The organism is Neobacillus niacini, assembly GCF_019749295.1.
Lineage (GTDB): Bacteria > Bacillota > Bacilli > Bacillales > Cytobacillaceae > Neobacillus > Neobacillus niacini_D.
In genome coordinates this window covers 1-43,423 of sequence record NZ_JACWFG010000021.1, presented here as the reverse complement: position 1 = coordinate 43,423, position 43,423 = coordinate 1, and the positions used below count along the sequence as shown (strand labels likewise).

Here is a 43,423-nt window from a genome sequence, read left to right as displayed (position 1 = left end):
ATAACATTAGGATTCTTCTCTAATTCTTTAATCTGGTATTCTGAAAATAGATTCTTACTCATGCAAATCCTCCGTCCACAATAATTCTTATATTATAAACGGGTTTTCTTTCTAGGAACATAGAAAAACCCGATTAAGGGGCACTTTTTATTAAGTGTCCATTAATCGGGTTATAGAGCAAAATCATGAGTTCTATTTTAATTCGTAATGTTCGTTTGATTTTAGATGAAGAACCAAAGCTTGGATGTATCCTTATCAGAAATGGACAAATAGAATCGGTGCATATGGGCAGCGCGTGTTCAGACTTTTCCGCTGATTATGAAATCGATGGAAAGGGCCAAATTCTCATTCCAGGAATGATTGATGTGCACATTCATGGAGCAGAAGGCTTTGATATGATGGATGGAACGATTGGCAGTGTGGAAGCAGTTTCTAAAGCCTGCGCAAAGACAGGATGCACCTCCTTCTTAGCCACATCTGTTTCTTCTTCCTTAGAAGATCTTCTTAAAATGATTACCAATGTAAAAGAGCTGTCTGGCAGCGAACCTGGGGCCGAAATTATTGGTATCCATATAGAAGGTCCATATTTAAATGTAAAACGAAAAGGTATGCAAAATGAGCGGTATTTAAGGCATCCTGATTTGGAAGAAATGAAAACCATCATGCAAAAATCAGGGACATTGCTCCGCATGGTTACGCTGGCGCCTGAATTGCCAGGTGGTCTTGAAATGATTTCTTTCTTAAAGGAAAAAGGAATCATTGCTGCGATTGCCCATTCTGATGCCACTTATGATGATGCAAAACAAGCATTTGCGTGTGGTGCCAGTCATATAACTCATTGTTTTAATGGGATGCGGCCAATTCATCATCGTGAGCCGGGAGTAATCGTAGCAGCTTTTGAAGAAAGTAGTGTTAGTGTTCAAGCAATCGTGGACGATGTCCATCTTCATCCAGCTATTGTACGGCTGTTATACCGGGAAAAGGGGCCTGATAAAATGGTATTAATTACAGATGCCCTGCAAGCTATGGGAATGGGTGATGGTACATACTTGTTCGGGGGGCATGAAGTTCGCGTAATGAATGGAGTCGCAAGCTTAGAAGATGGTACTCTTGCATCAAGTACAGTTACAATGAATGAAGCATTGGCAAAAACAGTTAAATTGGGAATTTCTTTGAAGGATGCCGTGAAGATGGCAACACAGACACCTGCAGATATACTGGGATTAGAGAATAAAGGCCGGATTAAATCTGGTGCAGATGCTGACTTAGTTCTAATGAATGATACTTTCGAGGTATTGTGGACAATGGTAAACGGGCGTATCGTCTTTCAGGCTTAAGCATTGTTTAGATGCCTATTTCGCCGACTATATAAAAAATGGGTATCTTAAATTAGATACCCGTTTTTTTCTTATTCAATTAGATGTGAAAACCTGTTAGTGTCTATCCTAAATAAACTTAACACAAACCGGGTGTGGTACATGAATATCAGATTGTACTAGAGTTAATTTTCCAGTACCTTCATCTCTAGTAAATAAAACCAGGTTGCTGGATTCTTGGTTGGAAGCAACTATATATCTGCCGCTAGGATCAATGGCGAAATCTCTCGGCCAATCTCCTTCAGTAGACGTATGTTCCACAAAACTTAGTGCTCCGGTGTCTTGGTTGACAGCAAAGACAGCAATGCTGTTATGACCACGATTACCTGCATAAACAAAGCGTCCATCTGCTGAAGTATGGATTGCGCTTCCTTGATTATTTTCTGTAAACTCTGCAGGAAGTGTTGAGATGTATTGTTCTTCTTTAAAGCTTCCGCTTTCCTGATCATAGCGTAAAACAACAACTTCCGAACTAAATTCCGTCATGAGATAAGCAATTTTCCCATTAGGATGAAAAGTAAGGTGCCGTGGACCGCTGCCAGATTTTAAAGGAAGAACTTGTGCTTTTGTAAGTTTTCCATCTGGATTTAACTCATAAGTGGTTAGTGAATCTGTACCTAAATCAATAGCCGCTAGATATTTTTCATCTGGAGTCAATCCTGCATAATGGACATGTGGTTTTTCCTGCCTAGGGTCAGGCCCTGAACCTTCATGCTGCATAATAGAAACGCTTGGCTGTACAGAACCATCTTCTGGATTAATTAAATGTGATTCAACTGTTCCCTTATGGTAATTTGCACTGAAGACAAATTGATTCTTACTATCTACACTCACATGGCAAGGTGAAGAACCTTCTGATAATTGGCGGTTAATAGGATTTAAATCACCATTGCCGCTAATAGAGTAGGCAGCAAGCCCGCCGGAATTGCCCTCTTTGACAACAGCATATAAATACTCTTTACTGCTGGACAGGTTCAGATAGGTTGGATTCTCAAGAGTGGCAACAGCTTTAATATCTGATATTTTTCCTTCAGTATTGTTTAAGGTAAAACGATAAATTCCCTTACTATCTCCTTTTGTATATGTACCAATATAACCATGCTGTAAATTAGTTGACGTCATGTAATAAACTCCTCACCATTTTAGTATTTCTTTTATTTTAACCTTAGTAGGGGTCTTCAGTCTAATAACTGGAATTTTTACTTATCCCGCTATATAGTTAATAGCATAAGTTTAGTAGATAAAAATTAAATAAATAAGGAGTTCAATTATGGCGCAGAAAAAGAAAAAGAAGGTTAACAAACCAACAAAATCCTCATCATCAAAATTTGTTTTTTGGATTATTGGATTGATTGCAGTAGCTATTATTGGATTTATTTTTCTAGCTAATAACCAAAAATCCGATGATAATGCAGGTAAAGAAGAGATTGATTATGCCAATCAGCCCTTTCTGGGTGAAGAATCTGCACCTGTTTCAATTGTTGAATTTGGTGATTACAAATGCCCGAATTGTAAAAACTTTGCAGACAACGTTGTCCCGCTTATAGTTAAAGAATTTGTTGATACTGGAAAAGCTAAATTCTACTATTTCCATTATCCGTTTATTAATGTCGATTCAAAACGAACAGCAAAATTTTCAGAAGCCGTTTACTCCGAACTGGGCAATGATAAGTTTTGGGAGTTTCATGAACTTATTTACGATAAACAGCCGGAGGATACTCGATATGAAAAAATCGATGTTTTCACAGAAGAATTCTTAACAGAAACGCTAAAAGAAATTGCTAGTGAGGATGAGGTTAAGAAGGTAGCAGCTTATTTTGATACCAAGGCTCCTGAGGACGCTTGGAAAAGTGATGAGGATCTTGCTGGGGAGCTAGGCGTTTCTGGCACTCCAACCATTTTTGTTAATGGTAAGAGATTTGATGGTAAAACGATGGACGATTTAAATGAATTAGTAGAGGAAGCCTCTAAGGGGGAAGGAAATGAATAAACCTTTGCTGCTATCTTGGGTTGCAGCTTTAATTGCAACCATAGGGAGTTTATATTTCAGTGAAGTTCTTCATTACATTCCTTGTACCCTATGCTGGTATCAGCGAATCTTTATGTATCCCTTAGCGATCATGCTGGGAATTGCTTTTTATCGAGATGATAACGATATTTTGAAATATGCTTTACCATTATCCATTATCGGAATGTTGATATCAGGTTACCATACTGCACTTCAAAAGATTCCTTACTTGCAGCAATTTGAAATGTGTAAGAGTGGTGTTCCTTGCTCTAAAGATTATATTAATTGGCTTGGTTTTATCACCATTCCAATATTGGCGTTTACCGCATTTACAATCATTACGGTTTGCTTAGTATTTATCGCACGCAGAAAAAGAGACTAGTGAATAGTCTCTTTTTTGATTGATTTATGGAATTAGATTGACTTACCAAGAAATGCTGTCAGCATCCACACATGTTTTTCAAGTCCAGAATGGATGGCTAGGAGCATGTCACCTGTTGTTTCATCGTCCTTTTCACCAGCAAGGGCCATACCTTCTTTTAACTCACCAATAATAATGGAGAAATCATTGATGATGGTTTGAACCATTTCCTCAGCTGATTCGTTTCCATTTGCTTCTTGAACAGAAGAAAGTTCAAGGCACTCTTTCATAGTAGCTACAGGGTTGCCTCCTATTGCTAGTAAACGTTCTGCCAACTCATCAACATGCAGTCCAGCCTCGTTATAAAATTCCTCAAATTTAGCATGTAGTGTGAAAAACTGGCCACCCTTCACATACCAGTGATAGTTATGTAACTTGATATACAATACAGACCAGTTTGCAATTTGTTTGTTAAGTATGCTGACTAACTGATTTTCCATTTATGAACCTCCATCATTTTGTCTTCTATTATATTATTACCAAAGATTAGGGTAGAATTCTGAGGGATATTTTGTCAATTTGATGAAGTTTATCTTTGTTACAATGAGATTTCATGAAATAAGGGTGCAATCGAATGTAAAATTATCACCTTATATATCCATTTATGGTTTCGGGTTGGAAATTAATCTAATAAGGATTATTATTCCAAATGATAGATAAAAAGGTCATGCTGTTGAATCAATTCAAAGTATTGTTCAGCATTGCCCTCTATCCATCTAACTTTATTTAAGAGTGGCGTGTCCTCCTTGATTACTTTTTCAAGGATTTCTTTTCGGTCCAATAATTGTAAACTCGTAATCTTTTCACCTTTGAAGTAAATAATATCAAAAACGCTGAAAGATATGTCATGCTGAGACTTATTAGACATAAACCTTTCCATAGTTGATTCGAAGTGAAACTGTTAGCTAATAGAGTCGTCAATTCTTCTAACGTAAAACATTGTAGTAAAAAACAACATAATTCTTTAAGAGAAAATTTATACAACAAAAAAATCCCCTAATGAGTAGGAATCAGCGGATTTCCGTAATAATAGACCATTTAATTATTTTTTAGATTTTTCATGTGGTACTGAAACGGTAACACTTTTAGTTGTCACATTTCCCGCCTTATCCGTAGCTGTATAAGTAATCGTATATACACGGTCATTTTCATTACTTATTCGATCAGCACGAAGTTCAAAGGAATCAGTAAAGTCAGTAATAGGTGTATTCAAATTTGCTTGAATATCATCAGGATTATGGTCTTCGTTGCTTGAAATGGATGTTAACATCACGGAATCAATATCTGATGTGGCATCAGTAGCATTAATTTGAACAGTAACTGTAACCATCCTTTGATCAGCTGGCCATAATGATGATTTGTCTAAACCAATGTTTAGTGCAGGAGCTGTTTTATCTAAATTAATTATTTTTGTATTAAATCCTTCAGTATTACTAACATTGTCTGTGCCGCGATAATCGATTATGTATGTTTCATCTTTATTTAGTTTAAAGGCCCCATTGTAGGGTGTCCATGGACCACCATTTTTACGGTATTCCGTTTTAACCCCACCGAATCCTGAATCTGTTGCACTTAAACTAACTTGTACATCAGATTTATACCAACCATTTTTCCCATTAGGTGAGCCTGGTTTTGTGCTTAATGCTGTAACAGGTGCCTTTTGATCTATAATGTATTTATAACTATCAAATTTTTCAGTAATACATACAACATCATTTTTGGATAAGAAGATTTTTGAAATTACTTCAAAATCAGGATGTCCCTTACCCGATCCAACTGTAGCAATTGACAAAGCCTTTTTACAGTATAAATACATCAGTTGGTCATTCCAGTTATTTCTAGAACCATGATGAGGTATAAAAAAAACTTTCAATTTTGACATAATATAACTATATTGTTCATTGAAATTCTTAAAAATTTTATTATCTTTTAGACTTAAATCACCAGTTAACAGGGTAGCAATTCTCTCTTTACAAGTTAAAACTCGTTCAGGAGCATGCATCATACATAGACTAATATTATTACTAATATATGTATATGCTTGAATATTCTTCTTAGAAAATACATTTTCAACAAAAGGTTTCCGTATTTCCTCACGGCTAATAAAATCCTTGAAATCTTTTATTTTATGCGTGCTAATAAAATCTCTGAAAGATTTATTTATATTTCTTATTTCAGTCGTTGATAATGGATAGTTATAAAAATCAAACAACCAATCAAATACCTTGAATTGATTATTTTTCAATTCTAAGATTTTAAAGGACTTATATAAATCTTCTTCTTTAACGTCTATATGAGTGTTTTTACCAGGATCTTTATTAGGCTTAGGTACCTGTAATTTCAGTTTTGTAGGAGTTTTAGATGCATCTTCTTCCAGTTCCTCTAACTCAGGAAATTCAGGATTTTTTTTCTTAGGATCTTGACCTTCAGGTATACTCGTAGATATTACCTTAGTTTCTGACTGAATGACTCCTTTAAGTCTTAGAATTTCTAGTTCGTATGAGAACAGATTAATATTCATATTTTTGAAATAGGGGAAGAAAATTCTTTTAATATTATAGTGACCTGCTATTTCATCTAATCCATTAATATGATCTCTATCAAAATGAGAAATAACTAACATATCAATATCTTTAGTATCATTAAAAGTTCTATATTCAGTTATACATTTCTTTAAATGCATTTCTTGCGAGTTACTACCACAATCATAAATAAAATTAAATTCATCATTATCTTTAATTAACTTTCCAGCGTAAAATAATCCTTGTCCCACAGGATAAGTGATAAATTCTCCTTTAGTTGACATACAATCATCCTTTATATTTGATTAGCGTTTTCTACTTTTGTCATTTTTTCAATAATGCAACGAATACGTTGCTAACCCTCTTCAATTTCTTTTAATAATGGTTACTAGTGACAGTACTGACCAAGGTCTTTTGTGAAAACGGTATTAGCTTGAGCTTATCCCCCTATAAGATTTCAGAAATGATGTCAACTAACTTTTTATCCCTGTGTAATTCCTTATGTTGTTTGCCCTACAAGACCGTCTTACTCCCTCTGTTAAGGATATTGGCTGCACTTGAGAAATCAACAGAATTTAATTGTGGAACATTCGTCCAATGCTCTTTATTAATTAAATGAGGGCACCATCTTTTCATACAGCATCAATTTTAACCATACCGTTCCAGATAAGGGCCTGAATTTCGATGTCGTGAAAAGAGTATAAATCAGTTCGACTAGTACCTATGGCCTTCTTAAAATCTCGATGAATCTCTTGGTAGATAGGCATTTCATATAATGGAAGGTGAGGGATGTGTTACTGGATGGGACAGCAACGGTAAGCTTGTTTGGACAAATACTTTGAAATCAAAAGGTAGATTCATATCATGGATTGATAACATGCTGGTTTTGTCTTTTGAAACTGGCGAAACACTTTGGCTTGATAGGGATAGTTTTACGTATACGGAGCAAAGATGCCTAAAGAGGCATGGACTATATCCCCAATACGAAACCAACCTAAATTTTTAATAGTAAATCAGGATAATCGTTTTGGAGAACAGCGAGTTTAAAGACATCATTATGTATGATATGTTTGACAGTTATATGACGGATTACTGCAACGTGAGAACTAAAAAGCATTTAATAGTAGAAACCTATAAAAGATTAAGAGAAAACACCAGAAAAAATAACGATCGGTCATCACACCGAACGTTATTTTTTTTCTTACTTATTGAAGGATTTATCACAAATTTCTTTAAGTTCTTTTAACGCTTCTTCTCTTGAATCAGCTTTTAATTGTGACCAGGAATTATTTTCTCCGCCGCTAACAACTGCTTTTCCAAAGTAGACTGCAGAATTTTCACCCCCTTCTTCCATCACAACTGCCCCAATATGTAATTCAATGAGTCTAGAAACTCCTTTGTTTTTAATTAAATATAAATGTGATTCGATTTTGCCATTACCTCTATTAGTAATCATTTTCCATTCCCCCTAAAATCGTATTCCTGTTTATTCTACACTATTCGATAAAAAATAGGATAACTAAAATGATTCTTTTGAATTATATATTTATTAACAAGAGAAAAGAGGCAGCTTCATGAAAAAAGTAGCGAGGCAATGCTGCCAAGCTACTTAAACAAAAATAGCATATAGGTTAAACAACCTATATTACTTCGTTCTTAATAAGTTAAGGAAAATATTTTCTAAAGCACTATTTTGTCTTAACTCTCTCGCCTTCGCCAACATGCTTGGCAGTTGTTTATTAACATAATCACGTTCACATTCGAACAGAGCAACTTCGTCATTCCTGCTTAATTTTATTCTTACATTTCCCGCATAAGATGTTGTTATAAAACGCTCACTACCTAGTGCTTCTCGATAATTTCCTAATGCTGAATCCTTTGGAAGAATTTTTCCCTTTGGAATTACGACCATTAGCGGGTTCATATGTTGTAGCACTTTTTTGCCAGGCCACCCAGATTGCCGTCCATGATGAGAAGCGATAAAGATGGTACATTTAAGTTCATCTGGATATTTCTCGTATAGCCATTCGAACGTTTCCTTTTCGGTATCTCCACCAATAATGACAGAACTTTTTCCGTAACTTATTTTTATTAAGTAGGACCCTTGATTGGATGATTCAGCTGCATAGGAAGCTGCCGGATGTAAAATTTGTATTTGGTCCCAGTCATATTCTTCAGTTCCAAAATACATATTGTTAGACCCACGTTTTGGTTCTACAAAAGTAACACCAGAGACTTTTCCTCCAACAATGCGTTTAATTAAATCCCCATCATCCGTGTTTGGCAGAGTAGCTATGTGTGAAGTAGGCATCCACAAATTTGTGGTACCGACATTTTCATAGAATTCTTTGAAACCACGAACATGGTCGTGATCAGGATGGGTGATTATCGTTCTAAAAGCTGACCCGCCTATCCGTGAGTTCCAATAGTTAATTGGATTCGTTGCAGTATAGACATAACCTCCAGCTGTTTCTTTCACAAATCTATCAGATTCTATTAATATTTCTTCCGCTCTGTCAGATTCAGATAATTTATGAATATCAATCATTGTGGTTCTTTTTTCGTGCTCGACCATTACACATTGCCCATTTTTTACATGTAATGTGTGAATAAGCATCCTGTTACCCCCCTATAAAATATTTGAAATGTTATCGACCAATTTTTTTTCTGAATGTAACTCCTGATGCTGTTTTCCCCATATATTTGTCTTGCTTCCTTTATTAAGGACTTCTGCTGCAGTAGGGAAATCAATAGAGTTTAAATTTGGAACATCATTCCAATGCTGTTCCTTTATTAAATGAGGGCACCATCTTTTCATTGCAGCATCAATTTTAACCATTCCATTCCATATGAGAGTATGGATTTCAAAGTCATGGAAAGCGTTTAAATCGGTTCGAATCGTACCAATAGCTTTCTGAAAATCACGATGAATTTCTGGATAAATAGGCATTTGTTCTGGAGGTGTAGGGGAATCTTTGTCAGGAACTACTTTTTTTGTATAGGTATCCAAAGGCTTAGCCAATTCAACCAATACGCTGTTGGCATTTAATGAATTAAATAGTAACCTTCTTCGTAGTTTCCCATTTTGGTCCATTGATACATCAATTGTTCTCTTCATCATAAAAAATTTATTTGGCTTTGTATTGCCCCAATGATCAACAACTCCAGAAGCATCAGAGACAATGAAATCTGCTTTTTTGGTAATAACAGATTCAGAACCTAGGTTGTCATAAACACCACCATCAGTTAAAAAAATTGACGATGGTGGAGATGAGTTAGGAACGTTGAGAAGTTGTCCATTTACCCATTTCAGAACAAAGCTTCTTCCTTCGGTATTAAATTTAAATGGTTTAAATAAAGGTGGAAAACATGCAGAAGCTACAATCCCATCTGCCACTTTATCAATGTGCGATGGCTGTGAAAAACCTGTTGCAGAATCACCAATTTCCGTTTGCGAGAACTTCCATGACATGGCGGAATTTAAGGATGTGGCATAACAATGCCAAGCAGGAAATTTACACAAATCCGAAAATGCAAGCCCATTGAACAATTGTTGATCGACGTATTTCGAAAACTTATGTGGATTATTGTTTAAAGGGTTTATTTTATATATTTTTTTGCGTGGTGAAGATTGGATGAATTTTATTAGTGGAACGATAACTCTTTGGTCGAAGTCATCAACATCTGAAAATGATTTTACAGTTAATTCCTTCATGATGAGTCCTGCTGTAATCGAACCACCTGAAATAGAATTAATTCTATGAATATGTTTAAAAAGGTCAAGGTAAATTAATCTTCGGACTAATCCAGCGTGAAAAAGCGAGGCTCTGAACCCTCCACCAGATAGGCATAGTGTGTACTTAACCATAAATATCTCCTTGTCTTATAGGATAAAAGCACCGAGTAAATCATACCATTTATTGTTAAAAAAGAATAGTTTTATATATTCAAGATCTGAAGAGAGTTTTGAGAGGCATTTTCTATAAAATGAGCACTGTAACAGTATTGAAACCATTTGTAAATAATGAGTGTGTTTTTTCCATTAAAGTCGATTATTGGAGAATTTGATATAGTGGGAAATTTTAACTAGTTCTTGTTTAATTGTTTTATAGCAATGATTGGAAGGCGTAAAACTAGATTACCAAGTTTTGGACAATGAATAGAAATATTACATTTGATAGCCTAGTAGTAGACAAACAAACGACTACTAGGAGGAATTAAAACATGAAAAAACTAAAAAAACTAATAGTTGCCGCTGGATTAATGTTATCAATTTCAGCATTTACTTTAACAAATCAAGCAGAGGCAGCCACAACTCGCACCATTCAATCTGGTGAGACATATTGGAAGATTGCTAAAGGGTTCGGTGTTCCTATCAACAGCTTAATGAGTGCAAACAATAGTAAGACACTTATTGCAGGTCAAACTATGACTCTACCAAACTCTCTAATTTCAGTAGCAGATAAAGATTTAATGGCCCGCTTAGTTCGTGCAGAGGCAGTTGGTGAACCATATGCTGGGAAGGTTGCTGTTGCAACGGTTGTTTTAAACCGTGTATTTATGAGCGATGATTTCCCTGACACGGTCCGTGGAGTCATTTATCAAATCTCAAATGGATATTATGCATTTACCCCAGTTGCTAACGGTCAGATTAACCAGCCTGCTGACGCTGAATCGAAAAGAGCTGTGAATGAAGCACTTGCTTTATTAGGTAAGGGAAATGGTTCTCTATTTTTCTATAATCCAAATACAGCAACAAGCAAATGGGTTGCATCACGTGAAGTAACAGTTAGAATTGGTAATCATGTATTTGCTAAATAAGGAATTATTAAAGTAACACCAATCTTAGTTGATTGGTGTTTTTTTCATGCTTAGTTTATCCAGATTAATAATTAATATCAGTCATACTTTATTTTTTCTATTACTTCTATTACTCCAACATTGCTTCAACCTCACAACAATACACTAATTAATCTTTAAGTGGAGGGTCTAGTTGGAGGGTCTTTTATTATGCATAAATTATGTATAAAATTATTATTTCTATTTTGACAGTCCATTTAATAATATTGTCAGAATGATAATGGCTTAATTTTCAGCATAATATCAATATTTTTTACTTCATAAGTGTATTTTGACAGTCAACTCTACCTATATTCCCAAACACAGTCCGCAGTGTAATCTATCAGATTTCTAATGGACATTATGCGTTTACACCTGTTGCAAACGGTCAAATCAATCAGCCGGCTGACGCAGAATCTAAAAGAGCCGTTAACGAAGCAATTGCTTTGATGGGTAAAGGAAATGGCTCATTATTTTTCTACAATCCAAAAACATCTACTAGCCAATGGATTTTTTCACGTGAAGTAACAGTAACAATCGGAAATCACCGTTTCGCTAGATAGAATAAAGCAAAGAAGTTAGTCATTAGTGTGACTAGCTTCTTTGTTTTGTATTCACAGTTTATTGATTTCTGCCAATATGTTATCAATTGTGGCATGGTCTTCTGGGGCTGTATCAATATGATTCCAAAGAATATTTCCTTTTTCATCAAATAACCATGTGCCGCCTTGGATATAGATATCATGTGTTTTCATTGCCTTTTGAACAAGCGCTTTTTGCTCGGGATCCTCAGGCATGAATGCTTTTGTTCCGCCTTTTAATAAGCCTTTTCCGGCTTTTGCAAGCAGCTTCCATTTCTTCATTGTTTGATGTCCCATGCTGTTATATAGTTCACGTTTAGGATCACCATACAAGGAGTATGGATAAGGTCCGAAAGCATCAACAAATTGTTCTAAGTAAGACCCGGTAGATGGGGTGATAATAATAATTTGGAATCCTGTTGCTGTAATTTCATCATATCTCTTGCGCAACTGCGTAAGCATTTCTCTGCAAACAGGTCAGCCAGGATGCCGAACAAATACGACTAAGCTTTTCTTATTCTCAATCACTTCATTGAATGTTTGTTCTTCTTTAAATGGTCTTTGTAGTACATAATCCATTTCTTTCACCTCAATTATTATGCCAAATACTTTTTGTAAGCTTACACTTAAATCTTTCATATTGAATTGTACACTATTTAATTTAAAACAATTAATTACCTTGTGAACATTAGATGTTTTTTTAATCATTATTTACTTTAAATATAGGTATTCACTGTGTTACGATAACGGAATAAAGCGGACAGGGAGAAGAGGGTGTTTTAGTTGATTGGAACAGTATTATTTGATGTTGATGGAGTTTTGTTAAGTGAGGAGCATTACTTTGATGCATCCGCCTTAACTGTATGGGAATTGCTCATTAGTAATAATTATTTGGCATTGTCACCTGCAAAATTCAAAACAGATTATAGCCCATCAGAGATTAAGGAAATCCGTGAGACTGTATTTGGAAAAAATGATGAGGCTCTTAAGCTATTGAAATCAAGAGGACTAAATGCGAATTGGGATATGATTTATTTGTCCTTTGGTCATCAATTTATTCATCTTTTATCTCAAATTAAGGAAACGGAGAAGGATAGAATAAAAGGCTGGCTGCAGGAACCAATCACTAGAGAAGTGCTTCTTGAAATAGGCAAGGTACTAGATAATTATGATGTAACCTTGGGGTTTGATCAATTTGTTCCTGATTTTGAAGTGTCAACGGAAACAAAACAAGAACTGTTCAATTATTTAAATTTGTTAGCGAAAGAGAAGCTAGGGGTTCATACAGATCTTTTTAGTGGTATCAGTGCGCTCTGGTCAGTATGTGAGCATGTCAGCCAGGAATGGTACGTGGGCGATGAGAATGTTGAAGAATCCACTGGCAGACCTTCTGTGCAGCTGGGGAAGAAAGGTTTTCTAGCAAATGAAACCACATTAGCAGAACAAGCAGAAATTGATGCACTTTTTACCTTCCTAACTGAATCAAGAGTGAAAATAGGGATAGGGACAGGGCGGCCTGAGCTTGAAACGATACAGCCATTTCAGCATTTGGACTGGCTAAAACACTTTGACATCAACCATATTGTTACTGCAGATGATGTGCTGAAAGCAGAAAAGGTCTTAATTGAAAGAAGGTCACTGTCTAAACCGGACCCATTCACGTACATCATGGGTCTGAAGGGCAGAGAAACTTCCGCAGAGGATTGTTTAAACACACCACTGCCAATTGAAAACGGTCAAGAGGTCCTAGTAGTGGGTGACTCTTTGGCAGACCTGCTGGCTGCAAGAAAACTGGGCTGCCAGTTTGCTGCTGTATTGACAGGATTATCCGGAAAAGATGCGAGAAGTACCTTTGAAAAGCACGAGGCAGACTATATTCTTGATTCGGTGTTGGATGTAAGAGGAATTATCGAGAAAAACTAAGAGAGATTGCCGAGCAATCCCTCTTCTTCTGTCCTTAGCTGTCAACATAAGGTTGATTAAATTAAAACTACGTGCCCATGCAGTGACAGTTACTGCGACGAGATTAGGGCTATTCGTTACCGTTACCCCGCATTTTCGGCTCGAACGGGCACGATTAGCGGCTATTCGTTACCATTAACCCGCATTTTCGACTTGAACGGGCACGATTAGCTCTTTTTCGTTACCGTTCACCTGCATTTTCAGCTTGAACGGGCACGATTAGCTCTTAGAACCAATCTTCAGCATTAACCCCCAAAAAAAAGACCAAATCCATATCAGATTGGTCTTCTTTTTGTTATTTAACTTTTTCTAACTCAAATCTTCCTGGATAAAAGGGGTCAACATTTTCTAACTCTAAAGATTGAGCTTCGTTTAGACCGTTAATTTGTGTGAGGGCACGAATGACCTCTGCAGTAATTTGCTTATCAAGGGTTAACACCATGATGGCTTCCCCGCCGACAGTTGTTCGGCCTACCTGCATCGTACCAATATTAATTTGGTAATCTCCAAGAAGTGATCCAACCTTACCAATCATACCAGGGACGTCCTGATGCTTTACAAGTAAAAGGTGGCTTTCAGGTCTTACGTCAATACGGTAATCGTTAATTTTCACAATTCTAGCACCGTACCCGTTTAAGACGGTAGCACCAATTTTAGCTGTTTCCGAGCCTTTTGTAATGGAAAGCTCCATATAGTTGGCAAAGCCTTTATTATTGGCGTTTTTCTGGACATTGTAGGAAACTCCCTGCCCCTTCAAAAGATGGAGCGCATTAATTAAATTAACGGAGTCACTTAAATGATAAGAAAGGATACCTTTAATCATGGTTCGAGTTAATAACTCTGTATCTTCCTCAATTAAATCACCAAAATAATTGATTTCTATTTTAGATGGAGCATGTTTTAATAATTGAACAACAAGCTGTCCCATCTGTTCCCCAAGGAGTAAGTATGGCTGCATTTTTTGCTGTGCCTCGCCAGACATTTGCGGCATATTTACCGCATTACGGATAGACTGTGTTTCAAGAATTTCAATGATTTCTTCACTAACTTCTTGAGCAACCTTTTCCTGCGCTTCTACTGTAGATGCTCCTAAATGGGGGGTTACAATAATATTTGGGTTATCCAACAATTCTGGATCGGCCACAGGCTCTTTTTCAAAAACATCAAGAGCAGCACCTGCAACATGCCCGGCTTGAATGGCTCTTACCAATGCCTTTTCATCAATAATTCCGCCTCGTGCGACGTTAACAAAACGGACTCCTTTTTTAGTCTTGCTAAGGTAGTCATCATTTACAAGTCCTTTTGTATCGTTTGTGAGTGGTGTATGAATCGTAATGAAATCCGACTCACGTGCAATTAAATCGAGACTCGCTTTTTTCATTCCTAATTTTTCTGCTCGCTCTTCGGTTAAGTATGGATCGTATCCTAATATGTTCATTCCAAAGCTTTTAGCACGTTTTGCGACTTCGGTTCCAATTTTCCCCATTCCAATAACACCAAGCGTTTTTTTGTATAACTCTACACCTTTGAAGGAATTTCGGTCCCATTCGCCGCCAACGGTTTTTTTGTGAGCTTGGGGAATCATTCTTGCCATTGAAAGCATCATCGCTAATGTATGTTCCGTTGCAGCAATCGTGTTGGCACCAGGAGCATTAATAACAATAATTCCTTTACCTGTAGCGGCATTCACATCAATATTATCTACCCCTACACCTGCACGGGCAATTACCTTAAGGCGGTCTGCATATTGAAGAAGCTCCGCGGTAACTTTTGTTTGGCTTCGTACAATTAAAGCCTCGTAATCTCCGATAATATTCTTTAGCTCTTCGGGCTTTAAGGTAGGCTGGCGCTCAACAATAAAATTAGGGTGATCAAACAACTTTTTTAATCCAGTATCACTAATACCATCAGTTACAAGTACCTTAAACATTTAGTCCTCATTCCTTTCTTTTCCTTATAATAAAATAAAAGTCCCTCATAACAGACAGATTTGTCTTGTTATGAGGGACGTGATCTACGTGGTGCCACCCTCTTTTGCTGCTAGAAACCAAGCAGCCTCAAACATGTTAACGGGTTGTTCCCGGGCATTCCTACTAAAGTTCAGTCTGCCAGTTCAGAAGGGCTGGGCTCAGATTAAGATATTGCACCGGTTCACAGCGGCCACCGGCTCTCTTAAGCAATTTCTTACTGCCGTCTTCATCAGTACATTTAAATTTTTTTACCTGAATTTAATGAATATTCTACATTGATTCCTTTAATATTGTAAAGAGATAAAATGAATAATTTTTTGAGTATTCAAATTTAAAAATTTTTTTAAAAAATGCAGACCAATGCTGGTGCTGTGTTAAGCGATTACATTGAATTTTTAAAAAAATTAGTCTATTGTAAATATAATGAGAGAATCATATAATGTCTACTATATAAATACAATTGTACGTATACAGTAGACAGTTTGGGAGGGATAGATATGAAAGCTATCAAAATTGGGTTACTCGGATTAGGAACAGTAGGTTCAGGCGTTGTAAAAATCATTAAAAATCACCAAGATAAATTAATGCACCAGATCGGGTGTCCTGTTGTAGTGAAAAAAGTTCTAGTCCAAGATGTACATAAACCGAGACCAGTAGAAGTAGACCAAGCTTTGTTGACATCAAGCCCATCTGATATCCTTCATGATCCAGAAATTGATGTTGTTATTGAAGTAATGGGTGGAGTGAATGAAACAAAAGAATATTTGCTTAGTGCCCTTCGCCAAGGTAAGCATGTTGTAACTGCTAACAAAGATTTAATGGCGCTGCATGGATCAGAATTGTTATCTGTTGCTTCTGAAAATGGCTGTGACTTATTCTATGAAGCTAGTGTTGCAGGTGGTATTCCTATACTAAGAGGCTTAGTTGATGGCCTTGCTTCTGATCGCATTACCCAAATGATGGGGATTGTAAATGGTACCACGAATTATATTTTAACAAAAATGAGCCAGGATGGTCTAGCATATGAGGATGTCCTCAAAGAAGCTCAAGAACTTGGATTTGCGGAAAGTGACCCTACTTCAGACGTAGAGGGACTGGATGCAGCCAGGAAAATGACTATATTAGCTACCTTAGGGTTTTCAATGCATATTGACCTGGATGATGTAAAGGTAAGTGGTATTACGAAGATTACAGAAGAAGATTTACGCTATGGAAAACAGCTGGGCTATACCATGAAGCTGTTAGGTTATGCCCACCGTGAAGGAGAAAAGGTTGAGGTCAGTGTTCAGCCGACATTCTTGTCCGACAACCATCCATTGGCTTCTGTTCAAAATGAGTATAATGCTGTTTATGTATATGGAGAAGCTGTTGGTGAAACCATGTTTTATGGTCCTGGTGCAGGAAGTCTGCCAACGGCAACCGCAGTAGTATCTGATTTAGTCGGAGTAATGAAAAATTTGCGGCTGGGTGTAAATGGACGCAGTGCCGTCACACCGCAATATCCGAAGCGTTTAAAGGATGATAATGAAAAGTACTCTAAGTATTTTTTACGAATCCATGTACAGGATGAAGTTGGGGTATTTGCTGAGCTTACTTCCATCTTTGCAAAACACGGTGTCAGCTTTGAAAAAATATTACAGCTGCCTGTTAAGAAAAATGAAACATCTGAAATTGTATTAGTTACACATCGAGCATCATTGACTAATTACGATGCTATCCTGCATGAATTAAATGATTTATCAGCAGTTAAAGAAATAAAGAGTGCATACAGAGTGGTGAGAAAATCACTATGAACGTTAAGCTTGAAAAGGTAGTTAAAGAACATATTAAGGGAGTTGTCCATCAATGACTCTTGCAGATGGAAAGTTTGTAATCAAGGTACCAGCAAGTTCCGCAAATCTTGGACCTGGCTTTGATTCAATCGGGGTTGCTCTTGATTTATATTTAAGCCTTGAAGTGATGAAGAGTGAAAAGTGGGAATGCTATTCTACTTCGGAAGAATTAAAGGATTTTCCAACAGATGAACAGCATTATATCTGCCAAATTGCACTTCAAACCGCAGCTAAATATGGTAAGGATCTTCATCCGTGTAAAATAAAGGTTGAAAGTGACATCCCTCTGGCCCGAGGCCTTGGTTCTAGTGCGTCAGCTATTATTGCAGGTATCGAACTTGCTGATACCGTTGGAGAATTAGGATTATCCAAGAAGGAAAAGCTATTGCTGGCCACTGAAATAGAAGGACATCCAGATAATGTTGGAGCCTCTTTATATGGAGGCCTTGTGATTGGCAGCTACCAGCAAGGTGAGGTCGATGTGGCAGCCATTAATGATATTTCATTTGAAGTGGTAGCACTCATCCCTCAGGAGAGCTTACTAACAAAGGATTCTCGCGGTGTTCTGCCGACAGAATTTTCTTATCATGATAGTATTCGTGCTTCTTCCATTGCAAATGTGCTGGTAGCTGCGCTCCTTAGTAAGAATTGGGAATTAGCCGGTGAAATGATGGAAAAGGATATCTTTCATCAGCCTTATCGGAAACCGCTGATTCCGTTTTATGATGAAGCGGCAATTTTCGCAAAATCCAATGGGGCATTCGGTGCGGCCTTAAGCGGAGCAGGTCCGACTGTTTTATGTTTTTGTGAAGAAGGTAAGGGTAAATTACTAGAGAAATCGATAAGTACAGCTTTTCCAAACATGAGTGCTAAACTGCTCTCCATTGACTTTACAGGAAGCACCGTATTCGAATTAAATAATTGTATTATGAATTAGGGCCGAGATTTGATCGGCCCTTTTTTTAGTATGGGGACTATCCTTTTAGTCCTTGCAGCCACTCCTGATAACATTCATGACAAAGTATCTCATCACTCTCAGTATTAGAACGTAAAAATGTTACATGGTGGTGTTGTTGATCCTCAATCTCATCTACACAATAGAAACATTTTTCCCGCATATTCCCTTTCTCCTTTTCCTAGAGGTCTCTTTAGTTTTTCAATAAAATAATTTTTGTTACCTAGAAATTATCACCATCAAAAATGAAGTTTACATTTTGAGATAAACTATAATGGATATAGACAAATAGCGGGAGGGATTGGAATATGGACTTTATAAACAAAGTAGTGATTGTAACAGGGGGAGCGAAGGGAATTGGCCGTGGTATTGTTTCTGCTTATGCTGAAAAGGGGGCTAAAGTGTTAATTGCAGATGTGGACGAGTTGGAAGGAAAACAGACAGAATTAGTCCTGAAACAATCAGGCAAAGATGTTCTTTATGTAAAAACCGACGTAAGAAATGAAAGTGATATTATTAATCTAATGGTAAAAGCAAAAGATACCTACGGACGGGTTGATATATTAATTAATAATGCTGGAAAAGGTTTGTTTAAATCACTATATGATGTAACGGTAGAGGAATGGGATGATATCATCCAAACCAATTTGCGAAGTGTTTTTCTTTGTTCACGGGAAGCAGCAAAGTATATGCGTGAAAATAAAGAGGGGGGAGCGATAGTAAACATGGCTTCAACCCGAGCGATTATGTCTGAGCCGAATTCGGAGGGATATGCAGCAACAAAAGGTGGAATCGTCGCCATTACCCATGCTTTAGCATCTTCACTCAGTAAGGACAGAATTACAGTTAATGCAATTTCACCAGGTTGGATTCACACAGGAGATTATTCTCAATTAACAGCTCTTGATCATCAACAGCATTTATCGCAGCGTGTCGGTAAACCGGATGACATCGCAAGAGCATGCCTATACTTAACGGCGAAGGAAAATGACTTTGTGACAGGGATTAATTTGGTTGTAGATGGAGGCATGACGCGGAAAATGATTTATGAAGAAGAATAAGACCCATAAGGTGGACAAAATGGAAACAATTCCACAAGCACTCCTTAATATGGTAAAATAGTGTAAAAATTAAGAAAATAGAAAGGAGGATAATAAATGAAGCTGCCAATCATTCAAACAAAGCTGCGTATTCCGGTTATCAAGGATGAATTCATTAGAAGGGCAAAGCTTACTCAAAAAATGAAGAAAATTCCTGATTACCCGTTAACCATCATACATTCAGGAGCAGGTTTTGGAAAAAGTACTGCGCTTGCTTTATTTATGAGGGATGAAAATATCCCAGGCTGCTGGTATTCCATCTCATCAATGGATGACGACATCCTTCCGTTCCTTTCTTATATCATCCATTCAATAAGGGGATACAATCCCGGCTTCGGACAAGAAATTGAGACGTATACCGAAACAATGGACCGTTACATAAGGGAAGAAGATCTAAATTACCTATGTTCATTATTTATAAATGAAATTCTTGAAATTAAGTCCGAAATCACATTAATTTTGGATGATTATCATCAAATTGAACATTCCTATACGATTAATAGCTGGATTGAAAAATTACTAGAGCATATACCCTCCAATTTACACTTGGTCATTTCGAGCCGGAGCCGTCCGGGTTGGAAGTATTTAACGAAAATGAGGGTTACCGGCCGCTTATTAGAGATTACTAGAGAAGATTTAGTATTAACGCTTGATGAAATGGAATTGCTATTAACAGATCTTTATGGGCTGGAAGTAGAGCCCGTACAGTTGCAAAAAATCTATCAACTTACAGAAGGATGGATTATTGCACTGTGCATGATAGCACAGCAGATTCCACTTACTGGTGATATCCCAGCACTATTCGAACATTCCTCATACTCACTTCAAGACTTATTCGACTATTTAGTGATGGAAGTCTTTTCAAAACAGCCTCCCATGATTCAACAATTTCTGGAACAAACTTCAATCTTAGAGGTAATAGAGGAAGAACTATGTGATGAGGTAATAGGTATTCAAGGTGCTTCTGGCTTGTTAGAGCAATTAAAAGAAAGAAACCTGTTCATTCAGAAGATTGGATTAAAGCATTATCGCTACCATGCTCTTTTTAAGGAGTTTTTAGAAAACGCTTTCTTGGAAAATAACCCAGCAGGATACTCATTACTTCATGAAAAATGTGCAAGGTTCTATGAAAAAAGGGCGATGTGGGAAGAGGCACTTTATCACTATAAAAAAATCAGTCATTACAAAGCAATCGCATCAATCCTACATGATAATGGCGTTAAAATGCTTGAAAATGGAAAGCTCAAAAGCTTGTCAGATCAACTAATGCTGATACCTGTCCCTGAGTTAAATACGTATTATCTTCTTTGGTTTTTAAAAGCAGAAGTCCATCGCTATCGCTCTCAATATCAAGATGCCGAGGAATGTTATAACAAAACCTATTTAGAAGCCGAAAAGAGAGATGATTTTCTCGGTATGAGTAAGGCATTAGAGGGAAAGGCGAAGATTTATCTAGATACCATTCAGCCTCATCAGGCCGAAAGGTTACTATATCAAGCAATTGAAGCAAGAGACAAAAGTATTAGCACAGAGGAAGAAAAAGCAAAGCTATATTTTTTACTTTCTGAAAATCTTCTGAATTCAGGAAAGTCATCAAATGCTGAAAAGTGGCTTCAAAAGGCAAAAGAGTATAGTCAAGCATCATTATTAGATGGGAATATTGAAGCCAGATTGTATTTAAGAACAGGCCGATTTGTAGAAGCAAAAAAGTTTCTTCTTGCCCAAAAAGAAGAGTTATCCAGTAAAGATGGTACAGCACTTCCTAACTCCCATAGAGAAAGTGATTTACTATTATCTTTGATAGAAGCCTTTACAGGGGAAGGTTTGAAGGCAAAGGAATTAGCACAAGCAGGCATACAACAAGGTATTAGTTTAAAAGCACCATTTGTTGAGGCATGCGGCTGGATTCGGATGGGGCATGCCGTACAAATTCTTGATAAATATAATTTGGAACTAGCGGAGCAATGCTACAATACTGCGTTAGATATAATGAGCAAGCTGAATGTAGAGAGAGGAAAAGCCGAACCGTTAATGGGGCTTTGCATTCTTTTTGGAACAAGGGGAGAATTTGAGCGGGCAATGGAGGCAGGAAAAAGAGCTTTACAGGAAACCGAAAAGGTACAAGATATTTGGCTTTCCGCAATGATAAGCTTATGTATGGGAATCACATGTATTTATAATGATAGGCTAAATAAAGGGCTTTTTTACTTAGAAAAAACAAGGGAGTTATTTATACAGTGTGAGGATTCCTTCGGACAAATGTTATCCAGTTTCTGGCTGTCCTATATTTTCTACTTAGAAAAAGATCAAGAAAGGTTTAGAGAAACAATGGATAAGTTTTTATATATCGTTCAACAAAAAGAGTTTGAGTTCATTTTTCATAAAATATCCGTTTTTGGTCCTAGGGATTTACAAATGGCCGTTCCATTGTTAATAGAGTCTGCAAAAGAGGATATACAAAAATCATATGCCGTCAAGGTTCTTCAGGATATGGGAATTACCTCCTTAGACTCACACCCAGGTTATTCGATTAGAGTCCAAACACTAGGACAATTTAAGGTTTGGCTTGGGGAAAGAGAAGTTGGGGAAAAGGAGTGGCAGCGAGAAAAAGGGAAGGAATTGTTTCAGTTATTACTTACTGTTAATGAATTAATTTCCAAAGAAGAGATTCTCCAAATACTCTGGCCTCGCCAGGATAAAAAACAGGCTGACCGAGATTTTAAAGTTGCATTAAATAGTCTTCACCATGTTTTAGAACCAATGAGGAAGGCGAGGGCAGCACCTTTTTTTATTATCAGAGAAGGAATATTTTATGGACTAAATCCTCATGCCCATATCGAATTAGATACAACTCAATTCCAAACCCTGATTCAGAATGGATTAAATGAAATATCCCAGGAAAAAGTAATGCTCCTTTTAGAAAAGGGGTTAAAACTTTATTATGGCGAATACTTGCCAGATCGACGTTATGATGATTGGTGCATAAGTAAAAGAGAAAGCATGCTGGTGTATTTTTTACGGGGGGCTGAGAAAATGGCTCAATTAATGGTCCGTAATGAAGAGTATGATCAGGCTATATATTGGTGTGAAAAAATACTAAAGAGGGATAGGACTTGGGAAGAGGCCTATCGGTTATTAATGTATTGCTATTATCGAAAAAACAATCGTCCACAGGCGATGAAATGGTACCAAAAATGCAAGGTAGTTTTAGAAGAAGAGCTTGGAGTTTCTCCGTTGGAACCGACAAAGAAAATGCATGACATGATTATCGAGTCAGAAAACTATAGTAATCAAATCGGACAGCTATAACGATTCCGTAATGAGACAAGTAAGGGAGCGGTTTCTATAAGAAATCGCTCCCTTACTATAGGTATAGGTCGATATGATTATTTGTAAATTTATGTTAATAGTACTTGACCGAAGAATAATTTTTGGACATAATAGTAAAGTGGGAATTTTCTTAATATTTAGTTTTGTGTTAGCGCTTTCTTTAAGAGGAGGAAACAATTTGTTTGCTTTAGTTTCATTATTAATCATTACAGGTGTCTGCCTTTTTCTTGCACTAAAAAAGAAAAGGCCGTTCTTCTTAGCTGTACCTTTCCTATCCATCTTTGCTTACTTCCTCATTCAAATCATCCTTGTACCAGCACCGTTTATGGAAACAGTCAAATTTATTTTTAGTCTAAGGTAATGATTTTCCACAGGGCCAGTTTATTGGGCTGTGTGAGAATAGCAGTTCGCCAGGCTGCGGTTTCTTTAATGGGGGTGGTGCTGAAAAATATTAAAATTTCTAGCAATTTTTATTTCATTTTTAATTAATCAATTTTAACCGGGGGTGGAGTTTTGAAAAAAATTGATAAGAAAGTAGCAGACAGCTATTTTCGTGAAAAAACTCGGAATATGATTATTTACTTTATCGTGTGGTTTCTAGTTTCCTATGGGGTAGTTCTTTTAGCGGAGCCTTTGAGTGAATTTACTATCAATGGATTTCCATTCCATTACTTTATGGGAGCGCAAGGCGCAGTAATAACCTTTATTATCCTTCTGTTTGTCAATGCAAAGCTGGGTGACGCTATTGATAGGAAATATGGGATTGACGAAGAGAAAAATAGGCAGATTAGTTCAGGGAAGGTACTTGACCATTAATAAGGAAAGCTGTCATTCAAGCTGGATGCAGGTATAACAAAAGGGGTGTCATAAAAATATTTGTTGGTGAAAAAGGGGGATGGCATTGGATACACAATTTTTGGTCTCATTATCTATTATTTTAGCAACATTTGCATTATATATTGGAATTGCCATTTATAACAAAGCAAAGGCAACATCAGATTTCTATGTTGCCGGCCGGGGTGTCCCGCCAATTTTTAACGGGATGGCGATTGGAGCAGATTGGATGAGTGCTGCTTCATTTATTGGTATGGCTGGAACCATTATGCTGCTTGGCTATGATGGACTTGCGTACATAATGGGCTGGACAGGCGGATATTTGCTGCTTACATTCTTATTGGCACCGCAGCTGAGGAAGTATGGACGTTACACAGTTCCTGACTTTATCGGTGACCGTTTTGACAGCCATACGGCCCGTGTTATCGCAGCGATATGTACAATTATAATCAGCTTTACTTATTCTATTGGACAACTATCTGGCTCTGGTGTGGTAATTGGCCGTTTATTTGAAATTGACGCTAAAGTGGGTACGATGATAGGGGTTGTTCTAATAGCCTTCTATGCAGCGTTTGGAGGTATGAAAGGGATTACTTGGACACAGGTAGCTCAATATATCATTTTAATTATAGCTTACTTAATCCCAGTTATTTTCATGTCACTACAACTTACAGGAAACCCGATGCCATGGATCTCTTATGGTGAACTTGTTGGCAAAATGGGAGAACTCGATCGTGAATTGGGGATTTCTGAATATTTTGCTCCATTCACAAATGGAACAAAGTGGCAATTCCTTGCGCTTATGTTTACATTAATGGCAGGTACGGCAGGACTGCCGCACGTAATCGTTCGATTTTATACGGTTTCAACGATGAAGGCTGCCCGCTGGTCTGGGGCATGGGCATTGCTGTTCATCGGATTACTATACTTATCGGCACCTGCCTATTCTGCTTTTTCCCGTTTCATCCTAATGACAAAGGTTGCCGGCAGTAAAATTACCGAACTGCCTGCATGGACAAAAACTTGGGTTGATACAGGCAAGCTGCAAGTAGCAGATGGAAATGGAGATGGAGTTCTTCAGTGGAGCGAATTAATCATCTCCAATGATATTGTTGTTATGGCGACACCGGAAATTGCCAATCTAGGTATGTTTGTAATCGGCTTAGTGGCAGCAGGTGCTATGGCAGCTGCATTATCAACTGCCGGCGGTTTGATGATTGCTATTTCATCATCATTTGCCCACGACATTTACTATCGTGTCTTAAAACCAAATGCAACCGAGAAAAAACGGCTATCCGTTGCCCGCTGGTCCATCGTTCTTGCAACTCTTTTCGCGGGTCTTATCGCGCTTAACCCTCCAGGAGCCATTACACAAATCGTTGCCTGGGCATTCGCGCTTGCAACTGGAACCTTTTTCCCGGCACTTGTGCTTGGTGTTTGGTGGAAGCGTTCAAATTCAAAAGGTGTAATTGCTGGATTACTGGTAGGTTTGGGCGTTACATTGGCATACATTTTTGCAGCGAAGTATGGCGGATTTACAATCCTCGGCATCATTGATACAGGTGCAGGAGTTTTCGGTGCAATTGCTGCCTTTACCGCTAACATCGTAGTATCACTAATGACACCTGCTCCTTCTCAAAAGATTCAGGATGAGGTTATGGACCTTCGCTATCCAGAGCAAATGGTTTATAAAAATGGCGATGTATGGATGAATGATGATGGACCAAAATCAGTTTAATTTGTACAATCTAGAGCCCGTAAGGTTTCACCCCCTTTTCCGCGGGGTGGAGCCTGAGCGTGCTCTTTCATTACTTTCTCTATGTGAATTCCGTCATTATGAAAAAAATGAAATGATATTGGGAAAAGATAAACCCCGAGAAGGCCTTCTGCTTATGATAGAAGGTCTTTCGGAGGTTTTTGTTAGAAACGAAAGCAATGATAGAGTAGAAGTCTTGGAGGTCGTACAAAAAGGGGAAATGATTGGGTTCTCAAGATTAGCTGATTTCCTCGGAGTTTCTAAGCCTGTAAAAGGCGAAGTAATGGTTGAGGTAAAAGCTGTTAGTGCTGTCAAGGTATTATATATTCCATTCGAGGTCATAGCAAAAAGATGGGATGACCCGGGAGTTCATGACTATTTGCTGACACAGATAGCTATTCGTCTAAAGGATATATACTCATCCCTGGCTGAACAGGTCAAACTTGCAAGGGATTATGGTGAGAATGATACCATCAAGATTCGTGTCCAGGATATTATGAGTGAAAAGGTTGTCGTAGTTACTCCCATAACAACTGTTCAAGAAACAGCTCGGCTTATGCATGAAAAGAGAATAAGTTCAGTTCTGGTAATTGAAAAAGAGATTTTAAAAGGAATTATAACCGAAAGGGATATGGTGGCAAGAGTGGTTGCACGAGGTGTGCCAATGACGGCCGCAGCACAGGAAATTATGACCCCGAACCCCCTATCTATTTCAAGATTTGCTTATTATTATGACGCCATATCAATGATTCTCCTAAAAGGAATTAAACACTTACCGGTAATGGAAGATTCAAAGTTGGTTGGAATCCTTACTTTGTCTGATTTATTACGGAAAAAAAGCGAAAACGTTATGAAAACAATTCAAAAGATTGAACAAGCTGATATGGTCAGCCTTCCAATGGTGAAGAGTGCGATTTATGAAGTACTTGATACTCTGTTGAGAGATCGGGTGCCAATATTAAAAACTTTAGAAATCGTAACCAATTTGTACGATCGTCTTGTTTTAAGAATAGTAGAGCTTTCTATTCAAAAGCTGCAGGCAAGCGGCAGACAGCAGCCATGTTCTTTTGCCTTTTATCAAATGGGCAGCAGCGGCCGTAAAGAACAGTTTATTCTGACAGATCAAGATCATTTTCTTGTTTATGAGGATGATGGGAAGAAAGGAAATGACTATTTTGCTGAATTAGGAAAAGAGATTACGAAAAACATGGAATCAGCCGGATATGCCCGGTGTAAAGGGTTGATGATGTGCAGTGAGCAAGAATGGCGCGGTTCTCTTGCAGCTTGGGAAGAGAGACTGCGAAAATGGATGCTTCAATCAACCAATGATAATTTGTTATTAGCTCAAAACTTCTTTTCATACCGTTTCATCGCCGGAAGTAATAAACTGCACGAAAGGTTTGAAAATGTCATTTCTACTCAAATGGAAAGGTCGAAAATTTTTTTATTCCGGCTGGCACAAATAGAAAAAGAGAATCCAATGCCTAACCTTGATCAGCCTATTCGTTCTTTATTCAAGCTTGAGCGAAAAAACCTTGATATGAAAAAAGAAGTTTTATTTCCCTGCCATCATAGCCTGCAAATATTATCACTTCTACAGGGAAAGCAATCGGGTACCCCGATGGAAAAAATTGAATGGCTAATGAATAAGCGGGTTTTTTCCGATGCATTCGCACAGGACCTTAAGGAAGCTGTAAGTCATATTTTAACTCTATATGTCAACCAGCGCTGGCAGCATGAAAAGAACGGCAGTGAACGGACATCCACTATCTCTTTTACTAGATTGTCTACCCGGGAAAAAGAAGAACTGTTCTTAAGCTTAAAAACATTAAGGGAGATTCAGCGTCAGGTGTTTACACACTTTTCGTTATTGCTCTCATAAAAGGGAAGTGTGGAAATGTTTCTTCGCAGAAAAAATGTATCTTGTGGCCTTACCTATGAAACAATTCCTTTATCCACTCCCATAGAAAATCTTGATTTTGTTGTTTTCGATACAGAAACAACAGGATTTCAAGTGGCGACAATTGACCGAATCATTGAAATAGGTGCTGTGCCGATAAAAGGACTAGAAGTCCTTGAGTTTGATACTTTTCAGACTTATGTTAATCCTAATCGGGAAATTCCTCAGGAAACGATAGAGCTTACTTCTATTTCCAATGAGCAGGTAGAAGCTGCACCACAAGCTTTAGAGGCAATGATGAGTTTTTTTGATTTTGTACAATCGAGAGAAGCTGTATGTTTAGTAGGTCATTACGTCAGTTTTGATGTACTTGCATTGAAAAGTGAATTTAATAGAGAAAAGCTTGCTCTGAAAAAAATTATGACAATAGATACGCTTGATCTTATTGGATATATTGCACCGTCCCATGATATGAGGGATTTAGAACGATATGCAATGGCTTTTGGAACAAGAATCTATGACCGGCACAGCGGATTGGGTGATGCATTAACAACCGCTTTTTTATTTACTGAGCTGCTATGGCAATTTAAAAATCGCGGATACAGCACATGGGGAGAACTAATAAAAGCAACAGACAGCCAGATGAGATCTTTACTATAAATAAATCATCTGGTCATGTGTGTACAGCTCAATTGGGCTGTATTTTTTTTTTTTGACCTAACATTGCGTCAATGCGGGTATGCTTTTCGTCTTGTAACTTGTATGTAACTCTCGTTATCTATTATTAACGCAAAGGCATTGCAATGGATTTTTACAAATATTAAGGGGGAAATGAAGTGAAAGTATTTAGAGGAAGAGTTTTCTTAATGGGATTTCTTATTCTTATGATGATTTTTGCAACAGCCTGCAGCTCGGATAAGACTGAGGGAGATACAAAGGGGAATGGAGATAAGGCTGACAATAAGGAGCCAATTGTAATAGGTGTTCTCGCCTCAACAACGGGTGCCTTAGAATCTTATGGTAAACAAACGTTAAGGGGATTTGAACTAGGCTTAGAATATGCAACAGAAGGAACGATGGAGGTTGCGGGAAGAAAAATTGAGTTTGTAGTCGAAGATACAGAAACGAAGCCGGAAGTTGCCGTTCAAAAGGCTACTAAGCTTTTAGAAGAAGATAAAGTTGATTTTTTAGTGGGATCTTCCAGCTCAGCTGATACTTTAGCGGTATTGCCGCTTGCTGAAGAATACCAAAAGATTATGATTGTTGAACCAGCAGCTGCTGATAGTATTACAGGTTCTGAGTTTAATAAGTATATATTCCGATCAGCACGAAATTCATCACAGGATGCCGTTGCAGGTGCCGCTGCTATTGCTGGTGATGGTGTGAAAATTGCTACCCTCGCTCCAGATTATTCCTTCGGTCGTGACGGAGTCGCTGCCTTTAAAGAAGCGGCTGAAAAGCTCGGTGGAGATATTGTATTAGAAGAGTATGCAGACCCAGCAGCAACTGACTTTACATCCAATATCCAAAAAATTATCGACGCAAAACCTGATTATTTATTTGTGGTATGGGCGGGTGCAAACTCTCCTTGGAAGCAGATTTCTGATATGAAGGTATCAGATAAGGGAATCAAGATTTCAACCGGTGTTCCAGATATCGCAGCGTTGGCTACTATGGAACCGCTCGTAGGCATGGAAGGCTTCACGGTTTACTATCATGATCTGCCAAGTAATGAAATTAATGATTGGCTGGTTTCTGAACATAAGAAGCGATTCAACGGAGAAGTCCCTGATTTGTTCACACCAGGTGGTATGAGTGCGGCAATTTCAATTGTAGAAGCACTAAAGAAAACCGAAGGCGACGCCGATGCCGATAAATTAATTGAAACAATGGAAGGCATGAGCTTTGAAACACCAAAAGGAAAAATGACCTATCGGAAAGAAGATCACCAAGCCCTTCAAGCACTATACGCCATCAAACTAGAAAAGAAAGAAGGCGTCCCATACCCAGTTCCTGTGTTAATTCGAGAATTAACACCAGAAGAAACCGCACCTCCAGTACGTAATTAAAGGTGTTTTTTAGAAAATAAGCAGTGTTAAAGCTGACTTTAGATATTGGCACTCTGTTGATTGGAGCGTAAGGCACGAAGACTCCTGCGGGAGGACGGGTCTGGTGAGACCCCACAGGCGCTTTAGCGCCGAGGAGGCTCACCGGACCGCCCGCGGAAAGCGAAGTGCCTGGAGTGGAAATCAACAGACAATGTTTACAAATTCAAATTATATGAGGGTATGACCTGTTGTTTGCGGTCACCCTCTTCCTTATTTCTATCTAAAAATTGGTGGTGATAGCGTGACAACCTTGATTGAAACAAATCAATTATCGATAACCTTTGGAGGACAAACGGCTGTTGATTCAGTCAGCATCTCAGTTCCTGAAAAGCACTTTAAATCAATCATTGGTCCCAATGGTGCAGGAAAAACAACATTCTTTAATCTCTTAAGCGGTCAATTAAACCCTACAAATGGAAAAATTTATTTTCGGGGAAAAGATATCACAAAACTTTCTTCAACAAAGCGTACAAGAGAAGGAATAGGACGTTCCTTTCAAATCACCAATGTTTTTCCTAACCTAACCGTCCTTGAAAATGTAAGGCTGGCAGTACAGTCAAAAGCTGGAGTCCGCTACCAGATGTTATTTCATTATAAGAAATATCGAGAATTTGAATCAAAGGCCCTGGAATGGCTAAAGCTTGTACTTTTAGACGATAAAGTGGACTCATTAGCCAGCAATTTGGCACATGGAGAAAAGAGAAAGCTCGAGATGGCTATGCTTCTTGCGCTTGAAACCGAGGTTTTATTATTAGATGAACCGACTGCGGGTATGTCTTTAGAAGATGTTCCGGCCATACTAGAAGTCATTAAAAGAATTAAGGAACAAGGAAATCGGACGATTATTTTAATTGAGCACAAGATGGATATGATACTAGACTTATCAGATTCTGTCATGGTGCTATTTAATGGCAGATTGTTAGCGGACGGGACACCTGAAGAAATTATGAAAAATGAAAGTGTCCAATCTGCTTATTTAGGAGGGATCAGCTTGTGAGCGTGCTGCTGAAGCTTAATAATATCGAGACATTTATCGGTCAGTATCATATTTTACAAGGAGTTTCGCTTGAAGTGAAAAAGGGTGAGGTTACAGTACTGCTCGGCAGAAACGGTGCTGGGAAAACAACCACCTTACGAACAATCATGGCATTAAATCCTGCCTCAAAAGGCAGCGTTGTCTTTAGAGACCAAGAAATTCAGAATCTGCCGACATACACCATTGCTCAAAGGGGAATAGGGTATGTTCCGGAAGACCAAGGTATATTTGCTGGATTAACGGTAGAAGAAAATATGAAAGTAGCGATGCAGAAGGATAATGAAGAAACACACAAGCGCCTGGATTATATCTTAAATTTATTTCCTGATTTAAAAAAGTTTTGGAAAAAGCCAGGGGGGTTATTAAGCGGCGGGCAAAAACAAATGCTATCCATTGCCCGAGCGTATGTAAATGAAAATGAATTGCTATTAATCGATGAACCAAGTAAGGGTTTGGCACCTATCGTTGTGGAGAAGGTGATGGAATCCATTCTGCAAATGAAGGAACAAACCACCATCGTTTTGGTAGAGCAAAACTTTATGATGGCTAGCACAATCGGAGATTGTTTTTACATTATTGACGATGGGAGAACAGTAAGCAATGGGACAATGAAACAGCTAAAAGAAGATGAGGAAATGAAGCGGAAGTATTTGGGGATTGCGTAGGAAAGGAGGAAAGTTTGAATGGAGCTCTTGTTCAATTTAACATTAAATGGATTGGCAACAGGCATGCTGATCTTCTTATTAGCAGCAGGATTAACGTTAATTTTCGGGTTGATGGATGTCCTTAACTTTGCTCATGGCGGTTTGTTTGCCTGGGGTGCATACAGCGGTATATGGATTTATTCCACTACCGGTAGTTTCATTATCGGTATTCTTGGGGCAATACTTACTGGTTTTCTATTAGGAATAATTACGGAGAAGTGGATTATCAAACCCGTATACGGCAACCACGTCCAGCAGATTTTAATTACTCTTGGTTTAATGCTGGTCTTATCTGAGATGTTAAAAGTCATTTGGGGACCCAACCAATTATCAGCTAACCCTCCTGATTACTTACAAGGAAGCTGGGAAATTGGAGGTATGATTATTATTAAATATCGAGTATTTATCATTTTCGTTGGCTTCCTTGTTTTTGCAGGTGTTCAATATTTACTCAAAAACACCAAAATTGGTCTGGTTGTTCGGGCTGGCGTTATGAATAAGGAAATGGTTCAGGCGCTGGGAATTAATATAAAGAAGGTATTTATGTTTGTCTTTATGATTGGTTCCGGAATGGCCGCACTAGGAGGAGTACTATTCGGACCTTACTCCGGAGTCATTCACGCTGGAATGGGTATGGAATTTGCCATATTAGCGTTTATTGTGGTTGTAATTGGCGGTATGGGAAATTTCACTGGATCGGTCATGGCTGCGATATTAGTTGGATTATCTGGTTCGTTTATGGCTTATTATGTACCGGAATTATCCTTAGCAGTAAATATGCTTTTAATGGCCGTTGTATTAATTGTTAAGCCACAAGGACTATTTGGCGGGAAGGGGTGAAAAGCATGAAGTGGATTGTAAATAATCGGTTAAACACTATTTATATTTTAATTGCTGCTTTTTTGATTCTCCTGCCTTTTGTCTATGAATCTAGAAATATGTTAATCCTGTTAACTCAAATTTTTGTATTTGCTATCCTGGCGATGAGCTATGACCTTTTACTCGGTTTTACTGGAATTGTCTCCTTTGGTCATGCGATGTTTTTTGGCATCGGTGCCTACTCCATTGGGATATTCATGAAGCGTTTTGAGCCAACTATGCTTCATTTTATTTATGCCGTAGGTGCGACCATTCTTATTACCGCCATTGTAAGTTTTATTGTCGGTTTACTTACTCTTCGGTTGAAAAGTCATTTTTATGCCATGTTAACAATGGCATTGGCAGGATTATTTTTAGTATTAGCCGAAAAATGGCGGACGTTAACGTTTGGGAATGATGGCTTTACCTTTCGGGTACCGGAGGTTTTTATTGACCGGACTAATTTCTACCTTATTTGTTTGGCTGCTATGATAGCTACTTTTATGATTCTAAAGCGGTTTACTAATTCTCCGTTAGGAAGAGTTCTACAGGCGATTCGAGAAAATGAACAACGGACAGAGTCATTAGGTTATCAAGTACTCCATTATAAGATTGCAGCAAGTGTTGTTTCAGGTGTGTTAGCTGGAATTGCTGGGATCTTTTATGCGATGTCGCTTCGATATGTGAATACGAGTGTTTTTGCAATGGATATTACCTTAGATGCATTATTGATGACAATAATCGGCGGTGTCGGAACCTTAGTTGGAGCGATTATTGGTGCAGGGTTAATTGAATTTGCACATGATGGTTTAACGGAGCTTGCTAAGGAACATTGGATCTTTGAACGCTGGATTATTTTCTTTGGCATTATTTATATTTTGGTAGTCATTTTCTTCCCGCTAGGAATTGTCGGAACGCTAAAGAATTTCACTTGGAGAAGAAAAAAACAGCATCCTGTTAAGAAAAAAGAAAACTTAGCTGGATAGGGGGAGGCATGAATGGATAACTTGCAAATAGCTTCCTTCGTCGTTCGTTTTCAACTAACCGCAGTGGATAAAGAAACCGGTGAAAAAAATTGGAGAATAAAAGTTACACATGTTCAAGAGGAACGGGAAACGCTCTTTGAGTCTATTGAAGAAGCGACTGCTTTTATGAAGTCTATGGTGGAAGACTCTTAGTCTAGGTGGTGAAGAATTTGCAGGTTGGTATTATGGGTACAGGTATTTATCTCCCGCAAGAATATGTAACGGGAAAAGAGATTGCGGAAAAGGCCGGTATCCCAATACATGTTGTCGAAGACAAGATGGGGATTAAGAAAAAGCATATTCCCGGCCCCAATGATCACACATGTGAAATGGGGATTATTGCTGCCAGACAAGCGATAGAAAAAGCAGGTATTAACCCATTAGAAATTGATGTTGTTATATATATTGGAGAAGAACATAAGGAATATCCACTTTGGACAGCTGGAATCAAGCTGCAGGAGGCAGTTGGAGCCTTTAATGCTTGGGCCTTTGATGTTGCCCTAAGATGCGGGACCACGGTTATGGCACTTAAAGTGGCAAAAAGTCTGATGATGGCTGATTCGGCGATCCAAACGGTGTTACTTGCGGGAGGCTATCGGAATGTGGATTTCATAGACTATGAGAATCCCCGAACACGCTTCATGTTTAATCTCGGTGCTGGTGGAGGAGCGATTCTGTTGAAAAAGGGGCATAACGAGAACATCCTTTTGGAAACAGAAATCATTACTGACGGCTCTTTTTCAGAGGATGTTGTGGTTGTCGCTGGAGGTACCAAACATCCAATTACAAAAGAGGCAATTGAACAGCGATTAAATATGCTGGATGTTCTTGATCCAGACGGAATGAAACAGCGTTTGGAACTAAAATCAATGACCAATTTTATTAAGGTAATTAGGGAATCAGTGAGGAAAAGTGGTTATAAGGACGAGGATATTTCTTATTTAGCCTTGCTCCACATGAAAAAGTCTGCGCATGAATATGTATTAAAAGAATTAGGCTTGTCAGAGCAACAGTCCATCTACTTAGAGGACTACGGCCATATTGGCCAAATTGATCAAATACTATCTCTTGAGCTGGCACTTAGAGAAGGGAAAGTAAAAGAGGGTGACCTAGTAGTGTTCGTTAGTGCTGGGATTGGCTATGCCTGGGGGGCAGCGACAATAAAATGGGGGAAGGTGACTTAGTTGGTTAAGGTGACAATGAAAGAGGTTCAGTTAACAAATGGGGAAACGATTGCCTATCGAGAGAGAGAGGGCGGGGAAAAAAAGATTCTTTTAATCCATGGGAATATGACATCTTCCAAGCACTGGGATCTTGTTCTAGATCATATGGCAGAGGAGTTTAAACTATACGCCATGGATTTACGGGGCTTTGGAAAATCGTCTTACTATAATCTTATTACGTCTATCAAGGACTTCTCCGATGATGTAAAGCTATTTGTTGATGAAATTGGACTAAGGGATTTTGCAATTGTGGGATGGTCTACAGGCGGGGCTGTTGCCATGCAGTTTGCTGCTGATTACCCTGACTATTGCAACAAACTAATTTTATTAGCCTCAGAGTCTACTAGGGGCTATCCGTTTGATGGGAAATTGGCTGAAAATGATGAACCTCGGAGATTTGAACGCTATGAAGATATTAAAAAGGACTTAATTCGGACCATCCCCGTTCAAGCGGCTTACGATGCAAATAATGTGGAATTATTGAAATTGATTTGGAATGCTGTTATCTATACAAAAAATCAGCCTGCACAAGAAGCTTACGATGAATATGTGCAGGATATGAGAACACAGCGGAATTTAGCTGAGGTACATCATTCAAACAATACCTTTAATATCAGTCATCATCATAATGGACTCGTCGAGGGAAATGGACTGGTGGATCGAATTAATGTACCTGTTCTTGTTTTAAGAGGTGATCGTGACTTTGTTATTACCGCTGAAATGACTAGAGAATTGGTAGCGGATTTAGGTGAAAAAGCTAAATTTGTAGAGTTAAAGGATTGTGGTCATTCCCCTCTAGTCGATGATTTGCCACAATTACTAACAGAGGTGACAGACTTTTTAAATTCTGGGGTATCATGATTCAGCAGCGAAACGACCAATTTGTGGTCGTTTTTTTATATTCATCTTTGTAACTTTGTTGTAACCAGAATTCAGTAAGATGTTCTCATCTAGTTGTGAAGGAGAGATTGTTCGGTGAGGTGGGAAATCGATTGGATTGAAAATAGGGCAAGGTTATCGCCAAATAAAAAGGCAATAATTGATGAAGATACAAATAAATCATGGACCTATAAGCAATTAAATAACCGCTCTTCCTCAATGGCAGGCTGGTTAAAGAAACAAGGCGTGAAAAAAGGTGACCGAGTTGCCTTATTGTCACCAAACGATATAAGTTATTTTGATTTATTGTTTGCATGTGGAAAAATAGGGGCCATTTTTGTCCCATTAAATTGGCGCCTGTCAGAGCATGAATTAAATGAAATATTGCTTGATTGCACACCCTCTTTGATAGCTATTCATCAGAGATTCGAAAACAGGGTTCCTTCCTTGCTTAAGACAGCACCTAAAGCTTTGGTTGTGGGAGGAAGCAGTTACCATGAAATAGTATCCGATATTTTTGATTGTAGGCAGATCGAAGCTATCTCCGAAAAAGACCCATTAGCGATGATTTACACAGGAGGAACTACAGGGAAACCAAAAGGTGTTGTATTAAGTCATCAATCCATTCAATGGAATGGTATTAACACGATACTTAGCTGGAACTTATCTCAAGAGGATGTAACGATAAACTACATGCCTATGTTTCATACAGGAGGATTAAATGCTTTATCGGTGCCTATCTTAATGATTGGCGGGACAGTGGTAATCGGTGATCAGTTTACGGGACAAAAAGCAGTCCATTCAATTAATCAATACAAATGTACGATTATTCTTCTTGTACCGACAATGTATCATTTGCTCATTCAAAGTGATGAGTTCCAAAGAAGTGAATTCCCTTCAATGAAGATTTTCTTGTCTGGTGCAGCGCCTTGTCCTTTACATGTGTATGAAGCCTTCCAAAAGAAAGGATTAGCCTTTAAGGAGGGGTATGGATTAACGGAAGCCGGACCAAATAATTTCTTTATTCACCCTGAGGATGCACAGTTGAAACGAGGGTCTGTAGGAAAGCCGATGATGTTCAATACAATAAAACTGGAAAAGGCAGATGGGGAAGAGGCTAAAGTTAACGAGGTTGGAGAAATCTTAATTAATGGAAGACACACTTTCTCACATTATTGGAATAATGAACTCGCAACGATGGAAACGAAGAAAGAAGGCTGGGTTCATACTGGAGACCTGGCAAAAAAGGATGAAGAGGGTTTCCATTATATTGTCGGACGGAAAAAAGATATGATTATCACTGGCGGTGAAAATGTCTATCCACTAGAAATTGAGCATTGGCTCGCGGCTCACCCGGCGGTTGATGAAGCAGCAGTGATTGGACTTCCGGATGATAAATGGGGAGAGCTTGTTGTAGCTTTCATTGTCCAGAAATATCCTCATCCAATTGATGAAGTGGAACTTAAATCATATTGTGAAGAAAAACTTGGAAGCTATAAAATACCGAAGAGGTTTATCACTTTAAAAGAACTTCCGAAAACACATGTTGGAAAAATTGATAAGAAGAAATTGAAAGAATTCAGTAATAAAACATAAAGGAGAACCGTTAAAAATTAGCGGTTCTCCTTTACTTATTTTTGTGCAAGTTTTAGGGCGGTTTCAGATACGGTTAAGTCAACCTGTAATTGTTCACTCAACTCATGTGGATGGTAGAAGCCTCTAGAAATCATATAATTAGTGATTTTTTCATGGGTGGCAATGGCAGTATTTAATTGCTCTCTTAGAGCGGCTTTTAATTCTGGTGTGCCTGTTTCAGTAATAGCTACTGCGTAATTTCTAACACCGGCTTTTGCAGAAATGAGAAAGTCGGTAGCAATGACCTGGTCTGTCATCCCGCCCATGCCCATTAGGTTTTGGATGAGCTGATTCATTCATTTTCCTCCCTTTGTGTTAAAAACTCCTGAAGCTGTTGTATATGCTTTGTCCCATTAACAACATCTTCCGACATAATTGCTTTTAATTCAGGATCTTGAACCAATACACTCATGGTAGCAGCTTTTGTTAAACAAAGATTTTTAAAAGTCAACAATTCATGAAGGTCAAGCGTCTCGTGAAGACCAAGATATTTTGTCACTGTTTTCCCTCCAAACGTACAGAATTAATCCTCTTTATATTTTCTAAGAGTAATGATGATTATTCATTTTGCATAAAAGGAAATGCGAATAGGAGAAAATACAGGTAGTACCTGGAGGTGAGTGTGATGGTCAAGGAAAACTTAGCCTTACATGAGACAATGGAAACACATGAAATCTTAAATTTTAAAACGGTTTGCTTACTCCGATCAAAATTAATGCAGGGCATTTGCTTCGATAATGAGTTAAAAGCACTTATGGAAAAAGATGTTCAACAATCTATTAAGGATATTAATGAAATCGTGAGTTTCTACAAAAATAGCCAATTACTTCAATAAGAATAAGGAGGTGGAATGTATGGAGGATTATTTGGACCCAAGAAATGCTGAGGGAATGCCGAGTTTGGCTGATTCGGCCTTTGCTATGGATTTTTTATTAACTGTAAAAAATGGAATTCGTAACTATGGCTTTGCGATTACGGAAACGGCTAACCCTGAACTAAGGAGAATTTTCCATAAGCAAATGGAGGCAGCTATTGATTTGCATACGGAAATATCTAATTTAATGATAAAAAAGGGCTGGCTTCATCCACATAACTTTAAGGAGCAATATCCTATTGATATGAAGGCAGCCGAGACGGCCGTGCAAATTGCCAAGCTGAATCTTTATCCTAACGACACGGATAGGCAGGGTATGTTTGCAACACCAGACCAATAAAAGGAGGGGATAAAATGAAGGCCGTTACATACCAAGGAATTAAGAATGTTGAGGTAAGAGAAGTAAAGGATCCTAATATAAAAAATCCTGATGACATTATTGTCAAGATTACATCTTCAGCCATTTGTGGATCTGATTTGCATTTAATCCATGCAATGATACCAAATCTGCCAACAGATTTTGTAATAGGGCACGAGCCGATGGGAATTGTCGAAGAAGTAGGTCCAGAGGTCACGAAGTTAAAAAAAGGGGACCGAGTCATTATCCCATTTAACGTTAGCTGTGGACACTGCTGGTATTGTAATCACGATTTAACAAGTCAATGCGACAACGCAAACCCTCATGGGCAGGGCAGCGGGTTTTTCGGATATTCGGAAACAACTGGCGGTTATGCTGGCGGACAGGCAGAATATATGCGTGTTCCTTATGGGAATTTCACTCCATTTAAAATTCCGGAAAATTGTGAAGTGGAAGATGAGAAACTTGTATTACTTGCTGATGCTGCACCCACTGCCTATTGGAGCGTGGATCATGCGGGGGTAAAACCTGATGATACCGTGATCGTTTTAGGATGTGGTCCAGTCGGTTTATTAGCACAAAAATTCGCCTGGTTAAAAGGGGCCAAACGTGTTATAGCTGTTGATTACATCAATTACCGCTTACAGCACGCAAAACGAACCAACAAAGTGGAAATTGTAAATTTCGAGGACCATGAAAATGTGGGGGATTATCTTCTGGAAATTACTCAGGGTGGAGCTGATATCGTCATCGACGCTGTAGGGATGGACGGAAAAATGACCCCGATGGAGTTTTTGGCATCAGGTATGAAGCTTCATGGCGGTGCAATGGGTGCAATCGTTATTGCTAGTCAAGCAGTCCGAAAAGGCGGAACGATTCAACTTACCGGTGTTTATGGTGGGAGATACAATGCTTTTCCACTTGGGGATATCTTCCAGCGAAACGTTGATATCAAAACAGGACAGGCACCTGTTATTCCTTATATGTCCTACCTATACAATATGATCAACGAAAGAAAAATCGATATAAGTGACATCATTACCCATGTACTGCCATTAGAGCAAGCAAAACATGGGTACGAGGTTTTTGATACAAAAACAGAAGATTGTATAAAAGTCATTCTTAAACCATAACCCCAAAAAGGGCTGAAGATTTTCAGCCCTTTAGTTTATGGCAATGAGTTCATGTGCACTTTCAATAAATAACTTTGATAACATCGATTGTGTTTTGTTTTTGTTATAAACAAGATAAAAATATCGTTCATCATCAAACCCATTTATTTCATGTATCTTCAGTAATTTTCTATCATAATATTCCCTTGCAGCCATTTCCGAAATAATCGCAATCCCGATATCTTGGAGTACGAATTGAACCAAACTCTGGCCATTTTCTGTAAAAGCTACAATGTTCAATTGGTCCTTTGCGATGTTTTGTTTTTTCAAAAATCGTTCTATAAGAGAGTTCGTTCCCGAATCAGAGTTTCTCATGATAAATGGATAGCTCAATAGGTTTTGGATATCCACAGGTCCCTTAATATCGGACTGCTGTGATGTGATAAGCACTAGATGTTCTTTTAGTAAAGGAATATAGCAAAGTTTATCGTTGTCGTATTTTTCACCTAATATGCCAAAATCAACTGATCCATTTAGGACCTTTTCTGCAACATTCTTCGATGAGGATTGGTTTATATGAAATGCTGCTTTTGGGTAAAGCGTTCTAAACTTCTTTACCATCCTGGGAATCATAAATTGACCTGGGACGGAACTGGCACTGATTCGTATAATTCCCCTAAGTTCTGTTGCTCCTTCTTTTATGTCAAGCAGTGCCTGATCCTTTAATAATAAAAGCTTTAATGCCCATTGATACAATCGCTCCCCAGCTGGAGTAAGAATATTCTCTCGCCCAACCCGATCGAAGAGACTCACATTCAGAGTTCGTTCTAAAGCTTGAATATGAGAGCTTACAGTAGATTGACTAAGAAAAATGTCTTCCGCTGCTTTAGAAAAGCTTTTGTGTTCTACTACCTTTGTAAACACAAATAATTGGTGTAAATCCATTAATGTTACCACCCTTTATATTGATACAATCGATTTGTATGTATAGATAGAATAGATAAATTGAATTTATCTTATCATATCATTTTTTTATAATAGGTGTTAAAAGAGTTTGATTAAATCGCGATGGGAGCTTAATGAATGTCACTCCAATATGTACCGGATGTAATCTATGATGCATGTCAAACAGGGGCTGAAGAGGTAGTAGATATTCTGTTCTTGGAAATGGAAAAGTTGATTAGTGGACAAATTATCGAGGTCATATCCAATGAGCCCATGGTAAGAGAGGGCTTGGCAGCCTGGATCAGAATACATAAGCATACAATGGTAGATCGAAAGGATTTTGGGGAAATAAGTTATTACTATATTAAAAAACGCTAGCTATAAAAGGTCTTATCAATTGATGAGGTCTTTTTTTGTTTTAAAAAAGAATATTTGCTATTTCCGTGTTAAACACTCAATATTAATAAGACAAAAATTGTATGAGATAGAGAAAGTAGGGATTTTTTTGCCTGATTTTAAATCTTTAGGTATTTCTGAGTCAATTGTAAATAAATTAAGAAGTCACGGGGTAGCCACTGCAACTCCTATCCAAGAGAAAGCAATCCCGTTTATTATGGGTGGAAAAGATGTCATTGCCCAGGCACAAACAGGGACTGGAAAGACTTTTGCCTTCATCCTGCCCATTTTAGAAAAAATAAATCCACTTGATTCACATGTCCAAGCACTTATTGTTACCCCTACGAGAGAATTAGCTTTGCAAATAACCGATGAGTTTGAAAAGCTTACTCGTGATATGACAGGTGTCGATGTTCTCGCGGTATATGGCGGCCAGGATGTGGATAAACAGCTTAAAAAACTAAAGAAAAATGTTCAAATAGTTGTTGGTACACCTGGAAGGCTCTTAGATCATATTGGAAGAGGGACCGTTCAATTATCACAAGTATCGTTTCTTGTTCTTGATGAAGCGGACCAGATGCTCCATATAGGGTTTTTGAATGAGGTTGAGGATATCATTAAGGAAACACCTAAAACCCGGCAAACCATGCTCTTTTCTGCGACTATGCCAGAGGAGATTAGAACATTAGCTAATAAACATATGTGTAAACCGGAATACATCCAGGTTGAGAAAACGCAGGGGCCGGCTGACAATGTTAAACTTATTGCTATCCATACGATTGACCGTGCTAAGCAAGCAACGTTAATTCAATTAGTCGAAACGCATAGACCCTATTTAGCTGTTATTTTTTGTAGAACTAAACGGAGGGTTTCGAAGTTATATGAAGTTCTTAGATCACATAAGTTTTTGTGTGATGAACTGCATGGTGATTTATCACAATCAAAAAGAGAGCAAGTAATGAAACGCTTTAGAGATGGAGAAATACAATTGTTAATTGCAACGGATGTCGCAGCCAGGGGGCTTGATGTTGAAGGTGTGACCCATGTTTTTAATTATGACATTCCTCAAGATGCAGAAAGCTTTATCCATCGAATCGGCAGAACTGGCAGAGCTGGAACAAAAGGAATTGCGATTACATTTTACTCAACAGATGACCGTCCTACACTTGATATGATTGAGAAAGAGCTTAACATAACAATCAAGAAAGAAAACATAGGTACTGGCAATAGTCAGGAAGATAAAAAATCTAGTTCACCTTCAAAGTCGACAGTTAAAAAGAATAATAACCGGCAAACTCCTCGGAAAACCGAAGGTAGAAGTGATGGTAAGAGAAGTCCTAAACAACATAGGGAAGGTTCACAGAAGGGGCAAGAAAGTAGGAAAAGTGGTGTTAGGGGACAACGATCGAATTCTAAACCAGGAGAAAAAAGTGCACCTAGAAAAAGTAAAAGAATGACATAGAAAAAACCCTTGCTGGGCAAGGGTTTTTTAGTATGGAGACTATCGGGATCGAACCGACGACCTCTTGCATGCCATGCAAGCGCTCTCCCAGCTGAGCTAAGCCCCCGTATGTGGTACAAGAAAAATTATATCTTTCTCATACCATTCTTGCAATAGATTTTTTCACTTTTTCTTTTATTTAACCCATACTTTCAATTTCAACTTTATGAACGCCTTCTAATTTTGATACAGAATCATACACATCTGTAGTCTTTTCACGATAATCAACCGCAACTAAAATTTGCACGAGATGATCTCCGTTATCTAAGTCCTTTATGCGAATCCTTCGAATAATGTACTTTCTTTCCATAAGAAATGAGATTGCTTTATCAATTTGGATTTTATCCCTAATAAATAATTGAAGACTAATTTCTTTTTCCCGCAATTGCTTTGGACCAATGAACTTCATAACGTAAGGGACTAATTCTACGCTAATAATGAGCAAGGCAACTCCAACAAACGCTTCAATAAAAAAACCAGCTCCAACAGCAATACCGATTCCCGCTGCTCCCCAAATCATTGCGGCTGTTGTTAAACCAGAGATACTGTCATTTCCTCTTCTAAGTATCACGCCTGCTCCTAGGAAACCGATACCCGATACAATCTGGGCAGCAAGACGAAGAGGATCCATTGTAATTTTAACATTATCAGAATCAGGAAACATATAAGCTGATTCGATTGAAACGATTGTAAGCAAACAACTTACTACCGAAATAACGAGACTTGTTTTAAGACCTACCGGTTTCCTTTTTAATTCACGTTCAAGTCCAATGATAAGTCCTAAAATTGCTGATACTCCAAGCTTTAATAATATATCGTAATCAATATTCTCCATGGGCTTCACGTCCATTACTATTATTTATTAATACAAGGGAAACTGATATTACTATTATACGACATCCCTTCTTTGTTAAAAAAAGAAAAACTTCCTATTACTGAAATAATCAGTGGATAGATAGTTCTCCAAGTCTCATTATGGAGTATATTTAGAGCCTTCTCTTATTACTTATACAAGTAGGGCTGATTTTATGAGTCTATATACTAATTGACTTATCTTTGGCAGAATCTCTTCAAATTAGCTAAAGTTATGGTTATTTATTTCTGCTAAAAATAAAATAAAGAAAAAAACTTTATAAATTATATTGCAATCATTTTTGGAACATGTTATATTAAATCTCGTCCTCACCGAGAGGGTCAAACAACAAAAAAGATTTTTAAAAAGTTGTTGACATTGAAATAGAGGATATGTTAAATTAAAGAGGTCGCTTTTGAGCCCCTTAAAAAGGACGAGCTCATTGGTTGATTGAAATATTGCTCTTTGAAAACTAAACAAACAGTAACGTCAACAAACATTTTTTTAGCTTTTTATAAAAGCTAAGCCAA

The 43,423-nt window shown here is 38.0% G+C and carries 41 protein-coding genes, 1 tRNA gene, 2 pseudogenes and 1 other annotated feature; of the genes and pseudogenes, 29 read left to right on the top strand and 15 right to left on the bottom strand.

The genetic code is table 11. The annotated features are described in order from the left end of the window. The first annotated feature begins 185 nt into the window (after positions 1 to 185). A complete protein-coding gene (gene nagA, locus H0184_RS23690; protein ID WP_221829120.1) occupies positions 186 to 1,337 on the top strand; it encodes an N-acetylglucosamine-6-phosphate deacetylase in 1,152 nt (383 codons plus the stop codon). A 108-nt stretch (positions 1,338 to 1,445) separates the two neighbouring features. Here the strand turns inward: nagA and H0184_RS23685 are convergent, their stop codons facing one another. Beyond that, positions 1,446 to 2,498: a lactonase family protein gene (locus H0184_RS23685; RefSeq protein ID WP_221829118.1), complete on the bottom strand. Its 1,053-nt coding sequence runs from the start codon at positions 2,496 to 2,498 to the stop codon at positions 1,446 to 1,448. Between the two features lie 148 nt (positions 2,499 to 2,646). Between H0184_RS23685 and H0184_RS23680 the strand changes: the two genes are divergently transcribed. Both H0184_RS23680 and H0184_RS23675 read left to right on the top strand, forming a co-directional pair. Then, complete coding sequence (locus H0184_RS23680; protein WP_260631762.1) at positions 2,647 to 3,366, top strand: DsbA family protein; 720 nt, start codon at positions 2,647 to 2,649, stop codon at positions 3,364 to 3,366. Then, positions 3,359 to 3,766 carry a disulfide oxidoreductase gene (locus H0184_RS23675; protein WP_221829115.1) on the top strand — a complete coding sequence of 136 codons (408 nt, stop codon included), beginning with the start codon at positions 3,359 to 3,361 and terminating at the stop codon, positions 3,764 to 3,766. Before H0184_RS23680 ends, H0184_RS23675 begins: the two co-directional genes overlap by 8 nt. Positions 3,767 to 3,798: 32 nt before the next feature. Here the strand turns inward: H0184_RS23675 and H0184_RS23670 are convergent, their stop codons facing one another. From H0184_RS23670 to H0184_RS23645, 6 genes are all read right to left on the bottom strand, one after another. Then, positions 3,799 to 4,245 (bottom strand): Dps family protein, encoded by a 447-nt coding sequence (locus tag H0184_RS23670; protein ID WP_221829113.1) that lies wholly within the window; start codon positions 4,243 to 4,245, stop codon positions 3,799 to 3,801. A 200-nt stretch (positions 4,246 to 4,445) separates the two neighbouring features. Further along, positions 4,446 to 4,685 carry an ATP-dependent DNA ligase gene (locus tag H0184_RS23665; RefSeq protein WP_313771822.1) on the bottom strand — a complete coding sequence of 80 codons (240 nt, stop codon included), beginning with the start codon at positions 4,683 to 4,685 and terminating at the stop codon, positions 4,446 to 4,448. Between the two features lie 162 nt (positions 4,686 to 4,847). Continuing rightward, positions 4,848 to 6,611 carry an OmpL47-type beta-barrel domain-containing protein gene (locus H0184_RS23660; RefSeq protein ID WP_221829109.1) on the bottom strand — a complete coding sequence of 588 codons (1,764 nt, stop codon included), beginning with the start codon at positions 6,609 to 6,611 and terminating at the stop codon, positions 4,848 to 4,850. A 917-nt stretch (positions 6,612 to 7,528) separates the two neighbouring features. Then, on the bottom strand, positions 7,529 to 7,783 hold the full coding sequence (locus tag H0184_RS23655; protein WP_221829107.1) for a hypothetical protein: 255 nt from the start codon (positions 7,781 to 7,783) through the stop codon (positions 7,529 to 7,531). Positions 7,784 to 7,972: 189 nt separating this feature from the next. Beyond that, positions 7,973 to 8,944: a ComEC/Rec2 family competence protein gene (locus H0184_RS23650; RefSeq protein WP_221829105.1), complete on the bottom strand. Its 972-nt coding sequence runs from the start codon at positions 8,942 to 8,944 to the stop codon at positions 7,973 to 7,975. A gap of 12 nt (positions 8,945 to 8,956) precedes the next feature. Further along, the gene (locus H0184_RS23645; RefSeq protein WP_221829103.1) at positions 8,957 to 10,195 is read right to left on the bottom strand and encodes a patatin-like phospholipase family protein; all 1,239 of its coding nucleotides are present in this window, start codon (positions 10,193 to 10,195) and stop codon (positions 8,957 to 8,959) included. 356 nt (positions 10,196 to 10,551) lie between these two features. On the opposite strand from H0184_RS23645, the gene H0184_RS23640 reads away from it, so the two are divergent. Together H0184_RS23640 and H0184_RS23635 are read left to right on the top strand one after the other, a co-directional pair. Then, positions 10,552 to 11,148, top strand: a complete 597-nt coding sequence (locus tag H0184_RS23640) for a cell wall hydrolase (protein WP_221829101.1) — start codon at positions 10,552 to 10,554, stop codon at positions 11,146 to 11,148. Between the two features lie 326 nt (positions 11,149 to 11,474). Then, positions 11,475 to 11,729 (top strand): annotated as a pseudogene (locus tag H0184_RS23635) (cell wall hydrolase); the annotation flags it as partial. A gap of 51 nt (positions 11,730 to 11,780) precedes the next feature. Here the strand turns inward: H0184_RS23635 and H0184_RS23630 are convergent. Next, a pseudogene (locus H0184_RS23630) lies at positions 11,781 to 12,212 on the bottom strand (peroxiredoxin-like family protein); the annotation flags it as partial. Between the two features lie 318 nt (positions 12,213 to 12,530). Between H0184_RS23630 and H0184_RS23625 the strand changes: the two are divergent. Continuing rightward, positions 12,531 to 13,670 carry an HAD family hydrolase gene (locus H0184_RS23625; protein ID WP_221829098.1) on the top strand — a complete coding sequence of 380 codons (1,140 nt, stop codon included), beginning with the start codon at positions 12,531 to 12,533 and terminating at the stop codon, positions 13,668 to 13,670. A 334-nt stretch (positions 13,671 to 14,004) separates the two neighbouring features. Here the strand turns inward: H0184_RS23625 and serA are convergent, their stop codons facing one another. After that, positions 14,005 to 15,639, bottom strand: a complete 1,635-nt coding sequence (gene serA, locus H0184_RS23620; RefSeq protein ID WP_221829096.1) for a phosphoglycerate dehydrogenase — start codon at positions 15,637 to 15,639, stop codon at positions 14,005 to 14,007. A gap of 70 nt (positions 15,640 to 15,709) precedes the next feature. Continuing rightward, positions 15,710 to 15,921 (bottom strand) — a binding site (T-box leader). A gap of 255 nt (positions 15,922 to 16,176) precedes the next feature. Here serA and H0184_RS23615 point away from each other — a divergent pair. Continuing rightward, positions 16,177 to 17,472 (top strand): homoserine dehydrogenase, encoded by a 1,296-nt coding sequence (locus H0184_RS23615; RefSeq protein ID WP_221829094.1) that lies wholly within the window; start codon positions 16,177 to 16,179, stop codon positions 17,470 to 17,472. Positions 17,473 to 17,524: 52 nt separating this feature from the next. After that, positions 17,525 to 18,448 carry a homoserine kinase gene (gene thrB, locus H0184_RS23610; protein WP_221829092.1) on the top strand — a complete coding sequence of 308 codons (924 nt, stop codon included), beginning with the start codon at positions 17,525 to 17,527 and terminating at the stop codon, positions 18,446 to 18,448. 37 nt (positions 18,449 to 18,485) lie between these two features. Here thrB and H0184_RS23605 read toward each other — a convergent pair whose 3' ends face one another. Further along, on the bottom strand, positions 18,486 to 18,629 hold the full coding sequence (locus H0184_RS23605; RefSeq protein ID WP_221829091.1) for a hypothetical protein: 144 nt from the start codon (positions 18,627 to 18,629) through the stop codon (positions 18,486 to 18,488). Positions 18,630 to 18,774: 145 nt separating this feature from the next. Between H0184_RS23605 and H0184_RS23600 the strand changes: the two genes are divergently transcribed. The 16 genes from H0184_RS23600 (at position 18,775) to H0184_RS23525 (ending at position 36,815) form a co-directional block, all read left to right on the top strand. Continuing rightward, positions 18,775 to 19,527 (top strand): glucose 1-dehydrogenase, encoded by a 753-nt coding sequence (locus tag H0184_RS23600; protein WP_221829090.1) that lies wholly within the window; start codon positions 18,775 to 18,777, stop codon positions 19,525 to 19,527. A 96-nt stretch (positions 19,528 to 19,623) separates the two neighbouring features. Further along, positions 19,624 to 22,875, top strand: coding sequence for a BTAD domain-containing putative transcriptional regulator (locus H0184_RS23595; protein ID WP_221829087.1), 3,252 nt, complete (start codon positions 19,624 to 19,626; stop codon positions 22,873 to 22,875). A gap of 199 nt (positions 22,876 to 23,074) precedes the next feature. Beyond that, positions 23,075 to 23,257, top strand: coding sequence for a hypothetical protein (locus tag H0184_RS23590; RefSeq protein ID WP_221829085.1), 183 nt, complete (start codon positions 23,075 to 23,077; stop codon positions 23,255 to 23,257). 152 nt (positions 23,258 to 23,409) lie between these two features. Next, positions 23,410 to 23,712, top strand: a complete 303-nt coding sequence (locus H0184_RS23585) for a DUF4212 domain-containing protein (protein ID WP_221829083.1) — start codon at positions 23,410 to 23,412, stop codon at positions 23,710 to 23,712. 85 nt (positions 23,713 to 23,797) lie between these two features. Beyond that, entirely contained in the window at positions 23,798 to 25,468 is a 1,671-nt protein-coding gene (locus H0184_RS23580) for a sodium:solute symporter family protein (protein ID WP_221829081.1), read from the top strand. 154 nt (positions 25,469 to 25,622) lie between these two features. Further along, a complete protein-coding gene (locus H0184_RS23575; RefSeq protein WP_260631761.1) occupies positions 25,623 to 27,368 on the top strand; it encodes a DUF294 nucleotidyltransferase-like domain-containing protein in 1,746 nt (581 codons plus the stop codon). A 15-nt stretch (positions 27,369 to 27,383) separates the two neighbouring features. Then, positions 27,384 to 28,046, top strand: coding sequence for a 3'-5' exonuclease (locus H0184_RS23570; protein WP_221829076.1), 663 nt, complete (start codon positions 27,384 to 27,386; stop codon positions 28,044 to 28,046). Between the two features lie 206 nt (positions 28,047 to 28,252). Further along, positions 28,253 to 29,455: a substrate-binding domain-containing protein gene (locus H0184_RS23565; protein WP_221829128.1), complete on the top strand. Its 1,203-nt coding sequence runs from the start codon at positions 28,253 to 28,255 to the stop codon at positions 29,453 to 29,455. 280 nt (positions 29,456 to 29,735) lie between these two features. Then, positions 29,736 to 30,491 (top strand): ABC transporter ATP-binding protein, encoded by a 756-nt coding sequence (locus H0184_RS23560; RefSeq protein ID WP_221829074.1) that lies wholly within the window; start codon positions 29,736 to 29,738, stop codon positions 30,489 to 30,491. After that, the gene (locus H0184_RS23555) at positions 30,488 to 31,195 is read left to right on the top strand and encodes an ABC transporter ATP-binding protein (RefSeq protein WP_221829072.1); all 708 of its coding nucleotides are present in this window, start codon (positions 30,488 to 30,490) and stop codon (positions 31,193 to 31,195) included. Before H0184_RS23560 ends, H0184_RS23555 begins: the two co-directional genes overlap by 4 nt. A gap of 18 nt (positions 31,196 to 31,213) precedes the next feature. Next, positions 31,214 to 32,074: a branched-chain amino acid ABC transporter permease gene (locus H0184_RS23550; RefSeq protein WP_221829070.1), complete on the top strand. Its 861-nt coding sequence runs from the start codon at positions 31,214 to 31,216 to the stop codon at positions 32,072 to 32,074. A 5-nt stretch (positions 32,075 to 32,079) separates the two neighbouring features. Continuing rightward, a complete protein-coding gene (locus H0184_RS23545; protein ID WP_221829068.1) occupies positions 32,080 to 33,078 on the top strand; it encodes a branched-chain amino acid ABC transporter permease in 999 nt (332 codons plus the stop codon). 12 nt (positions 33,079 to 33,090) lie between these two features. Beyond that, entirely contained in the window at positions 33,091 to 33,270 is a 180-nt protein-coding gene (locus H0184_RS23540) for a hypothetical protein (protein ID WP_221829066.1), read from the top strand. 17 nt (positions 33,271 to 33,287) lie between these two features. Beyond that, positions 33,288 to 34,301, top strand: coding sequence for a 3-oxoacyl-ACP synthase (locus tag H0184_RS23535; protein ID WP_260631760.1), 1,014 nt, complete (start codon positions 33,288 to 33,290; stop codon positions 34,299 to 34,301). A 15-nt stretch (positions 34,302 to 34,316) separates the two neighbouring features. Then, positions 34,317 to 35,201: an intracellular short-chain-length polyhydroxyalkanoate depolymerase gene (gene phaZ / locus H0184_RS23530; RefSeq protein WP_221829124.1), complete on the top strand. Its 885-nt coding sequence runs from the start codon at positions 34,317 to 34,319 to the stop codon at positions 35,199 to 35,201. Positions 35,202 to 35,315: 114 nt separating this feature from the next. Next, a complete protein-coding gene (locus H0184_RS23525) occupies positions 35,316 to 36,815 on the top strand; it encodes an acyl-CoA synthetase (RefSeq protein ID WP_221829064.1) in 1,500 nt (499 codons plus the stop codon). Between the two features lie 35 nt (positions 36,816 to 36,850). Here H0184_RS23525 and H0184_RS23520 read toward each other — a convergent pair whose 3' ends face one another. Beyond that, the gene (locus H0184_RS23520) at positions 36,851 to 37,150 is read right to left on the bottom strand and encodes a spore coat protein (protein WP_221829062.1); all 300 of its coding nucleotides are present in this window, start codon (positions 37,148 to 37,150) and stop codon (positions 36,851 to 36,853) included. Continuing rightward, positions 37,147 to 37,353 (bottom strand): hypothetical protein, encoded by a 207-nt coding sequence (locus H0184_RS23515; protein WP_221829060.1) that lies wholly within the window; start codon positions 37,351 to 37,353, stop codon positions 37,147 to 37,149. The genes H0184_RS23520 and H0184_RS23515 overlap by 4 nt, the downstream gene beginning before the upstream one ends. Before the next feature lie 126 nt (positions 37,354 to 37,479). Here H0184_RS23515 and H0184_RS23510 point away from each other — a divergent pair, with 126 nt between their 5' ends. Genes H0184_RS23510 through H0184_RS23500 form a run of 3 tightly spaced genes read left to right on the top strand, consistent with a single transcriptional unit; the run spans position 37,480 to position 39,219 of the window. Next, positions 37,480 to 37,689, top strand: coding sequence for a spore coat protein (locus tag H0184_RS23510; protein ID WP_221829058.1), 210 nt, complete (start codon positions 37,480 to 37,482; stop codon positions 37,687 to 37,689). Positions 37,690 to 37,708: 19 nt separating this feature from the next. Further along, a complete protein-coding gene (locus tag H0184_RS23505; protein ID WP_221829056.1) occupies positions 37,709 to 38,068 on the top strand; it encodes a spore coat protein in 360 nt (119 codons plus the stop codon). A gap of 14 nt (positions 38,069 to 38,082) precedes the next feature. Continuing rightward, the gene (locus tag H0184_RS23500; RefSeq protein WP_221829054.1) at positions 38,083 to 39,219 is read left to right on the top strand and encodes a zinc-dependent alcohol dehydrogenase; all 1,137 of its coding nucleotides are present in this window, start codon (positions 38,083 to 38,085) and stop codon (positions 39,217 to 39,219) included. A 30-nt stretch (positions 39,220 to 39,249) separates the two neighbouring features. Here H0184_RS23500 and H0184_RS23495 read toward each other — a convergent pair whose 3' ends face one another. Beyond that, the gene (locus H0184_RS23495) at positions 39,250 to 40,143 is read right to left on the bottom strand and encodes a selenium metabolism-associated LysR family transcriptional regulator (RefSeq protein WP_221829052.1); all 894 of its coding nucleotides are present in this window, start codon (positions 40,141 to 40,143) and stop codon (positions 39,250 to 39,252) included. Positions 40,144 to 40,281: 138 nt separating this feature from the next. Here H0184_RS23495 and H0184_RS23490 point away from each other — a divergent pair, with 138 nt between their 5' ends. After that, positions 40,282 to 40,521, top strand: a complete 240-nt coding sequence (locus H0184_RS23490; protein WP_221829051.1) for a sulfurtransferase TusA family protein — start codon at positions 40,282 to 40,284, stop codon at positions 40,519 to 40,521. Positions 40,522 to 40,648: 127 nt separating this feature from the next. Then, complete coding sequence (locus tag H0184_RS23485; RefSeq protein ID WP_260631759.1) at positions 40,649 to 42,001, top strand: DEAD/DEAH box helicase; 1,353 nt, start codon at positions 40,649 to 40,651, stop codon at positions 41,999 to 42,001. Positions 42,002 to 42,034: 33 nt separating this feature from the next. Here the strand turns inward: H0184_RS23485 and H0184_RS23480 are convergent. Both H0184_RS23480 and H0184_RS23475 read right to left on the bottom strand, forming a co-directional pair. Further along, a tRNA-Ala gene (locus H0184_RS23480) sits at positions 42,035 to 42,107 on the bottom strand. A 72-nt stretch (positions 42,108 to 42,179) separates the two neighbouring features. Beyond that, complete coding sequence (locus tag H0184_RS23475; protein WP_221829049.1) at positions 42,180 to 42,875, bottom strand: MgtC/SapB family protein; 696 nt, start codon at positions 42,873 to 42,875, stop codon at positions 42,180 to 42,182. Positions 42,876 to 43,423: the final 548 nt, after the last annotated feature.

Excerpts from the sequence above, each read along its gene's own strand:
- H0184_RS23475 (WP_221829049.1), bottom strand. The coding sequence starts at position 42,875 with ATGGAGAATATTGATTACGATATATTATTAAAGCTTGGAGTATCAGCA.
- H0184_RS23660 (WP_221829109.1), bottom strand. The coding sequence starts at position 6,611 with ATGTCAACTAAAGGAGAATTTATCACTTATCCTGTGGGACAAGGATTA.
- H0184_RS23505 (WP_221829056.1), top strand. The coding sequence starts at position 37,709 with ATGGAGGATTATTTGGACCCAAGAAATGCTGAGGGAATGCCGAGTTTG.
- H0184_RS23500 (WP_221829054.1), top strand. The coding sequence starts at position 38,083 with ATGAAGGCCGTTACATACCAAGGAATTAAGAATGTTGAGGTAAGAGAA.
- phaZ (WP_221829124.1), top strand. The coding sequence starts at position 34,317 with ATGAAAGAGGTTCAGTTAACAAATGGGGAAACGATTGCCTATCGAGAG.
- H0184_RS23570 (WP_221829076.1), top strand. The coding sequence starts at position 27,384 with ATGTTTCTTCGCAGAAAAAATGTATCTTGTGGCCTTACCTATGAAACA.
- H0184_RS23680 (WP_260631762.1), top strand. The coding sequence starts at position 2,647 with ATGGCGCAGAAAAAGAAAAAGAAGGTTAACAAACCAACAAAATCCTCA.
- H0184_RS23575 (WP_260631761.1), top strand. The coding sequence starts at position 25,623 with ATGATAGAAGGTCTTTCGGAGGTTTTTGTTAGAAACGAAAGCAATGAT.
- H0184_RS23605 (WP_221829091.1), bottom strand. The coding sequence starts at position 18,629 with ATGCGGGAAAAATGTTTCTATTGTGTAGATGAGATTGAGGATCAACAA.
- H0184_RS23650 (WP_221829105.1), bottom strand. The coding sequence starts at position 8,944 with ATGCTTATTCACACATTACATGTAAAAAATGGGCAATGTGTAATGGTC.
- nagA (WP_221829120.1), top strand. The coding sequence starts at position 186 with ATGAGTTCTATTTTAATTCGTAATGTTCGTTTGATTTTAGATGAAGAA.
- H0184_RS23540 (WP_221829066.1), top strand. The coding sequence starts at position 33,091 with ATGGATAACTTGCAAATAGCTTCCTTCGTCGTTCGTTTTCAACTAACC.
- H0184_RS23665 (WP_313771822.1), bottom strand. The coding sequence starts at position 4,685 with ATGGAAAGGTTTATGTCTAATAAGTCTCAGCATGACATATCTTTCAGC.
- H0184_RS23675 (WP_221829115.1), top strand. The coding sequence starts at position 3,359 with ATGAATAAACCTTTGCTGCTATCTTGGGTTGCAGCTTTAATTGCAACC.
- H0184_RS23670 (WP_221829113.1), bottom strand. The coding sequence starts at position 4,245 with ATGGAAAATCAGTTAGTCAGCATACTTAACAAACAAATTGCAAACTGG.
- H0184_RS23550 (WP_221829070.1), top strand. The coding sequence starts at position 31,214 with ATGGAGCTCTTGTTCAATTTAACATTAAATGGATTGGCAACAGGCATG.
- H0184_RS23685 (WP_221829118.1), bottom strand. The coding sequence starts at position 2,498 with ATGACGTCAACTAATTTACAGCATGGTTATATTGGTACATATACAAAA.
- H0184_RS23640 (WP_221829101.1), top strand. The coding sequence starts at position 10,552 with ATGAAAAAACTAAAAAAACTAATAGTTGCCGCTGGATTAATGTTATCA.
- H0184_RS23565 (WP_221829128.1), top strand. The coding sequence starts at position 28,253 with ATGGGATTTCTTATTCTTATGATGATTTTTGCAACAGCCTGCAGCTCG.
- serA (WP_221829096.1), bottom strand. The coding sequence starts at position 15,639 with ATGTTTAAGGTACTTGTAACTGATGGTATTAGTGATACTGGATTAAAA.
- H0184_RS23545 (WP_221829068.1), top strand. The coding sequence starts at position 32,080 with ATGAAGTGGATTGTAAATAATCGGTTAAACACTATTTATATTTTAATT.
- H0184_RS23645 (WP_221829103.1), bottom strand. The coding sequence starts at position 10,195 with ATGGTTAAGTACACACTATGCCTATCTGGTGGAGGGTTCAGAGCCTCG.
- H0184_RS23490 (WP_221829051.1), top strand. The coding sequence starts at position 40,282 with ATGTCACTCCAATATGTACCGGATGTAATCTATGATGCATGTCAAACA.
- H0184_RS23615 (WP_221829094.1), top strand. The coding sequence starts at position 16,177 with ATGAAAGCTATCAAAATTGGGTTACTCGGATTAGGAACAGTAGGTTCA.
- H0184_RS23495 (WP_221829052.1), bottom strand. The coding sequence starts at position 40,143 with ATGGATTTACACCAATTATTTGTGTTTACAAAGGTAGTAGAACACAAA.
- thrB (WP_221829092.1), top strand. The coding sequence starts at position 17,525 with ATGACTCTTGCAGATGGAAAGTTTGTAATCAAGGTACCAGCAAGTTCC.
- H0184_RS23595 (WP_221829087.1), top strand. The coding sequence starts at position 19,624 with ATGAAGCTGCCAATCATTCAAACAAAGCTGCGTATTCCGGTTATCAAG.
- H0184_RS23655 (WP_221829107.1), bottom strand. The coding sequence starts at position 7,783 with ATGATTACTAATAGAGGTAATGGCAAAATCGAATCACATTTATATTTA.
- H0184_RS23520 (WP_221829062.1), bottom strand. The coding sequence starts at position 37,150 with ATGAATCAGCTCATCCAAAACCTAATGGGCATGGGCGGGATGACAGAC.
- H0184_RS23510 (WP_221829058.1), top strand. The coding sequence starts at position 37,480 with ATGGTCAAGGAAAACTTAGCCTTACATGAGACAATGGAAACACATGAA.
- H0184_RS23600 (WP_221829090.1), top strand. The coding sequence starts at position 18,775 with ATGGACTTTATAAACAAAGTAGTGATTGTAACAGGGGGAGCGAAGGGA.